Source organism: Nocardia sp. NPDC127579 (assembly GCF_042672005.1).
GTDB lineage: Bacteria > Actinomycetota > Actinomycetes > Mycobacteriales > Mycobacteriaceae > Nocardia.
Genome location: NZ_JBHXVZ010000002.1, coordinates 630,303 through 687,973, shown reverse-complemented (window position 1 = coordinate 687,973; position 57,671 = coordinate 630,303). Strand labels below are relative to the sequence as shown.

Below are 57,671 nucleotides of genomic sequence, written 5' to 3'. Positions count from 1 at the left end.
GGCGCCCGCCTCGCCGTAGTTGGCGGTGAGTACGGCGACCGACGGGCCGAGGTGAGCACGGACCGCACCGATCCGGCGCGTGAACTCGGGCCAGCCGATGGTTTCGCCCGCGTCGTAATTGAGCGCGGGCACCGGCGAATCGGCGAAGGTCGACAGGGGTAGGACCGGCAGGAACAGGACGGCCGACACCGTGGCGTTCGCGGCGACGGCCGATATCGCTGCCGCCCAGCGGATTCGACGGGAACCCAGCCGGGCCGCGACCGGCACCGCCGCGGCGGCCAACAGCACCGGGTACATCCCGCCCAGGTAGTAGGCCTTGCCGCCGGTCACCAGGAAAAGCGCGAACAGCAGCGCGTATCCGACCGCGAAGGCGCGATACCGGGGCGCACGCCACACACGCCACAATCCGAACACCCACAGCGGCACCAGTAGCGGCCCCATCAAACCGAACTGCGTGAGCACGAACTCGATCGGCGTGTCCGAGGTGCCCGAGGACCCGCCAGCGATCGCCCGGCTCAATTCCCACTGCGGCCAGCCGTTGCGCGCCTGCCACAGCGGATACGGCAGCCAGATCAGGCCCGCGATCGCGATGGCGATCGGAAAGTACCTGGTGGCGAAGACTTTTCGCGATCCGGCCAGCACCAGCGCGACGGTCAGCGCGAGCACCGGGAACACCAGCAGGACCTTGTTCTGCAACCCGAGGCCCACCGTGGCGCCGATCGCCACCCACCAGCGCGGGTCACCACCGTCGAGCAGCTTCACTACGAACAGGCTGATCAGTGTCCACGCGGCGAGGTCGAACACGGCCGTGCTCAGCGTGTGCCCCATCCCGAGCACCATGGCCGCACTCGCGACACAACCGGCGGACAGCGCCCGCGCCGCACGTCCGCCGCCGAGTTCGGCCGCCATCCAGCCCGCGCACAGCACCGCGAGCACGGCGGCCAGGATCGCCGGAAGCCGCAGCAGCACCAGGGAATCCGCGTCGATCGACGTCATCACCCGGGCCACCAGCGGAGTCAACGGCGGCTGATCGGCGTAGGCCCAATCCAGCCGACGTCCGGCCGCCACGAAATACAACTCGTCACGGTGATAGCCGTAGCGCCCGGCGAACACGGTCAGCAGAGCGGCGAAAGCACCTGCTACCCAGTACATTCCGCCAGGGTCCCACACCCCGGGGTGGCCCGGCGGCAGATCGCGGACTTGCCCTCGCCCGGCTCCGGTCCGAGGGTTTGCCCGGCGCTCGCCGACGACCGGGAACGGCGCTGGACCTCGGGCAACCAGCGCCGGCGTGTTAGGCCCGGCCACAGGTTCGGCCATCCCCCTGCCGTGACCGCGAACAACCACGTATGCTGCGGCTCGACGCTTTTCTTACCGAGGAGTAAGATAGACTTACTCCGCAGTAAGATAGCTGGGAACAGACCTCACCCACCCACCCGAGAAAACATGGTGATGATGAGCACTCGAGACAGCGCAACGACGCGACGTCAAGACACGTCCGCAGTCGGCCTCAGCCAGCCCAAGCGGGACTGGATGGGGGCGGCGATGCGGGTGATGACAACCCTCACCGGGTCCGAGCTCGCCGAGAAGTACAACCTGCGCAAGCCGATCGAGCGAGTCACCTACGAAGGCACCAAGACCGGGTTCCGCACCCTGGGCGCCGCCACCCGCGCGTTCAACAAGGTCGCCGGCGGCGGCGCGCCGAAGCGCCTCGCGGACAACGAGTCCAAGAGCAAGGATCTCTTCGACATCACCCCGTCCGACGAGCAGGAAATGATCGTCCAGACGGTCAAGGAATTCGCCGCCGAGATCCTGCGACCGGCCGCCCACGAAGCCGACGCCGCCACCAAGGCGCCGCGCGACCTGCTCGAGCGGGCCGCCGAACTCGGCATCACGCTGATCAACGTGCCCGAGGAGCTCGAGGGCGCGGCCGCCGAGCGCGGCGCGGTCACCAACTCGATGGTGGCCGAGGCCCTGGCCCACGGTGACATGGGTCTGGCCCTGCCGATCCTGGCGCCCTCCGGTGTCGCGGTCGCGCTGGCCCAGTGGGGCACCGACGCCCAGCAGAAGACCTACCTACCCGCCTTCACCGGCGAGAGCGTGCCGCAGGCCTCGGTCGTGATCAGCGAGCCGCGCGCCCTGTTCGACCCGTTCACGCTGCAGACCAAGGCCACCCGCTCCCCCAGCGGCTACCGCCTCAACGGCGTGAAGTCGCTGGTGCCGGCCGCCGCCGACGCCGAGTTGTTCCTCGTCGCCGCCGAGCTGGACGGCCGCCCGGCCATCTTCATCGTCGAGTCCGACGCCCCGGGTCTGGTCGTGGAGGCCGACCCGAGCATGGGCCTGCGCGCGGCCGGTATCGGCCGGCTGCTGCTCAACGACGTCGCGGTCGGTGTCGATGCCATCCTGGGCGAGGGCGACGCCAAGTCCCGCGCCGAGGACTACGCCGACGCGGTGCGCCTGGCGCGCCTGGGCTGGGCCTCGCTCGCGGCCGGCACCGGCCAGGCCGTGCTCGACTACGTCATCCCCTACGTGAACGAGCGCGAAGCGTTCGGCGAGCCGATCTCGCATCGGCAGGCGGTGGCGTTCATGGTCGCCAATATGGCCATCGAACTCGACGGCCTGCGGCTCGTGACTCTGCGGGGTGCGTCACGCGCGGAGCAGGGGCTGTCGTTCGCGCGCGAGGCGGCGCTGGCGCGCAAGCTCGCCACCGACAAGGGCATGCAGATCGGCCTGGACGGTGTGCAGCTGCTCGGCGGCCACGGCTTCACCAAGGAACACCCGGTCGAGCGCTGGTACCGCGATCTGCGGGCCGTCGGCGTCGCCGAAGGTGTCGTGCTCATCTAACCGGCTCGTTCCTTACTTCAGGAGACTTCCCCATGATCAATCTCGAACTCCCCAAGAAGCTGCGGGCCAGCGCGAACCAGGCGCATCAGGTCGCGCAGGAGATCTTCCGCCCGATCTCGCGCAAGTACGACCTCGGCGAGCACGACTACCCGGTCGAGCTGGACACCATGGCCGCCATGGTCGAGGGCCTGGCCGATTCCGGCACCCAGAAGATCGGCGGCGCGGCCGGCGGCCGTTCCGATGATGACGAGCACGCCACCGAGCTGCTCGGCAACAGCAACGGCGGCAATATGTCGGCGCTGCTCAACGCCCTGGAGACCTCCTGGGGCGATGTCGGCCTGATGCTGTCGATCCCCTACCAGGGCCTGGGCAATGCCGCGATCGCCGCCGTCGCCACCGACGAACAGCTGAAGCGGTTCGGTAAGGTATGGGCGGCCATGGCGATCACCGAGCCGTCCTTCGGTTCGGACTCGGCCGCGGTCACCACCACCGCCGTGCGCGACGGCGACGAGTGGGTGCTCAACGGCGAGAAGATCTTCGTCACCGCCGGTCAGCGGTCCACGCACATCGTGGTGTGGGCGACCGTGGACAAGAGCCTGGGCCGCGCGGCGATCAAGTCGTTCGTGGTGCCGCGGGATGCCCCGGGCCTGTCGGTGGCGCGGCTCGAGCACAAGCTCGGCATCAAGGCCTCCGACACCGCGGTGCTGCTGCTGCAGGACTGCCGGATTCCCGCCGACAATATCCTCGGCAGCCCGGAAGTCAACGTGGAGAAGGGTTTTGCCGGGGTCATGCAGACCTTCGACAACACCCGCCCGCTGGTCGCCGCGATGGCGGTCGGCGTCGCCCGGGCCGCCCTGGAGGAGCTGCGTGCCGTGCTGACCGCGGCCGGTGTCGAGATCTCCTACGACACCCCGCCGAACAACCAGCATGCCGCCGCGGCCGAATTCCTGCGTATGGAAGCCGATTACGAGTCCGCGTACCTGCTGTCGCTGCGCGCCGCGTGGATGGCCGACAACAAGAAGCCGAATTCGCTCGAGGCCTCCATGTCCAAGGCCAAGGCGGGCCGCACCGGCACCGACGTGACCCTCAAGGCCGTCGAACTCGCCGGCACCATCGGCTACTCCCAGCACACCCTGCTGGAAAAGTGGGGCCGCGACTCGAAGATCCTCGACATCTTCGAGGGCACCCAGCAGATTCAGCAGTTGATCGTGGCGCGCCGTGTACTCGGCAAGACCAGCGCCGAACTCAAGTGATGCCGCGTTCGATGGGTGTACAGTTATCCACGTCACGTAAGTGATGCTGGCGGTGGGACGCCGCGTCAACGACGCCCCACCTGATGGGTCCTACTGATTCCACAACCAGCGGACCAGTGCGATAGCCCCGGCGACCACGGCGCTTGCTACCAACAGATAGCCGTAGTCGACCGGGGCATCACGCTTTGCCCGTCGATGTTTGCCAGCCATTCCCATCACCTCCTACCTGGGCGCGATGTGTGGACCAGGTCCACCGCCCCTCGGCAGGAGGTTCAGGAAATATACCCAAGCGGGCCAACGACTTTCAGCCGAACTCGAAAATCCGTTCGAATATGGACATTTGTCGCTTATCGCCCATTCGTGCTGGTTGTCACTACTTCGGGGCGAGAATGTCCAGGTTCACTTCGGCGCCGGGCGGGAGGTCGGCGATCTGGTGGTGGATCTGGCCGGCGATGTTGACGCTGGCTACGAAATCGGTGACCTGGACGTTGGCCACCTCCAATTCACCGCCGAGGATCGGCGGGTGGGCGAAATCGTAGACCTCGTTGTCGGCGGGGACCAGACCGGTTTCGGCGGTGTCGGCGGCGAGCGTGGCGAGTAAGTACTGCTCCATGCCGTCAGGGGTGTCCAGGTCTTTTTCCAGGTCGTCGGCGTTGTCCCAGGGACGGGTGAGTTCGCCGTTGAGGGTATCGAGCCACCACAGGCCCTCTTCGGAATCGAAGAAGACATCGCCGAACAGCGACGCGCACAGCGGTGTTTTCCCCTCCAGGCCGATCCATTCCCAGGAGGCGAGGGCGGACTCGAATTGTTCGGTCGTGAACGACTTGATCAATTCCACGCCCACACCCTACAGACGTTGCGGCGATCGGCCACGATAAACGGCCGGAGGTCGGCCTGTCGCGGATTTGAAGTCCCGGGCGAAATGAGCCTGATCGGCGTAGCCGAGTTCCGCGGCCACCGTCGCCAGATCCACGTCGGCGTCCGCCAGACGCTGCGCGGCTTCGTGCAACCGGTAACGCTGAATAACCCATTTCGGCGTGACACCGACCTGCTCACGAAATAACTTCTGCAACAGACGTTTTCCGATTCCGAATCGGTCGACGAGGTCGTCCACCCGCAGGATGCTCCGGTCGATGAGCACGGTGTCGACGATCTCGTTGACCAGCGCGGCACGCGATCCGGGCGGGGAAAGATGTTGCCGGACGAACTCTTCGGCCACCGGGCCCCGATCATCGATCGGGGCGGTCGCGATACGGTCGGCGAATTCCAGTGCGGCGGAACCGAAGATGTCCGTTCCGGGCAGAACACGGTCGGTGAGCGCGGCGACCGATCGCCCGAATACCGCGTGGAATCCGGCCGGACGGAATGTGGTGCCGAAGATTTCCCCGCGCCCCGTCAGCGCATCACTGAATTTGCCGCGCAGCACGCCGTGCACTCGGCACCGGCCCTCGGCGACCACGAGCACGACCGCCGGATGCGGCAGTACTTCGACGACATGCGGCGCGCGACCACGCAGATCCCAGCGCACCGCCCAGTGGTGCGCGACGATTCCGGCCAGATCGGGAGCGGCCGGGATGAACGATTCCCGATACAACCCCTCCCCCGCCCGCGGATCGAGCAATCCGCGCGGCGGGCCGTGCGCGCTCGCATCCATCTCCCCATTGTGCTGCCCGTTCGCGTTTGTTCAAGACCGCCGCGGCACCCTGGAAATACCGTCGGCGCCATGACCGATACAACCACCGCTTCCGGCACCATCGAATCGAAGAGCTGGGAGCACAACGAGTACGCCGCCCTGGCCACGAACGGTCCGAGCCTGGCCATCGCGAAGGGCTTCGACCTGTACCGCGGCGACCTCGAGGGTGACGCCGACTGGCAGGGCCTGATGATCACCTCGGCCGACGGCAGCGGCACCTTCGACAGTGTGCAGCGCACGCGCGGCACCCTCGGCGGTCGCACCGGCACGTTCGTGCTCCGGATGAGCGGAACCTTCACCGCCACCGGCGATTCCCGCGCCGACTGGTCGATCGTCCCGGGTTCCGGCACCGGCGAACTGGCCGGGATCTCGGGTACCGGAGGCTATGAGTCACACGCGGGCGAGAGCGCCTACACACTGCACTACAGCTGCCCGGAAATGTGCCGATAGCTTCTGCGCCAGCTGGCTGCTGTGGGGTGGCTACCGGCCGCCGGGCACGGCAGATTCGAGGTACCGGCAGGTCGGGTTCTTCCGCCGCCGGCGGCTTTGGCCAGCTCACAGCGCTGAGCGCGGCCGCATCCGCGCCCCAGTTGCTCATCTGTTGCGAGACAGGGGGTTACGCCACCGCACCCGCCCTATTACCTTGGAAAAAGCCGTGCAGGAGGTGGTGGGGTGGCCAACGACGCGCATGTACCGAGCGATGGCGGGCCCGTGCAGTTCGATCCGATGGTCGAGGCTGCCGAACAGGAGCTCTTCGACCTGGTCAGCGCGACCGGATTCCGTGGTCCCGCATGGGACCTACTCGCCGATCGATTGGTTCGGTACGGGCTGGTGGTGCTGACCGCCTGGCTACGTTCCGGCCATATCTTCGCCGAGGCCGAGGAGATGGGGCGCGATCTACATCCGTCGAACCAGGAGCGCCAACTGGTGTCGGTGCGATTGAGCGAGGATCTGGCGAACGACACCGTGTCGGCCGCGCTGGTCAGTTTCCGGCGAAAAGCGCTGGCGGGTACGGGCTGGCGGAAGGACGGCGGCGCCAGCATGTCGGCCTATTTCATCCGCTCGTGCCTGTATGCCTTCGTCGACGCGTTTCGAAGATACCGGCGCACCGGGGAGCTGTCGGAGGTGTACGACGAGCCCGCGGGCGACTTCCGCGATCCCGGCAGCGGTACGGATCTGGCCGAATCCGTGGTGAATCGCCGAGTGGTGTACACGTATCTGGCCGAACTATCCGAGCGGGACCGAAATCTGGTTTGGGGAAAGGCTTCCGGATACACCGAGGCCGAAATCGCGGTGCTCTTCGATTGGCGTTCCGCGAAAGCGGTGGAGCGCCGCTGGGCCAGATTGCGGCTCGACTACGCCTGGATCAACCGCCTCGCCGGAAGGGAGCAGTGATGGCATTCGACGACAGCGCGGCCCGCCGGATCACCGATCTGATCGAGGCCTCCTCGATCTGCGATTCCACCATGTACCCAAGGCAATTGCGGATCGCCGCCACCCGCGTGCACGCGATCAGGCTGCGTGCCACCGCGCTGGAGCAGACCTACGACAGCGGCAATGTTCTCGCCTTCCCGGACGAAACCGACTCGGCCACAGAGACTCTGCCGAATTTCACTGTCCGCTTGAACAAGCTCTTCGAATCGGTGCGCGCGCCCGGGCGCAGGCTGTACACCAATGCCGAGGTCGCCGCGGCGCTCACGGCGTCGGGCCATCCGATCTCGAAACCATATCTGTCCCAACTACGTTCGGGACGTCGGCGGAATCCGTCGAGCGAAACCGTGGCGGCGCTGGCCCGCTTCTTCAAGGTGCGGCCGGACTATTTCTTCAACCACACCTACGCCGCGCAGATCGACCACGATCTGACCCTGCTGGCCATGCTCCAGGGCAACGGTCTGCGGCGGCTGTCCAGCCGGGCTTTCGATCTGTCCGAGGAGTCTCAGCACCTGCTCGCCACACTCGCCGAGCGCCTGCGCCTGAGCGAGGGACTGCCCGCCATCCCGCCCGACGGAACGGAATGACACCAATTGGATTCAGTCTGCTGTGACGCGAGCCACACACTGCTACCGTGTGGCTGTTGTTGGTCCGCCCACGGAGGGTGTTCGCATGCAGGCCGCACATGTGCTGGAAGTCGTGAAAGCACTTGGCGTGCTTCGCAAGCGAGGGGTGACCGATCCGAGCCGGCCACGCGAAACGCTGAAGACCATCCGGGATTCCCGAGTCTTCGGCCCGCAAGCCACCGCCATCCGGCATTCGGCGCGGACGGTTCCCGACCGGGTCGGCCTCGCCGACGAGCGCGGCGAGCTGACCTACCGGCAGCTCGACGAGGGGTCCAACGCGATCGCGCGCGGTCTGCGCGCGGCCGGGCTCACCGAGGGCATGGTGATCGGCGTGCTCGCCCGCGACCACCGCGGCCTGATCCTGGCCATGGCCGCCGCGGGCAAACTCGGTGTGCGGATCGCCCTGATGAACACCGGGTTCGCCAAACCGCAATTCGCCGAGGTGTGCGAGCGCGAACAGGTCCGGGCGATGCTGTACGACAGCGAGTTCCTCGACCTGCTCGACGCCCTGCCCGCCGACCTGCCGCGCTACCTCACCTGGGTGGACGAGGGCACCGCCCTCCCCGAGGACGCGCGAACTCTCGACGACCTGATCGCCGCCAACTCCGCCGCAGCGTTGCCCGCACCGAAGCGGCCGGGCGGGTTCATCATCCTTACCAGCGGCACCACCGGCCTGCCCAAAGGCGCACCGCGCAGCAAGATCACCCCGATCGCGCCCGCGCAGCTCGCCGACCGAATCCCGTTCCCGTACCGGGGCACCCAGGTCATCGTGTCGCCGATCTTCCACAGCACCGGCCTGGCCACCTGGATGCTCGCCGGATCCCTCGGCAACAAGGTCGTGGTGCGCCGCCGCTTCGACGCCGAGGCGACCCTGCGGATGATCGCCGACCACCGGGCCGAGATGCTGGTCGCGGTACCGACCATGCTGCACCGCATGGTCGAACTGCCCGCCGAGGTCCGCGCGAAGTACGACCTCACCTCCCTGAACGCGATCGTGCTCGCAGGCTCGGCGCTGGCGCCGGAACTGTGCCTGCGCGCCACCGAGGCCTTCGGCCCGGTGCTGTACAACCTGTACGGATCCACCGAATGCGCGGTCGCCACGGTCGCGACCCCGGTGGATCTCGCACTCGCGCCCGGCACCGTGGGACGCGCGCCCGTCACCTGCGAGGTCCGCCTCTTCGACGACAACGACCAGCGGGTCACCGCGACCAACACGACCGCGCGCATCTTCATCCGCTCCGGCGCCCCGTTCGAGGGCTACACCGACGGACGCCACAAGCAGATCATCGACGGCTACATGTCAAGTGGCGATGTGGGCCACTTCGACGAACACGGTCTGCTCATGGTGGACGGCCGCGACGACGACATGATCGTCTCGGGCGGCGAGAACGTCTTCCCCCAGGAGGTGGAGAACCTGCTGCTGGAACGACCGGACGTATTCGACGCGGCGGTGATCGGCGTGGACGACGTCGAGTTCGGCAAGCGCCTGCGCGCCTTCATCGTCCCCGAACCCGGACACTGCCCGGACGCCGACGAGATCAAGGCGCACGTCCGCGATACGCTGGCCCGCTACAAGGTGCCGCGCGAGGTGATCTTCCTCGACGACCTGCCGCGCAACCCCACCGGCAAGCTGCTGCGCCGGGTCCTGGTGGAGTACCAGGTCGAAGGCTAGATCGCGGTCGTCCGCGCCTTCCTCGCGGTCGGTATCCGAGCCGCGTGAGATACATGACACAGCCTGTTACAGATGCTTGCTACTGTTAGCGGCAGCACTGGATCTCGATGTTGCGGTCTACACCACTCCGCACCGAGTGGGATCGCGGAAGGTTGTACTCGATGTCTCTGTCCGGCACCGCCCGCAAGGTGGGCGACCTAGCTTCCGGCGTCAATGTCATGCGTAAGCGGGGGCTCTTCAATCCCCTCCGGCTCGATCACGCCGCCAAGTCCGCGATCAATGTCCTGAAGTTCGGCCCGTTCGCGGGCGTGGTCATGCACGCCGCGCAGGGCACCCCGCAGGCGGCGGCCATCGTCGACGAACGCGGCGAACTCACCTACGGTCAGCTCGACGAGCAGTCCAGCGCGCTGGCCCGCGGCCTGGCCGCGCAGGGCCTGCGCCCAGGTGATGTGATCGCCCTGCTCGCCCGCGATCACCGCGGCATGGTGCTCAGCCTGCTCGCCGCCGGCAAGCTCGGGGTGCGCGCGGTCCTGATGAACACCGGGTTCGCCAAGCCGCAGTTCGCCGACGTCGCCGCCCGCGAGCAGGTCAAGGCGGTGCTGCACGACAGCGAGTTCTTCGACCTGATGAGCGCCATCCCGGCCGACATTCCGCGCGTGCTGACCTGGGTGGACGCCAAGGACAACGCGGACCCCTCGATCCCGACCATCGAGTCGGTGTCGGCGGGCCAGTCCACCGAGACTCACCCCGCCCCGGAGAAGCCGGGCGGCATGATCATCCTGACCAGCGGCACCACCGGCACGCCGAAGGGCGCGCCGCGCGACCGGGTCAGCCCGATCGCCTCCGCTCAGTTCCTGGACCGGGTGCCGCTGCCGCAGGGCGGCACCATGCTCATGGCCGCGCCGATCTTCCACGGCACCGGCCTGTCCCAGTTCACCCTCGGGCTGGCGCTGGGCAATCGGGTCATCTTCCAGCAGCGCCGCTTCGATCCCGAGGCCACGCTCGCCAATATCCAGAAATACCGGGCGAATTCGCTGATCGTGGTACCGACCATGTTGCAGCGCATCCTCGACCTGCCCGAGGACGTGCTGGCCAAGTACGACCCGAGCAGCATCAAGGTGATCTTCGCGGCCGGATCGGCGATCGCGCCCGACGTGGTCACCCGCAGCCTCGACTACTTCGGTGACTCGCTGTACAACCTGTACGGCTCCACCGAGTGCGCCGTCATGACCGTGGCCAACCCGGCCGAGCTGCGCAAAGCGCCGACCACCGCGGGCCGGGCGCCGGTCGGCATCCGGATCGCGCTGCTCGATGAGAACCGGCAGCCGATCACCGCGCCGAACGTCACCGGAACCATCTTCGTGGACAACGGTTTCGCGTTCTCCGGCTACACCGACGGCCGCAACAAGGAAATGGTCGGCACCCTGATGTCCAGTGGCGATGTCGGCCACTTCGACGCCGACGGGCTGCTCTACATCGACGGCCGCGACGACGACATGATCGTCTCCGGCGGCGAGAACGTCTTCCCGCTCGAGGTGGAGAACCTGATCGCCGGCCGCGAGGACATCTTCGAGGCCGCGGTCGTCGGTGTCGACGACCGCGACTACGGCAAGCGCCTGCGCGCCGTCGTGGTGCCGAGCCCGGAGTCCAAGCGGGATCCGCAGGAGATCAAGGACTACGTCAAGGCCAACCTGGCCCGCTACAAGGTGCCCCGTGAGGTGATCTTCCTCGACGAGCTCCCCCGCAACGCCACCGGCAAGCTGCTGCGTAAGCCGCTGATCGACATGGACGTCGAAGGCTGATCGCAGGAACCTCGGCCGCGCCCGCACTCGTATCGAGTGCGGGCGCGGCCTGTTTCCCGAGCCGAGATCCGGCGGCGCGCGGGCGGGCTATCATCAGCGGGTGAACGAGTTCGGCCGGCCCGCTGCGGGGTCTCGCAGCGCCGTCGCGCGGGTGCGCGGCGCGGCGGCCGGATCGATCTCAGGGGCGATCGCTCTCGCCGCGCACGGCTGGGCGTCGGGTGCGATGCCGCCGGAAGGCAGCACGCTCATGCTGCTGGCCGCCGCCGCCGCGGTGATCGGCGCGTTGGTGGCCGGTCTCGCGCCGCTGCGCGACTCCGCCGGTGGGCTGATCGGCGCGCTGGTCGCGGGTCAGCTGCTGGGGCACGTCACCATGGGGCTCGGCTCCGGGCACGTCCAGCACGGCGACGCGCAACTCACCCCCGCCATGCTCGCCGCACACATCGTGGCGGCCGTTGTCGCCGCCTTCGTCATCCGAGGCGCGGAAGCGGCCTACCGAATCGGTACCGCCGCACTGGCTCGAGTCGTACCGGCCCGCTATCGCGCGCCGGCCATCCCCGCACCCGCACCCCTGCGGACCCGCCATCGCGACCACGTCATCCTGCGCGTACTCGCGGCCGAAACCCTCCGCACCCGAGGCCCGCCGCACACCGCTCGCATCTGATTCCCACTCCCGGTTCGACCGCCGGATGCCGCACTGGATCGACACGACCGTCATCGGCGATTCACGCCTGATCCACGGCGACCACGTCAGGCCACACCCATCGCAGATGATCCGCCCAGCCGCAAACATCGGCGGCGGTGCGACCATCCACGACAGCCCGTGACCGGCACGCTCATCCACCGGACAGCACGGCCGACCCACGATGGACCACGCCGGATCGACAGGTACAGCATCAGGTCGTACCTGTTGCAGATGACCTGTCGGCAGCTGTCGCGATTCGCGGCTGACGCGCATGGCTACAACGGTCCGTGCCCGCGACCGTGCTGTGGCGCCGTGCCGATCGACGGATCTCATGCGGCTTGGCTACGGCCACGTGCCCGCACAAGCCGCGGTTGGCGACGGGCTCGCGCATGGACCAGCCGCGCGATGTGCCGGTTCACGTATGCCGCTGCGCTGTGCCGACGGCGACCGGGGTTCCTCCTAGAACGAAACGAAAGACTGTGAGCACAACTGAAATTCTGGATGCCGACGATTCGGCGACGCCGCCCGAATCCGCGTCGGAGAGATCCGCGCCCGGACGTGGCTGGCAAGCGCTGGCGCTGCGGCTGCACTTCTACGCGGGAGTGTTCGTCGCGCCGTTCATCCTGATCGCCGCGGTGACCGGGGCGCTGTATGCGATCTCGCCCACATTGGAAGACATCACCTCACGCGAGCTGCTGAAGGTCGAGCCGCAGGGCGCGCCGCGCTCGCTTGCCGAACAGGTGAACGCGGCGGTCGCGACCCGGCCGGAGCTGGCATTGGTCGCGGTGTCTCCCGCGCCCGGGGCCGACGACACCACCCGTGTCCTGTTCAACGATCCCGCGCTCGGTGAATCCGAGCGCCGTGCGGTGTTCGTCGATCCGTACACCGCACGGCCGGTGGGCGACTCCGTCGTCTACGGCAGTTCCGGTGCACTGCCCATGCGCACCTGGATCGACCAGCTGCACCGCAGCCTGCACCTGGGCGAACCCGGCCGCCTCTACGCCGAACTCGCGGCGTCGTGGCTGTGGATCATCGCGCTCGCGGGTCTGGCGCTGTGGGTCCGGCGGGTGCGTGTGCGCCGTGGACGGAACTCGGCTGCCTGGCTGCTGGCCCCGGATCGCTCGCGGACCGGCCGGGCAAGGAGTATGAATTGGCATGGCGCCCTTGGCATCTGGGCGCTACCGCTGCTGCTGGTGCTCTCGGCGACCGGTATGACGTGGTCCACCTATGCCGGTGCGAACGTGACCGAACTGCGCGAGCAGCTGAGCTGGGTCACGCCGTCAGTCAACACCGAGCTGCCCGGATCATCGGCTGCCGCACCGGCTTCCGGCGGCGATCACCACCATGGCGGGCACGCCGCACCGCAACCGGAGAACCCGCGGCAGCGGATCGCCGAGCTCGACACCGTGTACGACGTGGCGCGCGCGAACGGCATCACGCAGGGCGCGGAGATCAGCGTGCCGTCGCGGGCGGGTCAGGCGTTCACCGTCAAGGAACGGCGGATGCCCGGCACCTATACCGTCGACGCGGTGGCGGTGGACGGCGCGAGCGGCACCGTGACCGACCGACTTCCCTATGCCGATTGGCCGCTCATGGCCAAGCTCAGCAACTGGGGAATCGCCTTCCACATGGGCCTGCTGTTCGGGTTGCCGAATCAGCTGCTGCTGTTCGCCGGGATGCTGGGCTTGATCGCCGTGCTCGGCTACGGCTATCGAATGTGGTGGCAGCGCAGGCCCACTCGCGGGTCGGCGTTCGCGCTCGGCCGCGCACCGCGCGGCGGCACACTGCGCGGTGCTTCGCCGTGGCTCAGCGTGCCGCTGATTCTCGCGGCGGTGGTCGTCGGCTGGTTCGCGCCGCTCGTCGGCATCAGCCTGATCGCGTTCCTGATTCTGGACCTCACGCTCGGCGTGGTCCAGCGCGCCCGTACCAGCTGATTCGCACGCGCCGAGCGCTCCCCTGACCGGGCGCGCTCGGCACACCCGCTGATTCCGCACGCGCCGAGCGAGATTGTGCTCGGCACCGACGGGGACCGGCATATTCGTGCACTGCGCCGCGCGAATGCGCTGCGCTGCCGTGATTCCCACGGTTCACGCACGAATATGCCGCCCCTCGAACCCCTACTTTTCGAGATCGGGCCCCTCGGCGGTCGGCCGAGTCTGGTCCGGAACCACCGGACGCAGCACCGCCCAGGCGATGAACGCCGTCCCGACCGCGAGCATGCCGAGCCCCGCCCACAGGTTGACGTTCCAGTCACCGGTCTTCGCCTTCTCCTCTGCGGTGTTGGCCACCAGACCGGTGATCACCAGAATGACCCCGTACAGCCCGAGCAGCGCGCCGACGATCGTGCGAATGTCGAAAAGCATCGCGGTACTCCTTATCCGGCGATCACGTTGAGGGCGATGACGAGTACCAGCGCGATGCCCGCGAGCAGGACCGGGCGCTGATACCAGGGCAGCGTGGCCTGCTCCGGGTCGGTGCGCATCGACTCCGGCGTCTCGGAGTAGACCAGGCCGACCAGCTCGGCGGCCGGCTTGGGCCGGGTCACCATGGTGACGGCGACGCTGACCACGATGTCGACCACGAACGCGACACCCGCGGCGACGAAGCTCGAGCCCTGACCGGACAGCGTGAACACACCGTTCTCGTGCAGCAGGAAGACCACGACCGCCGACAGCGTGCCGCACACCAGGCCCATCCAGCCGGCGGTGGGCGTCATCCGCTTCCAGAACATGCCGAGGATGAAGGTCGCGAACAGGGGCGCGTTGAAGAAGCTGAACAGGGTTTGCAGGTAATCCATGATGTTGCTGAAGTTTCCGGCGATCATCGCGGTAAAAATGGCGGCGACGGTGGCGCCGACGGTGGCCACACGGCCGACGGTCAGGTAGTAGTGATCGGGCCGATCCTTGATCACATACTGCTGCCACAGATCGAAGCTGAACACCGTGTTGAACGCGGAGATATTGGCCGCCATGCCCGCCATGAACGCGGCCAGCAGCCCGGCAAGGCCGACACCGAGCAACCCGTTGGGCAGTACCTCCTTCATCAGGTACAGCAGCGCGTCGTTGTATTTCACCTCGCCGCTGAAGTCCGGGTCCGCCGCCTTGGCCTGTTTGAACTCGGCCATCTGCGGGACGAGCACCGCGCTGATCATGCCCGGGATCACCACGATCAGCGGAATGAACATCTTCGGGTACGCGCCGATGATGGGCGTGCGCCGCGCCGCCGAGATGGAGTGGGTGGCCAGCGCGCGCTGCACCTCGACGAAGTTGGTGGTCCAGTAGCCGAAGGACAGCACGAACCCGAGACCGAACACGATGCCCAGCACCGAGAGGAAGTTGTCGGTGAAGCCGCTGAGCTCGTTGCCGGGCCAGGAGCTGAGCTGCGCCGCGCCGCCGGGTGAGGCGGACACGCGGTCCTTCAAGCCGTCCCAGCCGCCGACTCGATGCAGACCGACCAGCGTCAGGGGCAGCAGCGCCGCCACGATGACGAAGAACTGCAGCACCTCGTTGTAGATCGCCGCCGACAGACCGCCCAGCGTGATGTAGGACAGCACGATCACCGCAGCCACGATCACCGAGATCCACAGCGGCCAGCCGAGCAGCACATTGACGATGGACCCGAGCAGATACAGGTTCACCCCCGCGATCAGCACCTGGGCGATCGCGAAACTCAGCGCGTTCACCAGGTGCGCACCGGTGCCGAAGCGCCGCCGCATGAACTCGGGCACACTGCGCACCTTGGAGCCGTAGTAGAACGGCATCATGACCACGCCGAGGAACAGCATGGCCGGCACCGCGCCGATCCAGAAGTAGTGGAAGGTGGGGAATCCGAACTGGGCGCCGTTGGCCGACATGCCCATGATCTCGACCGCGCCGAGGTTGGCCGAGATGAACGCCAGGCCGGTCACCCAGGCGGGCAGCGAACGCCCGGACAGGAAGAAGTCGATGCTGTTGGAGACCCGGGACCGGGCCAGCAGGCCGATGCCGATCACGAAGACGAAATACAGGGCTACCAGTGCATAGTCGACCGGTGCTGCGTCCAGCCGGAGCTGGTCGGCGGCCAGCGGGCCGACGGTCGAGGCTACGGGTGAATCGGCAAGCGGCACAGCGTCGTCCCTCCTGGCGGTGAAACCTGGCGTGGAGCACATTGTCGGCTGCCATCCACTGTGCGCCGCAGCGCCGCGCCGCACGGCGTATTCGCGGATAAACCTGGTCAGTTGCTCAGAGACGCCCCGGGGCCCATCGCGCCACTCGAACAGACGTGCCGAAACGTGACCAATACCACATGAAATGCCAACGGCGGCAAGGACATCGGCATTCATTCCGGCGACACGCCGCACGCGTGCCGGAATCTCCGCGTCCCCATGCGCGATCCGACATCGTGACGCAGAGTCAATTTGACGCAAAAACGACCTGCAAATTGGGTCGGATGGTTCCGCGGGAGGGCACTATGATTCACACAACCCCACGCAGCGGCCTACTCAGGTTGCAGTGGATCGATCGACATTTACGCCCGCCCCTCGGCCGGAATCGCACGACGCATGCTGGTGCGCCGACGGATCGCGGGGTCCCACTGACGATCGAGATCGGCGCGGCGACGGGGGTCGGGCCGACGAGCCTGTCGGCGTTCGACGCGGCTTTGCGCGAGCTGGGAGTGGGTGATGCCAACTTGATTCGGCTGTCCTCGGTGATTCCGCCGCGCGCTGTCCTGCGCCGCGACATTCGCGTGCGGAAACCGATTCCCTGGGGTGATCGACTCTACTGCGTGTACGCGGCACAGCACGCGACCGTGCCCGGCACCACCGCGGCCGCCGGGATCGGCTGGGTTCTGCGTGACGACGGCTCCGGCGCAGGGCTTTTCGTGGAGCACGAGGCGGAGACGGCCGCCGAGGTCGAGCAGTTGATCCGTGCCAGTTTGCACGATATGACCGATAACCGCCCCGAAGGCTTTGGGCCCGTGGAACTGTCGACCACGGAGGCGGAGTGCACCGGCGCCCCGGCTTGCGCGCTGGTGCTGGCCGCGTATCACACGACACCGTGGAGCTGATATGACCGGGTCCGAGTTGCACGTCACCATCGATACCGAGATCCCACCGGATCAGATCGACCAGTTCCACAAGCTCTACGAGGAAGCTTTCGGCCCGATGCGCGTCCGGGCGGTGGCCCGGCAGGTCCTGCATCCCGAGGAATTCCAGGCCACGATGGTCGACCCGCGCGTGCAGAAACACGTGGCGCGCACCGAGACCGGCGAACCGGTCGGTCTCACCACACTGACCCGGCATCTGGACACCGTGCCCTGGATCAGCCCGGACTATTTCGCGGCCCAGTATCCCGAGCACGCGGCCCGCAACGCGATCTATTATGCGGGTTTCACACTAGTTGCCCCAAGCGCGCGACAAGGGGCCGCTTTTCATGCCATGATCAAGTCAGCTGTCCAAGTTTTGGTGGCCGACCGCGGTGTGGTCGGTTGGGACATCTGCTCATACAACAACACTCACCGATCGCTCTTCGCCCGCACGGTGGAGCAGTTGGATCGGCAGGCGAACGTCGAAGTCGCGGTGCGAGACTCTCAGACCTACTACGCCGCGCTGTTCACCGAGGATGGAGCGACCAAGGGGGGCTGATGAGCATCAGCGAAGAGCAGTCGACCAGCCAGCGGTTTTCCCTCGGATTGTCATGGAAACTGCTTGCGACAGCGATGTTCGTACTGATCGCACTGCCACCGTTTCTCGATATCCCGGCCTTCGCGCTGGTGAGCATGCTGGTCGTGGTGGGCGGCGCGCAGCTCATGATCGCGACCGGCCTGCGGCGGCATCGGCCGACCCAGCCGCTGCCCTGGTACCTGATCTCGGTGTCGGCGCTGCTGTCGGCGCTGGGCACCGCGCTGCGCGAATTCTCCGCCGATACGGCCAGCCCGTTCGACGATCTGTTCACGCTCGCGGGCTATTTCGGCATCGGCGTGGCCGCGACGCTGTGGCTGCGCCCCCGCCAGATGCGCGGCAACTACGATCTACTGCTGGATTCCGCCCTGATCGGCCTGGGTGCGCTGCTGGCATCCTGGACCTTCCTCATCTCCCCGATCCTGGAGGTCGGCGCGGCCACCACGAGCACCGTCGCCGCGGCCGTCTACCCGGTGTTGGACGCGCTGCTGCTCACCCTGGTCGCGCATTCGATGGCGACCTCGACGCGCTCGGAGACCTCGCTGCGGCTGCTGCACCTTTCGCTGTTCGCCGTGCTGGTGGGCGATCTCGGCTACAGCCTGGACACCGTCGGCACGGCATCCATCGGCCACGAGGTGCTGGTCACGCCGCTGCTGATCGGATATGCGACGGTCGGCGTGGCCGCGCTGCATCCGACCATGACCACTATCGGCGGCCCGCGCCGCATCCACCCGCACCACTCGCGACAGCGCGCCAGCTTCATCGCCGTCGCGCTGATCGTGGCCTCACTGGTGCCCGTGGTGGGTTCGAGCCTGGGCACGGTGGACCGGGTGGTGGTGTCCTCGCTGTTCGCGCTGCTGCTCATCGGTGTCCTGGTGCGCAGCGAACGAGCGATCCAGCGCAGTGGGCGCAGTGAACGGCGCGCGCAATATCAGGCCGATCACGACATGCTCACCGGATTGCTGAACCGATCGGCACTGCTGCGTGCGCTCAACCGCAACAGCGAGTACTGGGCCGGGCAGCCGCTGTGCCTGCTGTTCATCGACCTCGACGGTTTCAAGGGTGTCAACGACAGCTACGGGCACGCGGTCGGTGACGAACTGATCGCCAACGCCGCCTCCCGGATCCGGCGGGTGGTCCGTCGCGACGACGTGGTCGCCCGGTATGGCGGCGACGAATTCGTGGTGTTGGCCCCGCTGGGCCGCCAGGAGGCGGCGATGTTGGCCGAACGACTACTCGGCGCGTTCGTGCGGCCGTTCGAGTTGAGCGCCGGCGAGGTGCCGATCACCACCAGTGTCGGCATCGCCTGTACCGGGCCGCGCACCGCCGACGCCAGCATCTACGACCTGATCCGGGAAGCGGATTCGGCGATGTACCACGCAAAGGAGTACGCGCTGGGTTACGCCTTCCATGAGGATGTGCGCCATGGCGTCACACCGCCCAGCACCTGGAAGACCCAGTCGCATCGGGCCGCGCCCGCACCGGCCGATACCGGGCGCCGCACCTGGCACCCGGTCGACCGCACCACCAGTACCGCGGTCTGAGTATTCGATTCAGTCGGCGAGTTCGTCGAGCAGGCGGCGGGCCTGTTCGAGTTCGGCCTGCAAGGCCGCGACCTTCTGCTCCTGCAACTGACGGGCCGCGTCGAGAATGCCCGAAACCACCTCGGCCACTTCAGGGTGCAAGATCTTGGCGGCCTGCGCGACGGCGGAGCTCTGCACCGGCAGACCGCGCACCGTGCGCTTCTTACCGTTGACCACCTCGACTGTCCACTCGCCGTCGGAGGTGCCGTTCAGCGTCACGGTGACCTCGGGCGCCTTCGCCTTGCGCGCCGGGGCCGGCTTGGCCGCCTTGGCGGCGGGCTTGGGGGCGACCTTGCCCTCGGCGCTCGATTCGACCGATTCCGGCTGCACGGCAATCGGTTTCACCGCCGGTTCGGCCGGGGCGGGGACGGGTTGGGGCGCGACGCTCGTCATGGTCGACGGCTGGGTCACGGTGGATTCCTTCCTTGTTGTCGACTTCGGCTGAGCAGTTTTCGAGCCCGCCGCGGGGGTGCGCGGCGGCTTGGTCAACGTCACCTCGGTGGGAGAGAAGGACAGTACATCCTTCGACCCGGTCGGCCGGACCTGTAGGAAATCTCCGTCGGCCGGGTCGCCCAGCGCCACCACCTTGCCGGACCGGCCCGCGGGCACGCCCACCGCGGCGGCGGTGAACCACACCATCGGCGGGTGGCCACCCGCGATGTCCGTGGCGATCTGCTCGATCTCCGTGTCCGACAATGGCTTGGGTTTGGTCCTGGGGGACGGCATGGTGCGCTCCGAGCGTTTCGTTACTGGCGGCGTTCTCGTACAAGGCTGCGTGCACAGATGATGCCGCACCGCACCGACAGATTTGCACCGCGTCACCGAATCGACCTGTGCCACCTCGGTCCGAAAAGTTGCCGACCCACATATCCCCAGCTTCAGCAAATTCTCAGTTACATTCAGGTCGACCTGTTCGCCGCGCACCGAGCACGAGGAGTCCCATGCGCAGACTCGCCGCTGTCACACCCCTGGCCGCCGTCGCGCTCCTCGCCCTCGCCTGCACCCCGGATCGCAGCACCGCCAGGACGGCAGAACTGGTCGGCCGACACGACGCCGAAGAGCACAGCCCGGCCGAAGCGGCGCCGACAACCATGCCGGTGAGTTCGGTCCGAATCGCCAACTGCCGGCGCCAACCCCGGGTCCGGCCGAACGAGATCGTGCTCACCTGCGCCGACGCCAACATGATCATCGACCGGATCACCTGGGACAGCTGGACCGATACCGGCGCCACCGGTCGCGGCGTGGAATCACGCAGCGTCTGCCACCCGGATTGCGGCACCGCGCCACGCTTGTCGTTCCCGGTCGCGATCGAGCTGTCGGCGCCGCTGGACGGCGTGTTCACCACCCTGACCAAAACGCCCGATGGGGGCGTTTCGGAGGTTCTGCCAATTCCCCGCTAATCCGGCGCGCGCAGCGCGGGGAACCAGATATCGGTGAGCACCTCGGCCGCCTGCCCGGCGGTGACATCGATGGTGCCCTGCATGGCCCAGCGAGTGAAGAACCGCTCCAGTTGGGCCACAAGCAGTTCCACCCGCAGCTTGGCCTCGTCCTGCCGCCCGGCGGGCCAGCGCGCCAGATACGAGGGCATGGCATTGGGCAGCGCGAGAATGCCGCGCTTGGCGATCTCCCGGAATTCCGGCTCCAGCGCGGTGGCCTCGTCCCAGGCGGGCAGCAGGTCCTTGTACTCCTGGAACCAGTCGATGGCGCGGGTGACCCAGGCGACGAACTCCGCGCGCGAATCGGTGTCGAGTACCCGATCCAGATCCTCGTAGAAGTGCAGCGCGCTGGGCGCGGTGCTCTGCTCGGCGACGGCGCGCAGGATATCCAGCTTGCCGGTGAAGTGCAGATAGAAGGTGGCACGGCTACAGCCGACGGCGGCGGCGATGCCATCGACTCGCACCGAGGCGTACCCCTCGGCGCTGAACAGGGCTTTCGCGCCCTCGATCAGCTTGGCCCGGGTCTGGATCTTCTGTTCGTCCCGCAGGTTCGGCTTGCTCACACTAGACATCATGTCATTCACTAGACAGTGCGTCTAGCCAGTGTTACGTTGTTGCCTACCTCACTTTCCAGACGGGGATCGATACCTTGACTTCACGACATCTCCCCCGGGTGTGCGTCATCGGCGCCGGCCCCTCCGGGATCACCACCGCGAAACGCCTCCAGGAGTTCGGCATTCCGTTCGACTGCTTCGAGGCCTCCGACGAGGTCGGCGGCAACTGGTACTTCAAGAATCCGAACGGCATGTCGGCCTGCTATCAGAGCCTGCACATCGACACGTCGAAGTGGCGCTTGGCCTTCGAGGACTACCCGGCGCCCGCCGAGTGGCCGGACTTCCCACATCACTCGCAGCTGTTCGAGTACTTCAAGAACTACGTCGACCACTTCGGCCTGCGCGACAAGATCATCTTCAATACCGTGGTGACCGCCGCCGAACGGCGGCCCGACGGCGCCTGGTCGATCACCACCAGCGACGGACGCACCCGTGGCTACGACGCGCTGGTGGTCTGCAACGGACACCACTGGGATCCCCGAATCCCGGACTACCCGGGCGAATTCGACGGCACGCTGATCCACAGCCACGCCTACAACGACCCGTTCGATCCGATCGACATGCGCGGCAAGCGCGTGGTGGTGGTCGGTATGGGCAACTCCGGGCTCGATATCGCCTCGGAACTGTCCCAGCGCTTCATCGCCGCGAAACTCACCGTCTCCGCGCGCCGCGGGGTCTGGGTGCTGCCCAAGTACGTGCACGGCACGGTGGGTGACAAGCAGAGCGTCCCCGCGTGGATGCCACGGCCGGTCGCGCTCAAGCTCAAGCAGCGCTTCGTCCGGAAGTTCCGCGGCGACATGGAGTTCTACGGGCTGCCCAAACCCGATCACCGGCCGTTCGAGGCGCATCCCTCGGCCAGTGAGGAATTCCTGCATCGCGCTGGCTGCGGCGATATCGCCTTCAAGCCCGCAATCACCGCGCTGGAGGGGCCGCGGGTGCGTTTCGCCGACGGCAGCACCGAGGAGGTCGACGTGATCGTCTGCGCCACCGGCTATCACATCAGCTTCCCGTTCTTCAGCGACCCGGACCTGGTGCCCGACAGCGCGAATCGACTGCCGCTGTTCAAGCAGATGATGCGGCCCGGCGTGGACAACCTGTTCTATCTCGGTCTGGCCCAGCCACTTCCGACGCTGGTCAACTTCGCCGAACAGCAGAGCAAGCTGGTCGCCGCGTACCTCACGGGGCGCTATCTGCCGCCGCCCGAGCCGGACATGCGCGACCGCATCACGGCCGACGAGCAGCGCAAGCGCCGCCACTACTACGACTCGCCGCGGCACACCATCCAGATCGAATTCGAGCCCTACGTGCGGGACCTGGTCAAAGAGATGGCGCGTGGCGCGAAACGCGCCGCCGCCGTGGGGAACACGCTGCCGGTCCCCGCCCGCGTCCTCGAGCCGACGGAGTAGTCATGACCACGACCACCGCCACCACCTCGGGCTCGTGTGCCGAACGATTCGCCGGGCTGCGCCAGGAATTGGAACGCCAGCTGGCCTCCGGCGCGGAATTGGGCGCCTCGATCGCCGTCGTCGTCGACGGCGAACCGGTCGTCGATCTCTGGGGCGGACACCGCGATCCGGAGCGCACCCGGGCCTGGGAGTCCGACACCCTCGTCAACGTCTTCTCCATCACCAAGACGATGACCGCGCTGTCCGCGCTGCTGCTCGTCGATCGAGGCGAACTGGACGTGCGCCGGAAAGTGGCGCACTACTGGCCCGAGTTCGCCGCCAATGGCAAGGGCGACATCGAGATTCGCCACATCCTCGGACACACCTCCGGTGTCTCGGGGTGGCAGCCGCCGATGCAGGTGCCCGATCTCTACGACACCGAGGCCGCCGCCGCGCTCCTGGCCGCGCAGCCGCCGTGGTGGACACCGGGCTCGGCCTCGGCATATCACTGCCTGAACTACGGTCATCTCGTCGACGCCGTGATACGCCGGATCGCCGGTCGCAGCCTCGGCCTCTTCTTCGCCGAGGAGCTGGCCGGGCCGCTGGGCGCGGACTTCCACATCGGCACCGCCGCCGCGCACCGCGACCGGATCGCCCCGCTGGTTCCACCGCCGGCGCTGGAATTCGATCTGGCACAGCTGGATCAGGACAGCATCCTGGTCAAGACGCTCACCAGCCCGCTGCTGGATGTCGCCATGACCGCGACCCCGGGCTGGCAGCAGGCCGAGATCGGCGCGGTCAACGGGCACGGCAACGCGCGCTCGGTCGCGCGGGTGCAATCGCTGGTCGCCAACGGCGGCAGGTTGGACGGGCGACAGTTCCTCTCCGAGGAGACCATCGACCTGATCTTCGAGCAACAGTCCGACGGAATCGACCTGGCGCTCATGGTGCCGCTGCGGTTCGGCATCGGCTACGGGCTGCCGCAGCCGCAGACCGCGCCGGAAGTGCCGCAGGGCCGGGTGTGCTGGTGGTCGGGCTACGGCGGATCGATCGTGGTCAACGATCTGGATCGGCGAATGACCTTCGCCTACACCATGAACAAGATGGAACCGGGCATCATCGGCTCCGCGCGGGCGGATGCCTACCTGCGCGCCACCTACGCGGCGGTGCGAGGATGAGAGCGCTGCAACTGACCGGGCCGGGCACGCTCGAGCTGCGCGAGGTCCCGATTCCGGAGATCGGCCCGGCCGATCTGCTGCTGCGGGTGGGAGCGGCCGGTATCTGCCACTCCGATCTACATGTGCTGCACCTGCCGTTCCAGCTGCGGGAGGACCCGCTCACGCTGGGGCACGAGATCGCGGGCACCATCGAGGCGGTCGGGGCGAATGTCGACGGCCACACGGTCGGCCAGCGCGGACTGGTGTACCTGTGCTGGTCCTGTGGCAACTGCCGAGAGTGTGTGAGCGGCAACGAGAATGTGTGCCTGGCCGCGGGCCGCGTCGCCATGCCGCCGTGCCCCGGGCTGGGGCCGGACGGCGGCATGGCGGAATACGTACAGATTCCCGCGAGTTCGTTCGTGCCGATCGGCGAGCTGGACTTCCTCCAGGCGGCCCCGCTCGCCGACGCGGCGCTGACCAGCTATCACGCCATCGAGGGCGCTCGAGCGCACCTGCGGCCGGGCTCGACCGCCGTGGTGATCGGGGTCGGCGGGCTGGGACATGTCGGGGTGCAGATCCTGGCCGCCACCACCGCGACCCGCGTGCTCGCGGTCGACGTCTCGGCCGAGAAACTGGCGCTGGCGGCGGACTGCGGCGCGGCCGAGGGGCTGCTGAGCGAATCGGCCACGGCCGCGGCGATTCTCGAACGCACCGAGGGGCGCGGCGCGGACGCGGTCTTCGACTTCGTCGGCACCGACAGCACCGCCCGGCTGGCCGTCGAATCGGTCGCCCCGAACGGGGCGTACCGGATGATCGGACTCGGCGGCGGCGCACCGGAGCTCACCGCCGGACCGGCGGGCGGACCCGGCTGGCCGTGGGGCGCGTCGGTGCGAAAGTCCTACGGCGGCACCAAATCCGATCTGATCAACTCCGTGGCGCTGGCCCGGAGCGGCAAGCTGACGGTCGAGGTCGAGCGATTCGACCTGGCCGACGGGCGCGCGGCACTGGATCGGCTCGAGCAGGGCCTGATCCGGGGCCGGGCCGTTCTGGTGCCCTGACTCCACCCGGATTCGCGATGATGAGGAAGTTCCATGACCAAACCCGTTGACCTCCAAGCACTCGCTGCGCAGATCGCCGGGCGGCTGACCGGCCCCGGCGGGCCGTTCGAGATCACGCTCGAGCAGGTGCTCGGCGCTCGTATCCCGGTGCTGAAGCACCGCAAGACTTCGCTGGCGGCCGTGCTGCTGGACTCCGCGGCGCTCGGCGACCGCGAGTACCTGGTGTCGTCCGAGCGTCGAATCACCTATGCCGAGCATCGAACCGAAGCCGTCGCGCTGGCCTGGGCGCTGCGCGAACGCTACGACATCCGGCCGGGCGATCGGGTCGGGATCCTGGCGGCCAACACCGTCGAGTGGGTGCTCGCGTTCTGGGCGACCCAGCTCCTCGGCGCCATCACGGTCGGCTACAACGCCTGGTGGACGACCCGGGAAATCGAGTACGGGCTCGGGCACACGACCCCCAAGGCGCTCATCGTCGACGCCAAACGGGCGCAGCGGGTTTCGAGCGCCGAAATCCCGGTGCTGACAATGGAGCAGGACCTGCCCGCACTGATCGCCGAGTTCGCCGATCGCGCCGGTTCCGTGCCGGAGGTCCAGGTGGGCGAGGACGATCCAGCCGTCATCCTCTACACCAGCGGCACCAGCGGGCGGCCCAAGGGCGCGGTGCACTCGCAGCGAAACCTGCTGTCGGTCATCGACTATCACCGCTTCAACGACGCGATGGCGGCGGCGTTCGCCGGCGGCGCCGACGACGGCGCACCCAAGGGCCGCCGATTCCTGGTGACCTCACCGCTGTTCCACATCGCGAGCCTGCACAACCTGGTGTTGCCGCGCATGGTCACCGGCGATACCTGCGTCATCCACCAGGGCGCGTTCGAAGCCGATCGGGTGCTGCGGCTGATCGAGGCCGAGCGCATCACCAACTGGGGGGCCATGCCCACCATGGCAACCCGCCTGCTCGAGGTCGACCTGTCGGCCTACGACCTGTCCACACTGGCCGCGTTCTCACTGAACTCCGCGCCGTCCTCGGCGGCGTTGCAGCACAAACTGCGCGCCGAACTACCGGTGGCCAGAACCGCTCTGGTGACCAGCTACGGCATGACCGAATGCTCGACCGCCGCCACCATCGCCGCACCGCAGGAACTGGCCGCGTTCCCCGATACCGTCGGCCGGCCGGTGATCGGTGTGAGCCTCGAAATCCGGGATCCCGCAGGCGAACCCGTCGCCGAGGGGGTGGAGGGTGAGATCTGCGTGCGCAGCCAGTACGTGATGCTCGGGTACTGGAACGACGAGCAGGCCACCACGGCCGCCATCACCCCGGACCGCTGGCTGCGGACCGGCGATATCGGTGTGCTCGAGCAGGGTCGGCTCCGATTGTCCGGTCGCCGTTCGGATCTCATCCTGCGCGGCGGCGAGAACGTCTATCCGACCGAGGTCGAGCAGGTGCTCGACGAGCATCCGGCGGTCCTCGAATGCGCGGTCCTCGGGGTCGCCGATGCCGATCTGGGCCAGCGGGTCGGCGCGCTCGTCGTCCTCGACCGACTCGACGCCGTCACCGCGGACGAGCTGACCGAGTTCGCCGGGGAACGACTGGCCTACTACAAGGTGCCCGCCGACTGGCGGCTCACCACCACCCCGCTACCGCGCAATGCCACCGGCAAGGTGCTGCGCAAGGGCCTCGAAGTGTGAGAAGTCATGTACGACACCATTATCAAAGGCGGCCGCTGGTTCGATGGAACCGGCGCGCCCTCCGCGCTACGGCACCTCGGCATCCGTGACGGTCGCGTCGCGACCGTCAGCTCCGAGCCGCTGACCGAGCACGACTGCCCGAATGTCATCGACGCCACCGGCAAATGGGTGCTCCCCGGCATGCTCGACATCCACACCCACTACGACGTCGAAGTGCTGACCGGACCGGCGCTGGCCGAATCCGTGCGGCACGGCATCACGACGGTCTTCCTCGGTTCGTGCTCGCTCTCGACCGTGCACGTCGGCGCAACCGATGCCGGTGATCTGTTCGGCCGGGTCGAGGCCATTCCGCGCAAGCACGTCATCGAGGCGGTCGAGGCCGTCAAGAACTGGTCCGGCGCGGCCGAATACGTCCGGACGCTGGAATCGCTGCCGCTGGGACCGAATCTGGCCGCGTTCCTCGGCCACTCCGATATCCGGGCGGCGCGCATGGGCCTGGATCGCGCCACTCGTTCCGATATCCGGCCCACCGCAAGCGAATTGGATGCGATGGCCGCGGATCTGGAAGCGGCACTGGATGCCGGGTTCGTCGGCATGTCCTCCCAGCAACTCCTGTTCGACAAGGTCGACGGCGAGCTGTGCCGCTCGCGCACCCTGCCATCGACCTTCGCGACCAGCCGGGAACGCCGCCGCCTCAACCGGATTCTGCGGGAGCGGGGCCGCGCGCTCCAGGGCGGCCCGGATGTGGCGCGACCACAGAGCCTGGTCGCCATGGCGGCAGGCAGTCTGGGCCTGTTCCGCGCGCCGCTGAAGGTGAGCCTGCTCTCCGCCGCCGACATCAAGGCGATACCCGCTGTGGCCCAGCTCTTTCCGCTGATCGCCAAGGTGATCAACCGGCTCGGTGGCGACTTCCGCTGGCAGCACCTGCCGGTACCGTTCGAGGTCTACTCCGACGGCATCGACCTGCCGGTCTTCGAGGAGTTCGGATCCGGCGCCGCCGCACTGCATCTGGCGAACCAGCTCGACGCGCGGCGTGAACTGCTGCGCGACGAGGCCTATCGCCGTCGCTTCCGCAAGGATTACGACAAGAAGTACGGTCCCCGGGTCTGGCATCGCGACTTCTTCGACGCCGAGATCGTCGAATGCCCGGATCCCGCGGTCATCGGGAAGACCTTCGGCCAGGTCGGCGTCGACCGGGGCGGTCTGCACCCGGTCGACGCCTTCCTCGACCTGGTCGTCGAACACGGCGCGAAAGTGCGCTGGCGCACCACGATCTCCAATCACCGGCCCGCGGTGCTGGATCGCTTCGCCGCCGATCCCGGTGTGCAACTGGGCTTTTCGGATGCCGGAGCGCATCTGCGCAATATGGCCTTCTACAACTTCGGCCTGCGCCTGCTGCACCGGGTGCACCGGGCCGAACAGGCCGGACGGCCGTTCCTCACCCTGGAGCGCGCGGTGCACCGCCTCACCGGTGAACTCGCGGACTGGTACGGCCTGGCCGCCGGGCATCTGCGCCCCGGCGACCGCGCCGACGTGGTCGTGCTCGATCCCGCACACCTCGACGACACCCTGACCGCCTACGCCGAAGCGCCCGTCCCCGAATACGACAACCTGTCGCGCATGGTCAACCGCAACGACCAGGCCGTCAGCGCCGTGCTGATCAACGGCGAGTACGTCTTCGGGAACGGGGTCGCGGCCGACATCCTCGGACAACGCCGAACGGGCCGATTCCTGCGAGCGGGCGTCTGACGGTTTCCGCCGCCGCACCGGCAACCGCTGCCGATGCGGGGGCGATCGGTCTACCGTGGAAGCAGGGCGGGGCGCAGCGAGGCCTCCCGATCGCAAGGAGGCGATGTGGCCACTTTCGCGCACCACGGACGCAGCGTGGTCTACGACCGAGCCGGTAGCGGCGCGCCGGTCGTCCTGCTGCACAATGCCGGCGCCTCCCGCCGGATCTGGACCGATCAGTTCGACGAATTGCAGTGCGACCACGAGGTTTTCGCGCTGGATCTGCCCGGCTACGGCGAATCCGAACAGCCCGCCGCCGGTTACCGGCTCGACGACTACGTGCATCTGCTCGACGCGTTCCTCGCGGCTCATCGCCTGCGTGAGGTCGTCCTCGTCGGCAACTGCCTCGGCAGCGCGATCGCACTGAGCTACACCATGACCCGCCCGGCCGCGTCGGTGCGGGCGCTGGTGCTGATCAATCCGCTGACCTGGAACACCGTGTCCAAGGGCAGGCAGGCACCGCTGGCCTGGCTGTCGGCCACCCTGCCGCTGGCGCCGCTGGCCCGTCGCCTCACCCTGCCCGATCGGATCGCCGGCCTGATCATCGCCAATCAGCTGGGCCCGCGTGGCCGCGACCGCAAACTCCAGGACTCGCCCACACTCCGCGGTCCGTGGGGCGACACCGGACGGCTCCTTGCCCTGGATCGGCTCGTGCAGGACTTCCCGTCCTTCCGTGCCCTGGACAGCTTCACGCCCGGACCCGGCTTTCCGCCGATCTGCACCCTCTGGGGCGCGCGCAATCGCATCCTGTCCGCCACGGCGGGAGCCGAGCTCGGCGCGCGGACTCTGCACCCGCACACCAGCGTGGTGCTACCCGATTGTGGGCACCTGCCCATGCTGGAGGATCCGGCCACAGTGACCGCCACCATCACCGAGTTTCTCGCGGCCCTACCGGAGAAATCCGGATCAGCGCAGGTAGAAGCCGTGTCGTCCCCAGAAGATGGGGGCGTTTGACGGCAGAATGCGCGGGAACCCGACCATCAAGCCACCGAGGAAAGGGTTTGCCCGTCATGCTCCTGCGCCGACTAGCCCGACCACTACTCGCGACCACCTTCATCGTCGACGGTGTCGATACGCTCATCCATCCCGCGCCCCGGGCGAAGACCGCCGCCGCGCTCGTGCAGCGCGGCGAACGTACGCTGCCGGACAGGTACGCGGCCAAACTACCCGCCGATCCGGGCGTGTTCGTCCGGGTCAACGCGTTCGCTCAGGTCTCCGCCGGTGCGCTGCTCGCGCTCGGTAAAGCGCCGCGGCTGGCGTCACTGGTGCTCGCCGCGACCGTCGTCCCGGCCACGGTCACCGAGCAGAACTTCTGGGACGAACCCGATCCGGACCGCAAGGCCGCCAAGCGCGCCGCGTTCCTCAAGGACGTCAGCCTGCTCGGCGGATTGATGATCGCCGCCGCCGACACCGCGGGCAAACCGTCGCTGGGTTGGCGTGGCCGAAAGGCCGCCTCCGCCGCCGCGGCCGCCCTGCCGTTCACCGGTGGCGCGGATCCGCAGACCGCCGAGGTGCTCCGGGAACGCGCGCACGACGCGGCTCTGCGCGCCCAGCGTTTCGGGGCTATCGCCGCCGCCAAGGGCGGAGAGTTCGCCGAGACCGCTCAGCATCGCGGCGCCGAATTCGCCGAGATCGCCCAGCATCGCGGCGCCGAACTAGCCGAACTCGCCCGCCAACGCGGCCCGGAACTGGCCGAACGCGCCCAGCATCGCGGCGCTGAACTCGCCGACCTGGCCCGGCAACGCGGCCCGGAACTCGCCGAACGCGCGCGGCGGCGGGGGCCCGAGCTGGCCGAACGCGCGCGGCAACGCGGACCCGAACTCGCCGAGGTCGCACGGCGGCGGGGGCCCGAACTCGCCGAACGCGCCAGGCATCACGCACCCGAACTCGCCGCCTCCGCCCGCGAACACGGGTCCGAATGGGCCGAGTATGCCCGGGAGCACGGCAGCGAATGGGCCGACCTGGCCCGTAAACGCGGCATCGAGTTCGCCGAGCTCGCCCGGGTGCGCGCCGCTGAGCTCGCCGAAACCGCCCGCGAACGCGCCGAATCCCGCCGCCGCTGAGCGCCGGTAGCCGGGCTCGGATGTCGCCGTCCGGGCCCGGCTACGGCATCACTGATCCAGAAAGACTGTCACCGCGCTGATCCGGCGACCGCTCGGTGCGAAATCGACGAATGCCACTCCGCGTGCACCGTCGAGCTCGACCGACGAGGAAACGGTACGACCTGCAGCGATCAGCTTGTCCCACCGCATATTTCGCGTCCGATTGGTGAATTCCTCCACCGAAATGCCGGCGCCGGGGCTCAAGTGGACGGCAGCGTCGACGAGAAACTCCCGGACAGTGCTGATATCGGTGCTGGCTGCCGCCGAGAACAGCTGCACCACAGTCTTTTTCCCGGATCGCCCGACTCCGCGTAGTGCGCGCAGCAGCCCGAGCATGCCACCGACGCCCTGGTTGGCGATCAATTGCGGTCCGAGTTTCATCGAAGCGGTCAACCCGGCGATGCCGGTGCGCAGCATCAGCTGGGTGACCATGGCGGTGAACTCCCAATGCGCCGCCAGGCGAACGATTTTCCAGGCGCCGTCGATCTCGGCCAGGTCGTAGCGCAGGTGCATCGGCACCCGCACGACGGCCCCGGTGGACATGGTGGTCTCGATGAACAGATCACGCACCACCGTCTGCTCGCCGACCAGGTCACGCGCCACCTCGAAGGCGATGCCGTTGGGCGCGATGAAGGTGTCGTAGAAGCGTTCGATGGCGGCCGTGCCGTGGTGCGGGCGGGCGCCGACCGGGTCGTCGACTTCGGCGTCCGCGGCGAACAGATCCACCCATGCGGTTTTGTCGTGCGCCGCGACGGCGCGCGGTGAGGCCTGTACCGCTGCGAGCAAGGCCTCGGCAGTCGGGTGCAACGCCATGGGGATTCCTTCACGGTCGTGGTCCAGGACTGCGCCCCATGGTAGAACATGTTCTAATTCAGCGGCGAGATGTTTCACCTTTCAAGGATTTCGATGGACTGGTACACCGGGAACACCACCTACGACACCGTGCTCACGGTCGCCTTCGCCTTCGCCGCCTTCGTACTGGTCGGCGGCCTGTTCGCACAGAGCCCCTACGGTCGCTTCGCCTCCACGAAAGTCGGATTCAATCTGAACCCGAAACTGGGCTGGTGGCTGATGGAGATCCCCGCGACAGTGGTGTTCGCGGTGTTCTATCTGACCGGGCCGAACCGATTCGAGCCGGTACCGTTGGTGCTGGCCGCGATCTGGCTGCTGCACTACGGCAATCGCGGCTGGTTCTTCCCGCTCTCCATCCGGCAGGTGCCCGGCAAGCGCAGCAGTTTCAATGTCTCGGTCATGGCCGCGGGCATGTTCGTCACCAGTCTGCACGGCTATCTGAACGGATCGTTCTTCAGCCACGACTACCTGAACCAGTACGGCACCGAATGGCTGACCGATCCGCGCTTCCTCGGCGGACTGGTCATCTACCTGGGCGGATTCACCCTGCTGGTGCGCTCGGAATGGATCGTGCGCAACCTGCGCGACAAGAACAATCCCGGCGCGACCGAATACCGGATCCCGTTCGGCGGCGGCTTCCGTTACGTCACCAGCCCCGCCTATCTCGGCGAACTGCTGGCCTGGGCCGGATTCGCGCTGCTCACCTGGAACCTGGCCGGCCTGGTCATCTTCCTGATCACGGCGGGCAACCTGGTCCCGCGCGCCTTCGCCACGCACCAGTGGTACCGGGAAAAGTTCGCCGACTACCCGGCCGAACGAAAAGCGCTGATTCCCTATGTCATCTGACCCCACACCGCCCGCGAACCCGACTCACCGACCCGGTAGATCTGCACCGTGGCGGCGATGCTCACGACGATGGTGAGCACGGCGATCACCCAGACGATCTGGCGGTTCAACGGCTTTCGCCGCCGCTCCCGGATCTGGACCACCAGCAACGCCGCCGCCGCGACGAGCAACGGCGCCACGAAGTAGTTCATGGCGCCGCCGAGATCGGTGTGCTGCTGTAGCAATTCCGAAGGGCTGAACCGCTTTTCGAACGTCTCACCCGCCGCGATCGCGACCGGGGTCAGCGCCGCGGTCACGACGGCAAGAACGACCGCGGGCCCGATCAGGCGCTGACGCGCACCGGGCCAGACCGCGCACAGCACCAGCGTCAGCGCGGTCAGCGGCACGAAAACCACGATGACGTGCACCAGCAGTACATGGGCGGGCAGACCGTTGATCGTCGACATGTGGGCACTCCCCCTTCGGTTCGGCCTCGAGTATCCGCCGATTCGGCCGCTACCGTGCGGAATACGGCGCTCAGTTCATCGCGGGGTCCGGTAGCGCTCCTTCGGCGGCGCGGACACGCTCGCTGACTCGGGTGAGCAGGTCGATGGATTCATCGGAGAGGCCGATGGCCGCGCGGACGAGCCGGCGCAGCGGCGGATTGGACAGCTGCCGGACGAGGACGAGGTCATGATCGCGGTCGTGGCCGCGATGGTCGAGATCCACAGGGGTGCTCACAATCTGATTACTCAGGTGAAAAGACGCTCTGGTTGTAGGCGTGACGGGGGTAGTGAACTACTCCGCTAGGGGAATCCGGTCGCGGGCATGACATAGCCACGGCGACGCACACTGCCGCCCGCGGCCACCGTGGCCGCGAACCGATGCCGGGCGATGCCGGATCACTGCTTGGCGCCCCAGCCCACATGCGCCTCGGCGCGGTTGCGTTCGATCATGTGCGGGTAATGCAGATCGAACGCCGGACGTTCGGATCGGATGCGCGGAAGTTCGTAGAAGTTGTGCCGCGGCGGCGGGCAGGTGGTGGCCCACTCCAGCGAATTGCCGTAGCCCCAGGGGTCGTCCACGGTCGCGACCTCGCCGTAGCGGTAGCTCTTGAAGACGTTCCAGATGAACGGCAGCATCGAGGCGCCGAGCAGGAACGCGCCGATCGTGGAAATCGTATTGAGCGTGGTGAATCCGTCGCCGGGCAAGTAGTCGGCATAGCGGCGCGGCATGCCCTCGTTGCCGAGCCAGTGCTGCACCAGGAAGGTGGCGTGGAAGCCGAAGAAGGTGGTCCAGAAATGTAATCTGCCCAGGCGCTCGTCCAGCATGCGGCCCGTCATCTTCGGGAACCAGAAATAGATGCCGGCGAAGGTGGCGAACACGATGGTGCCGAACAGCACGTAGTGGAAATGCGCGACCACGAAATAGCTGTCGGTGACATGGAAGTCGAGTGGCGGCGAAGCGAGAATCACGCCGGAGAGGCCGCCGAACAGAAAGGTGACCAAGAAGCCGAGCGAGAACAGCATGGGCGATTCGAAGGTGAGCTGTCCGCGCCACATGGTGCAGATCCAGTTGAAGAATTTCACCCCGGTCGGAACGGCGATGAGGAAGGTCATCATCGAGAAGAACGGCAGCAGAACGGCACCCGTGGCATACATGTGGTGCGCCCACACGGCCACCGACAGCGCACCGATTGCTAGCGTCGCGTAAACCAGTGCGCTGTAACCGAATATGGGTTTGCGACTGAATACCGGGAAGATCTCGCTGACGATGCCGAAGAACGGCAGCGCCACGATATAGACCTCGGGGTGGCCGAAGAACCAGAACAGATGCTGCCAGAGCAGCACACCACCGGTGGCCGGATCGTAGATGTGCGCGCCCAGATGCCGATCCGCGAACAGACCCATCAGGGCCGCGGTGAGAATCGGGAAGGCAAGCAGCACAAGCACACTCGTCACCAGGATGTTCCAGGTGAAGATCGGCATCCGGAACATGGTCATGCCGGGCGCGCGCAGGCAGATCACCGTGGTGATCATATTGACGCCGCCGAGAATGGTGCCGACGCCGGAGACCGCCAGGCCCATGATCCACAGATCACCGCCCACGCCGGGCGAGTGCTGGATATCGCTGAGCGGGGTGTAGCCGGTCCAGCCGAAGTCGGCCGGACCGCCGGGGGTGAGGAAGCCGGCGGTAGCCAGGGTCGCACCGAACAGGTACAGCCAGTAGCTTAAGGCGTTCAGGCGCGGAAAGGCGACGTCGGGCGCCCCGATCTGTAGCGGCAGCACCACATTGGCGAACCCGAACAGGATCGGGGTCGCGTAGAACAGCAGCATGATCGTGCCGTGCATGGTGAACAACTGATTGAACTGCTCGGTGGACAGGAAATGTAAACCGGGACGGGCCAATTCGGCGCGCATGAGCAGCGCCAGCAGCCCGCCGATGAAGAAGAACGTCATCGCGGTGGTCAGGTACATGACACCGAGCACCTTGGGGTCGGTGGTGGTGATCATCTTCCACAGGTACGAGCCCTTCGGCCCGAGCCGGCGCGGATACGGCCGCACCGCCTGCACTTCTGCCACTGCCATGGTGGTCGCCACCTTCCGTAACGCCGACCAGCCTGTGACGGGGATTATGCGCCTTCTCGATCACCGACATGCGCGGTTTGGCGTGAACACATGGGATTACCGGGCGACCCGCGCCCACGGTAGGAGCGGATTCTCCGCCCCTGGTGTGATGTGGCGCGCGCGTGCCGCTCGTAGCGTTGAGCTGCGCCGACAGTGACGCGGCGCACTCGACCGACCGGCGGGGGCCGACAGTGCGGATGTGGATCCGATGGGCAGTCATCAACGGCGCGCCCGGCATCATGCTCAGAAAACAGGCGCGGAACGGCAATCCGCTCGCCCAATACCTCACCGATCCGGCGGCGCGGGAGAACCCCTACCCCTTCGGTGACCGGATCCGGGCACGGGGCCGGCTGCTGTCCGTGCCGTACGCGTATGTGTCGGCGGATCACGAAATCTGTCGAACCATTCTGCGGCACAAGGATTTCGGAGCCACCGCACCGGCCGCCTTCGATGTGCCCGCGCCGGTCAAATGGGTGATCCGGGCGACCGATCCGAAGCTGGCCAGCCCGGTGGAGCCACCCGCCATGCTCATGGTCGATCCACCCGAGCACACCCGTTACCGCAAGCTGGTCGCCCAGGCGTTCACGCCGCGCGCGGTGACCCGGCTACGGGACCGGATCGGCGCGGTCACCTCCGACCTGCTCGATGAGCTGGAACAGCGTGAAAATCCAGATGTGATAGGTGATTTCGCACTACTGCTGCCGATCGCGATCATCTCCGAGATCCTCGGGATCCCCGCCGAGAAGCGCGACGACATGCTCGAGGTCGGGCACGCGGGGTCACCGCTGCTCGATATCGGCATCCCGTGGCAGACCTTCCGCGACGCCAACGCCGCGCTGCGCGAGGCGCAGGACTACATGACCGAGCACATCGCGGCGCTGCGCGCCGATCCCGGCGACAATATCCTCAGCGATCTCGCGACCGGCGGTGAGCTCACCGATACCGAATTGCTGTACAGCGCTGCCCTTATCGCGGGCGCCGGGTTCGAGACCACGGTGAATCTGATCGGCAACGGCGTCATGGCGCTGCACCGGCACCCCGACCAGCTCGCGCTGCTGCGGGCGGAGCCCGCCCGCTGGCCCGCGGCCGTCGAGGAGATACTCCGCTACGACAGCCCCGTCCAGATGACCTCACGAACGGCCTTGCGCGACATCGAGATCAATGGCATTCGCATTGCCGAGGGCGAGATGGTGGCCCTGCTGATCGGCGCGGCGAACCGCGACCCGCGGGTGTTCGACAAGCCGAACGCCTTCGACATCACCCGCGGTAATGCCCGCGAGCACCTGTCGTTCAGCAGCGGTGTCCACGCCTGCCTCGGCGCCAGCCTGGCCCGGATGGAGGGCGCGATCGCACTGGGGGCCCTCTACGAACGTTTCCCCGACCTGCGCCTGGACGGCACCCCACAGCGCCGTGGACTTCTGAATCTTCGTGGGTACCAGCGTATTCCGATCTCGATCGGCACGCGGAGCCAGTTGGCCGCAGGATAGGTGATCACCGCGCGTTGACAGCCGCCACAACCCGACCTCGGGCGCGCGCTACACCACCACCACGTGGACCGTTCGAGTCGACGGCGCGCACGAGACCGAGACGACCCGAACTGTCAGCCACCAGGGCCCGAACGATTTCGTCTGCGACCTCACCCACGGCGCGCGCACCCGCACCGGCGAGGAGGATCCGGACGCGGCACGCGCATTCACCGGCGTGTGGGGCTACGACGCACAGAATCCCAGGACCGGCGCGAACACCTACCCCGACACCGGCACCAACCGAACCACGCCGCACACCGGAATCGTCGCGCTCACAAGTAATTACGGCAATCGCCTGACCGCGCACACCGACGACGGATGCGAATGGAGCATGGTGGCGCGCGGCACTACCGCGAAATTGGATCCGCCGATACAGACCTGCACGCTCGGCGACGCGGCTGTCACCCTCCGGTACTGGACCATCGCCACCGACGGGCAGGGCAGACATCCCTGCTGACCGACACCGACCGGTCCGGCAGTGGATTCGTGATCAACGGTGATCCGACTCGCCGCTAGCGTCGGGGTCGGGTTCCGGCTCGAGGGCGGCGGCGAAGGATTCCTCAGAACATCGGAGGATTACGGTACTAACAAAAGGCCCGGAACCAGTGGTTCCGGGCCTTTTCTTTGTAGCGGGGACAGGATTTGAACCTGCGACCTCTGGGTTATGAGCCCAGCGAGCTACCGAGCTGCTCCACCCCGCGTCGGTAAACACCAGATTACACACGTCTACGTATGGATTGCAAATCAGCGGGCCGGCGTGGCGCTTCGACTCACCGACATCGCGTTGACCTCGGCAGATCGAGCACCCGAGGCGGTTCGCCACCTCGCTCGCCGTCCGGGTTCGGATCCCGACTCGCGGCGCTCGCCGACTCGCACCCGAGGTTCGGCAAATCTAAAGGGTGAGCATTTCGGTTCGAATTACCCGTTTTGCGAGATTTCGAACAACCGCGCGCGCGTTTTCGATCTAGATACCACGATTCAAACGTGCCCCGCATCACATTTGCACTGTGACGCCCAGCACAAAGTGATGCTATAACCAACCGTCCAGAATCCGTTCATCGAGCATTGGCGACCTGCGCCAATACCGACAAACGCGTTATTCGCTTCATGCAATTCGCACGTTATCAAGACGTGATCTGCCGAGATTTGTTCGTTACCGTCGTGCTCGGCCCGGAGGCAATCTGCGGATGGGCTAGAACTCGAACCGTCGCACGCCGGCGACCCTGTCCCGCGGTTCGAGGATCCCCGACCTCCTGGGGACAGGGCCACGACGCAGCGCGTCGCGGAGGTGGGCACAGGGAGGGAATCGAACATGTCTGAGAACCGGAAGATCAACGCTCGCGCCCTCGGCCTCGCGGCCGTGACCGGCGCCCTGGTGGCCGTCCCGTTCACACTCGCCACCGGTACCGCGTCGGCGGCCACCCACAACTGGGACGGCGTCGCCCAGTGCGAAAGCGGTGGCAACTGGGGTATCAACACCGGCAACGGCTACTACGGCGGCCTGCAGTTCAGCCACTCCACCTGGACGGCCAACGGCGGCACCGGCTACGCCCACAATGCCAGCAAGGCCGAGCAGATCCGCGTCGCGGAGAACGTGCTGAACACCCAGGGTGTCGGTGCCTGGCCGGTCTGCGGCCAGTACCTGTCGCAGGGCGTCTCCTCCGATCTCGAGCCGGAACCCGCCCCCGAACCCGCGCCCGCACCCGACGTGCAGGCTGCGCTCCCGAACTCCCCGCAGGCCGCCATCGAGCAGGCCAAGACCGTCGGCACCACCGTCGCCGAGCAGGCCGGAGTCAAAGACCTCTACCTCCAGCTGCTGGACCAGCACGCCCCGCTGATCGATGCGCTGGGCGGCAACTGAGACCAGCTGAACGAGCCGCCGACCCCGGCCCGTCCAGCCACTACAGGAACGGCCTCGCTGATCACTGGGGATCAGCGAGGCCGTTCCTGCGTCGGCACCGTCTGCCAGGTCCCTGCCAACCTCGCCGGACACCCGTGCCGAACCGAACCTCCTTGGAATACCTTGCATTTGGACGCTGATGTTCAATCACGAAAGGGAGGGACAATGGGTTCTAAGGTTCGTTGGGCGATCGGTATCGCCGCCGCTGTCTCCGGAACGTTGCTGGTGGCGCCGGGGACGGCATCCGCGCAGGGCTGCTTCAACTCGGCCGACAATTCCTGGTGCAGCTATGACGACTGCGTCATCGCGGTGACCTCCGCGAATCCCGATTTGAAGAAGGACTACCGCAAGTGGGTGTGCTTCCAGAGTGCCGACAACGGCCGGTGGTACTACAACTGGAACGGCTGATCGGTTGAGGTGACCCCAGAGTCGCCCCGCTGAAACAGGGATGCGCCGCCACATCGATGTGGCGGCGCATCCCTGTTTCAGCGGGGTGGTTGCAGTAACTCGTCGAGCATCGTTCGGTCCTCGTCCGACAGCGGCAACCGTGCAGAGTCACCGGCGGATCGTTGCGAGGACTGGTCAGCGGGGACTCCACTCCCCACAACGCATACACCAGCGCCCCCACCGAATCTTCGCCGAGCCCGAACCCATCGAACGGATCACTGCCACGGCCCAGACCGTTGATCCGCCACACACACCGCCAGCAGCCATTCGCGTCGTCGTAGACGGGTCCAGACGGTAAGGGGCACTCCATCGCGATCGCCGTAGCGACGGGTAGCGATCGGGTCGGAGGCCAACCGGCCGAAGTCGGTCATCGCATCTGCTGCTTGCGCTCAGCGGTCACACGCATTCGTTGAACAGGAACGGCCTCGCTGATCACTGGTGATCAGCGAGGCCGTTCCTGCACTGAAGGACAACGTCACCGGACGTGGTGGCGCATCCTGTTCCGGTTGCTACCGTCCGGCGTCCTGGTAAGCCTTGACGGCGGCTTCCAGATCGTCCAGTGCGCGGCCGAAGTCGGAGAAGTTTCCGGTCTTCATGGCGGCGCGGACGGCCTCGATCTTGCGGTTCAGTTCCGCGGCGGCGGCTTCCTTGGCGGCCGAGGAACCCGCGGGCGGAGTCACCGTGCCGGGGATCGGCTGATTCGGACCCGGTTGCGGCTGGGTGGCATCGGGCGCCGGGGGGAGCACCCCGGCCTTGGGGCGGGTGGCCGGATCGCCGCCGAACGGCGTGGCCAGTGCGCCCGCTCCCGGTAGCACCTGGTTCAGCGCCGCCGCGAAGGTCGAGGCGTAACCGACCTTCACACTTCCGGCCTCGTCGCGATAGCTCACCAGAACGCGCAGCAACTGCGGGAAGGTAGAGGTATTCGGACCGGTATTGCGTTCGTTGTAGAACGGCTCCACATAGAGGATGCCGCCATCGGCGATCGGCAGCGTGAGCAGATTGCCGTACTTGATCTTGTTGGAGTTCGACAGCAGCGTCTTCTCGCGGGCGACCTCGTCCGCCGTGGTCATCCGGTTCTGTGTCTGCTGCGGACCCTGGGTCTGGGTGTCGGTGGGCAGACGCAGAATCGTGAACTTCCCGTAGCCATCGGGATCCGACCGCACGGAGATATAGGCCGAGAGGAACTGCCGGTTGCCGAAGCCCACCATGGCGCTGGTCAGATTGAAGACCGGCTTACCGGTGGTCGGATCGCCGAGCAGCACATAGTACGGCGGCTGATTGGCCGAGCCGCCCTGGGTCTCGATCGTCGGATCGTTCGGCACCGCCCAGAACGCGTTGTTGGTGAAGAACTCTCGCGGATTGTCGACGTGGTACTTGGTGAGCATCTCGCGCTGCACCTTGAACAGATCCTCGGGGTAGCGGAAGTGCGCGCGCAACTCCGGCGAGATCTCGCTCTCCCCCTTCACGGCGTCGGGGAACACGCCACGCCACGCCTGCAGAACCGGATCCGAGCTGTCGGTTTCGTAGAGGGTCACCGTGCCGTCGTAGGCGTCGACGGTGGCCTTCACCGAGTTACGGATGTAGCTGACCTCCTTGCGCGGCAACAGCCGACCGGTCTTCTTGTCGATGCTGTCCTCGACCGCGCCATCCAGCGAGGTGGTCTGCGCGTACGGGTATTTGTCGAGCGTGGTGTAGGCGTCGACGATCCACTTGATCCGGCCCTCGACCACGGCGGGGTAGGCATTGCCGTCGGTGGTCAGCCATGGCGCGACCTTCTGCACGCGGTCGCGCGGATCGCGATTGAAGATGATCTTCGAGTCGCCGCCGATGGCTTCCGAGAACAGCAGATTGCGCTCGGCGTACTTGGCGGCGAAAGCCAAGCGGTTGAACCAGTTCCCGATGGGCACGCCACCGGCGCCGGTGTAGGTGTAGGAGGCGGTGTCCGAATCGTATTCGCGCGGAGCCTGCCCCTCGATGCCGCCGACGATGGCGTAATCGGCATTGGACTGGGCGATCATCTCACCGAAGTAGATGCGAGGCTGGTCGACCTTGATGCGCTGCTTGTCCGGCGCGGTGAACAGGTCGCTCACCATGAAGATCGGGTACCCGCTGTCGCTGGCCCCACCCGAATTCACACTCGTGTTCTCCGACTGCGGGTGGTTCACCCGGTTGGCCGGCGCGGAGACGAACCCGTTGCCGTGGGTGTAGACGGTGTGCTGGTTGATCCAGTTCGTCTGCCCGCCGCTGAGCGCCTGCGGGTTCAGTTCGCGCGCGGCAACGATGTAGTCCTGCACGTCACCGTTGAGGTTGTAGCGATCGATGTCCAGCGACTCGGGGAAGCCGTAGAAGTTCTTCAGCTGCTGCAACTGGGTGAACGTGGGCGAGAGGATGTTCGGATCGAGCAACCGGGCATTGGCGATGGTGGTGTGGTCGACCGGGACCTCGAGCGGGCTCTTCTTGCTGACGCCCTGATAGTCCTTGTAATCGATCTTGTCCTTGGTGATGCCGTACGCCTGCCGGGTGGCGGCGATATTGCGCTCGATGTACTCGGACTCCTTGTCCGCGGCGTTCGGGCGCACCGAGAACTGTTCCACGATCAGCGGATACACCGCGCCGACCAGGATCGAGGACAGCAGCAGCAGCGCCGCCGCCATGGCCGGAACTCGCAGATCGCGCAGCACGATCCCGGCGAAGAACGCGATAGCGCAGATCACCGCGATCGACAGCAGGATCAGCTTGCCGGGCAGCACCGCGGTGATATCGGTGGCCGTCGCCCCCTGGAAGGTCGGCGCCTTACGATTGCTGGAGAGCAGCTCATAGCGGTCGAACCAGTAGGCGGCGGCCTTGAGCAGCACGAAGATTCCGGCGATGACCGCCAGCTGGATCCGGGCCGGCCGGGTCAGCACGCCCTCGCGGCCACTGAGCCGCAGACCGCCGAAGACGTAGTGGGTGACCAGGCTGGCGAAGAACGCGATCACGACCGCGACGAACAGCCAGTTCAGCACCATGCGATAGAACGGCAGGTCGAAGGCGTAGAAGCCGATGTCGAGATGGAACTCCGGATCCTGCTGGTTGAAGTCACCACCGTTGAGGAACAGTTGCAGCGTCACCCAATTCGACTGCGCCACCAGCCCGGACAGCAGGCCGAGCAGCACCGGGATACCGACACCGAACAGCCGCAGCCGGCCCATCACCGTGGTGCGGTAGCGCGCGATCGGATCGTTGGGCCCGGCCACCGGCACGAATACCGGCCTGGTCCGATAGGCCAGCAGCAGCGCCAGCCAGACCACCAGACCGACGAACAGGCCGATCGCCACGAAAAGAATGACGCGACTGCGCAATACGGTGAGGTAGACGCTGCGATAGCCGACTTCGCCGAACCACAGCCAATTGGTGTACGTGTCGGTCAGCCGCGGTCCGAGCAGCAGAAGCGCCGCCAGAACGATGGCCGCCACCAGCAGCACTCGGCTGCGGCGGGACAACGACAAGCTGGTTGGGGGCCGCATGCCCACGATGCCACGCTCCAAGATCCGGCGGCGCCCGCACCCGTCTCCGGAAGGCGCCGCAGTCCGAATGTTCCAGCGGTCCACATGTGCTGACCGTCTCGCGACCACTCTACGGAAACGGACACCGAATGGTGCCCACCGGTCTCCTGCGGTGTCCCGGCCCGAGTCCGGATAAGTGATGCGAGGATGTTTCGGTGACCGCAGACCTGCACGCCGAACTCGTTCTGTCCCGCGCCGTGCGCGAAGTAGCGGAATTCGCCGACGCCGAGGGGTGGGGGCGCCCACCGCAGATGTTCGCGCTGGTGCCCACCGCCGACCTGGTCGCCGCCGAACCCGGCCTGCTCGACCAGCTGGATCAGGGCAACGAACTGACTCCCATTGCCCAGGAAGCCTTCCCGGACGACATCACCGGCGGATCCATGGCGCTCGACGAATTCCTCGCCACCACCACCTGGCCGCCCGCCGTCAAAGGCTGCGTGCTGGTGCAGGAGATCGTGGTACTGCCGCCCACCGCGGAGAGCACCCTGGACGACGCGCTCGGCCCGCTGCTCGCCGACCACGAGGCGGCCGACGCCGCCGCCGCTGCCGCCGCGCGGGCGCACCCCGAACGCCGCGCCGCCCGCCTGTTCGCGGGTGTGCTGCGTGAGGGAATGTCGCTGGCGCTGTTGCAGCTCGCGCCCGAGGAGGACGAGAGCTTCCCGGCACTGGATCTGCGCACCTATCCGAACCTGGCTCCGAATGTGCTCGAGGCCCTGCACCACACCTTCGAGCAGGACTCCTTCGACTAACTCACCCGGCCGCGCAGCTCACCGGCTCGCGGCCCTCGTTGATGTCCGCCAGGGACTGCACCGCGCCGTCCAGGGTTTCGACCTTGACCAGGCGCAGGCCCTCGGGCGTGCGGGCCCGGGCCTCGTTGCAGTTGGCGGCGGGCACCAGGAAGGTCTCCGCGCCCGCCTCGCGCGCCGCGATCATCTTGTACTGGATGCCGCCGATCGGGCCGACCTTGCCGTCTCCATCGATGGTGCCGGTGCCCGCGACGAACTTGCCGCCGTCGAGCTCACCCGGGGAGAGCTTGTCGATGAGCGCGAGACTGAACATCAGGCCGGCGGACGGCCCGCCGATATCGGCGAGATTGAAGGTGACCTGCATGGGCGGGCGTGACGCCTCGGCCGGGGTGACACCGAGGTAGCCCTTGGCCGGGTCGTCGGGACGGGCGGCCAGGGTGATCTCGACGGCCTGCTCGGCGTTGTCACGGCGCACGACGACCCCCAGTTTGCTGCCGGGCGCCTGCCCGGACACCGCGGTCACCACATCCCGTGCCGTGGCGACGGGCGTGCCGTTGATGCTGACGAACTCGTCCCCCGGCTGGAGCACATCCTTGGCGGGACCGTCGTCGCCGACCTTGCGCACCAGCACCACGGTCGGCAGTTTCAGAAAGCGCAGCGCGGCGATCTCGGCATTGCCCTCGGAATCCTTGAAGTCCTGCTGGTTGGACTTGTCGATCTCCTCACGCGGAACACCGGGCGGGTACACCTCGGCGCGCGGGACCAGGCCGTGATCACCGCTGGCCCAGAAGCCGAATGCCTCGAAGAGGTTCAGGCCGTCGCGCACCGACACCGTGGTCATATTGAGATGCCCGGTCGTCGGATCGACCTCGGTGCCCTGCACGTCGACGACTTGCTTGCCGTCCACCTCACCGAGCGTATTGAACGTGGGGCCCGGGCCGAGTGCGACATACGGCACAGAGACGACGGTACCGAGCAGCCCGAGGACGAGCACCGGGACGAGGGCGGCCAGCAGGGTCCAGATCCGACGATTCACCCGGCCCACCTTAGTGATAGGCGCTGTCGTCGCGGCGGTGGAGGCGGCTTTCGGGGTCCGCGCGTCGATCACTGTTTCGCGGTGCGCGAACAGCGTCGGGCCGGGCGCAACGAGTAGCGTTGGAGGCATGAGTGACTTGCCGTTCGGCTTCTCGGACCGTGACGACGACGATGCGCGCAAACGTGGCGAATCGCAGGGCTCGGGGGCCGATAACCCGTTCAGCTTCGCCGTCGGCGGCTCCGGCGCGGGTTTCGACCCGTCGCAGCTGGGCCAGATGCTGACGCAGCTGGGTCAGATGCTGAGCGGTATGGGTCAGCCGGGCAGCGCGCAGTCCGGTCCGGTCAACTACGACGTGGCCAAGCGCCTGGCGCGCCAGCAGCTGGGCGCGAATCTCACGCCGGTCTCCGAGAGCACCGCCAAGGCCATCGCCGATGCCGCGCACCTGGCCGAACTCTGGCTCGACGGCGCGACCACGCTGCCCGCGGGCGCGAGCAAGACCGCCGCCTGGACCGCCAACGACTGGATCGAGGAGACGGTACCGACCTGGAAGCGGCTCTGCGATCCGGTGGCGCAGCAGGTCAACGGCATGTGGACGGCGCAGCTGCCGGAAGAGGCCAAGGATATGGCCGCGCCGATGATGGGCATGCTCAGCCAGATGGGCGGCCTGGCCTTCGGCTCGCAGCTCGGGCAGGCGCTCGGCCAGCTCGCCCAGGAGGTGCTGACCTCGACCGATATCGGCCTGCCGCTCGGCCCGAGCGGCACGGCGGCACTGCTGCCCGCGGCGATCTCGGAGTTCAGTGCGGGCCTGGAGCAGCCGGAGAGCGAGATCATGGTGTTCCTTGCCGCGCGCGAGGCCGCCCACCAGCGTCTGTTCGGCCATGTGCCGTGGCTGCGCCAGCAGGTGCTCGGCGCGGTGGAGAGCTACGCGCGCGGAATCAAGATGGATTTCTCCGCCCTCGAGGAGGCCGCGCAGGGCATCGACCCGATGGCGCTGAGCGATCCGGCCAAGCTGCAGGAGTTGCTGTCGCAGGGTGCGTTCGAACCGCAGACCAGCCCGGAACAGAAGCAGGCGCTGGAGCGGCTGGAGACGCTGCTGGCCCTGATCGAGGGCTGGGTGCAGGTCGTGGTGGCCGAGGCGGTCGGTGACCGGCTGCCGGGCGCGGGCGCACTGGCCGAGACGCTGCGGCGCCGGCGCGCGACCGGCGGTCCGGCGGAGCAGACCTTCGCCACCCTGGTCGGCCTGGAGCTGCGGCCGCGCAAGCTGCGCGAGGCGGCGGCGCTGTGGAAGCGGCTCACCGACGACGCGGGGATGGAAAAGCGCGATGGAGTGTGGGCGCATCCGGATCTGCTGCCCGACTCCGACGACCTGGATCATCCGGCCGGCTTCATCGATTCGGTGATCGGCGGCGGCGCCGGCGCCTTCGACGACCCGCTGGCGCAGCTGGCCGAAACCGAGGCGCGTGAGCGGGAATCCGGCGGCGCGGCCGAGTCCGAGGACAAGGGCGACGGCCCGGAGGACACCGGCAAGTCCTAGCGATCGTCATGTGAAAATCGGGAAACCCCTGTGTGCAACAGGGGTTTTCGTCATTCTCGGCCGCAGCCGGGCACCGATACTCGGGTCATGACATCGACACCTCTCGCCCCTACCGGACACCGCGGCCCGATGCTGCATCCCCGGGTCACCATTCTGGTCCGCCCGTCCGGCGCGGTGCAGCTGGGCTGGGATCCGGCCACCGCGGTCGTGCTCGACCCGGACGAGCTCGACACCTCCCGGGTGCTCAGCTTCCTCCGCTTACTCGACGGCATGCACACCCATCCCCAGATCCTTTGGCGCGCCGGGGAATCCGGGATCACACCGGACCAGGCGCAGACCCTGCTCGCCGCGATCGACGAAGCCGGTCTGCTCAGCCGTCCCGACCCGGCGGGCGGGCGGATCAGGTCGGTTCGGGTGCACGGTTTCGGGCCGCTCGCCGACGCGATCAGCAATGGCGTGCGGCGCTTGGGTATTCGCCCGGAGCGATCCCGCGGGTACACCGCGAACACGGCGGTCGGCAGCTGGACCTGCGGGCTGGTACTGCTCACCGATGACGCCGTGATCGACCCGCGCCTCGCCAACGACCTTGTCCTGCATGGCATTCCGCATCTTCCGGTGCGAATTCGGGACGGCCGCGGACTGGTCGGCCCGCTGGTGCTGCCCGGCCGCAGTAGCTGCCTGCGCTGCGCCGATCTGACCCGGACCGATCTCGACCCGGCCTGGCCGCATCTGGCCGCCCAGCTGCTCGGCCGGGTCGGGCAGGCTTCCACCCCCGCCGTCACGGCCACCGCGGCGCTGGCACTGGGCGAGCTGGAGCTGATCGCGCGCGGCTCGGCCGATCAGACCTTGGCCACCCTCGACTGCACCCTGGAGCTGGAGTTGGAGTCCTATCGGATTCGGCGCCGGGAGTGGGCGCCGCATCCCGCATGCGGTTGCCGCGCCGTTTGCCCAGGTGGACCCGATGAGTGACGTACGAGTCTCGAGATTGCCATGGCATACCCCCGGGTCCGTCGGCCATGATGGGTACGTGTCTGAGATTGTGCGCCGTCGCTCATCCCGAAATGCCAAGTTGGCCAAGATACCGCTGGGCATCGCCGGGCGAGCCGCCGTCGGATTCGGCAAGAAACTGGCCGGCGGCGACAAGTCCGAGATCAACGCCCAGCTCAATCAGAAGGCCGCGGAGCAGTTGTTCACCGTGCTGGGTGAACTCAAAGGCGGCGCAATGAAATTCGGCCAGGCGCTGAGCGTCATGGAGGCCGCGATCCCGGAGGAGTTCGGCGAGCACTATCGCGAAGCGCTGACCAAACTCCAGGCCGCCGCGCCGCCGATGCCCGCCGCCACCGTGCACCGCGTGCTCGATATGCAGCTCGGCACCGGGTGGCGGCAGCGATTCCAGTCCTTCGACGACACACCGGCCGCCTCGGCGAGCATCGGGCAGGTACACAAGGCGGTGTGGTCGGACGGCCGCGTCGTGGCGGTGAAGGTCCAGTACCCGGGCGCGGACGAGGCGTTGCGCGCCGATCTCAAGACCCTGTCGCGAATGACCGGCCTGATCGCGACGGTGATCCCGGGCGCGGACGTCAAACCGATCCTCGCCGAGATCACCGAGCGCACCGAGGAGGAGCTGGATTACCGCAATGAGGCGCGCCATCAGCGCGCCTTCGCACAGGCCTTCGACGGGCATCCGCGCGTGGTGATCCCCAAGGTGGTCGCGGGCGCGCCGAAGGTGATCGTCACCGAATGGCTGGACGGCACCCCGGTTTCCAAGATCATCGCCGAGGGCGCCGCCGATCCGGCGGGCACCCACGAGCTGCGCAACCGGGTCGCCGGGCTGATGGGCGAGTTCCACTTCTCCTCCCCCGAGATCGCCGGGTTGCTGCACGCCGACCCGCATCCCGGGAACTTCATGATGCTGCCCGACGGCAGACTCGCGGTCCTCGACTTCGGCGCGTGCGCGCCGCTGCCCGACGGCTTCCCGTCGATCCTGGGCCAGATCCTCGGGCTGGCCGTCGAAGAGCACTTCGACGAACTCACCCGTGTGCTCTACGACAACGGCTGGATCATCCCGGGCCGCACCGTCACCCATCAGGAGATCGGCGATTTCCTGCGGCCCTTCACCGACCCGATCCGGACCGAGTCGTTCCACTTCACCCGCAAATGGATGCAGCGGGTCGCGGGTAAGGCCACCGACATCACCAGTGCGGAGATGAAAACCTCACGGGCCATGCAGCTTCCGGCCGAGCACGTGATGATCTTCCGGGTGCTCGGCGGATCGGTCGGCATCCTGGCCCAGCTCGACGCGGAACTTCCGTTCATGGGCCTGGCCAATCAGTGGCTGCCCGGATTGCGCGAGGAGCGCGGCGAACTCACCGGCTGAGCGTCACGCCCCGCCCGGTCCAGCCGACACCCCGACGGCTGGACCGAGCGATACGCGCATCGCCTGTCCCACAACGCAAACGAACCGCCCACCCGTGAACACGGTGAGCGGTTCGTATGCTTTCTCGTTCCTGGGCGCGCCAGCGGACCGATACGGCCCGCGGGGCCACAGCGACCGGAGGGAGGTATGCCGTCGATCTCGGCACGAGGGGGCTGTCCCCGCTCATGCCGGGATCGCGACCTTGCGCGGGCGACCACGCGGGCGCTTGCGGGCAATCACGACACCCTGGTCGAAGATCTCACCGCCCCACACGCCCCACGGCTCGGCCCGATCGATGGCCGCGCTCAGGCAGCCCTTCCGAATGGGGCAGGAGGCACACAGCGCCTTGGCCTGCTCCAGTTGCGCCGGGCTCTCGGCGAACCAGAGATCGGGATCTCCGGCACGGCAAGGGACCGGGTTGGTGACCTCCCGGGAGCGAGTGGATCGTGCCACGGTGCGGCATGTCACATCGGTAGAAGCGGCTTGTGGCCACTCAGCGGTGAACACGTCGGTTCTCCTTCAGCTCGTTGTGCAGCGGTTCGTATTCTTTTTCCACGAAACCGGTTCCAAAGGGCTGAAGAGCCGCTTAAAAACAATGGCCACGGTTTCGCGTTGTGCGATCCGTGGCCAGAAGGTCTGGGGGTGTCCCCTACCTAGTTCGACATCTGTGTCGAATTCTGATCACGGTCGCTGGGTGTTCTGCGGTGCGGAGGCGGTTCGCCATATCGATTCCGGGAATCGCGACGGGGTTTGCACCCGACGGCTCATAACCGGCATCGGCGGCGAATGCACCGGCTGCTGCTTGGGCAGCTGCCGGATGCCAGGCACCGTTGGGCTTGTCCGACTGGCGCTTGCCGCCACCGGACAGACCGATCCCCTGCAGAGCGGAGATCCCCCGGGAGGCGGACATGACTGCGCCAACCGCGACGCTGAGAGCGTCGAAGCCGCGTACTGTGCTTGTGCTGTTCATTGGTCTGCCTCCCTCCTTGTCTCGTTCGATCCGTCAACAACTGTGCGCGCTGGGATCACCTCCCGGTGCGTGTTCCCACCATATGCAATGCGGCACGAACCGACAACCTATTTTCTACCTGCGGTTTTGGAGAATTCTCCGAGTCCGGCTCGGGTGCGGCCGAATTCGGACACGCGTGCGTTCGATCACTGCGCGCGGCTGCGCACCCGCGAGGCGACGATGGCGAGCACGTCCGCCCCGTAGTCGGTGATCTTCTTGGCTCCGATGCCCGCGATCGCCGCCAGCGCCCGATCATCGGCGGGCAACTGCTCGGCGATCGCGGTCAGCGTGGTGTCGGTGAAGATCACGAATTCCTTGACGCGCTGCGCCTCGGCCTTCTCGGCACGCCACTCCTTCAATGCCTCGAGCAGGACGGCATCCACCTCGGCCGGGCAGCGGCGACACCGGCCCAGCATGGTGGCATAGGTCCCGATCAGCGGTTTCGCGCAGACCCGGCAGGACGGGCGGATCCCGCCGCCCTTCCGCTCCGGCGCGGGCGCGGCGATCCGCGAGGCCGGCGAGTCATCGGGGACCAGGCCGTTCAGGAATCGGGAGCGCCGCCGGGTCCGGCGACTGCCCTGGTTACGCGACAGCGCCCAGGACAGGCGCAGATGTTCCCGGGCCCGGGTGACGCCCACGTAGAACAGCCGCCGCTCCTCCTCCAGGGCGGCGACATCGGCGACCGCGCCGTCGCCGGCGAGCACATGCTGGATCGGCAGGGTGCCGTCGACCAGTCCGACCAGGAATACCGCGTCCCACTCCAGGCCCTTGGCGGCGTGCAGCGAGGCCAGGGTGACGCCCTGCACGGTGGGTGGATGCCGGGCTTCCGCGCGAGCGGCCAGCTCACGCAGCAGACCGCCGAGGTCGAGTTCCGTCTCGACGGCCGTCAACTCCTCGGTGAGCCGGACGAGCGCGAGCAGCGACTGCCACTTCTCTCGCGCCTGCGCGCCCGCGGGCTCGGTCGCGGTCAGCCCGACCGGGGCCAGCACCGCCTGCACCAGGGTGACCAGGCCCGGGCCGCTGCGGGATGCCGCGGGGAGATCCTCGCGCGCGGCCGCTTGGCGCAGCACGGTGACCGCCTGCCTGACCTCGGGGCGGTGGAAGAAACCCTCACCGCCGCGGACCTGATATGGGATATCCCGCTCGGTGAGCGCCTGCTCATAGGCTTCGGACTGGGCATTGATCCGATAGAGCACCGCGATCTCCGCCGCCGGGACGCCCGCGGCTGTCAACGCCTTGATCTGCTCGGCCACGGCGGACGCCTCGGCCCCGGCGTCGTCGTATTCGGCGAAGCCCGGTTCCGGGCCGTCGGGCCGCTGGCCGATCAATTGCAGCCTGGTCCCCGCGATCCGGCCGCGCGCGGCGCCGATCACCCGGTTGGCCAGCGAGACCACCTGCGGTGTCGACCGGTAGTCACGTTCCAGGCGGACCACCGTCGCCTCCGGGAAACGCCGCGAGAAATCCAGCAGGAAGTTCGGGGTGGCGCCGGTGAAGGAGTAGATGGTCTGGTTGGCATCGCCGACCACGGTCAGATCGTCTCGATCGCCGAGCCAGGCATCCAGGACGCGCTGTTGCAGCGGGGTGACGTCCTGATACTCGTCGACGACGAAACTGCGGTAGCGACTGCGGAATTCGTCGGCGACGGCGGAATAGTCCTCCAGCGCGGCCGCGGTGTGCAGCAGCAGGTCGTCGAAGTCGAGCAGCAGACCGTCCGAGGAGGTCTTCAGACTCTCGTAGGCGGCGTACACCTCCGCGATCCGGGCCGGGTCGTACGGTGTCTCGCGCCGATGCTTGGCGACGGCCGCCGGATAGTCCTCGGGCGCGATCAGCGTGCCCTTCGCCCATTCGATCTCGCTGAGCAGATCCCGGACGCTGTCCGTGGCCGCCGACAGACCGGCCCGATGCGCGGCCTGCGCCACGATCGGGAACTTCCCGTCGATCAGCCGCCACGGCACATCGCCGACGACCTGCGGCCAGAAGTACTTGAGCTGCCGCAGCGCGGCCGCGTGAAAGGTGCGGGCCTGCACCTGATTCGCCTCGCCGCCGAGCCCGAGCTCACGCAGGCGACCGCGCATCTCACCCGCCGCCCGCGCCGTGAATGTCACCGCCAGCACCTGATCGGCCTTCACATGCCCCGCCGACACCAGATGCCCGATCCGATGCGTGATCGTGCGCGTCTTGCCCGTCCCCGCACCCGCTAGCACGCACACGGGCCCTCGCGGCGCCTGCACGGCGGCAGCCTGTTCGGGATCCAGGGCAGCGAGATCGAGTGGCACGCGCTCCATCATGACAGCCGGGTCCGACACCGCGACGCGCCCCGGCGCGCCGATCGCCACCGCCGACCCGCCAGGACTTTACTGATCACCGTGACCATCGCGACGCCACCGGAGTCGGCACAAACCCACGAGCGGCACGCCTCGTGGATGGAGTTGTTCTTCGATCTGGTCGCCGTCGCGGGCATCCAGCAGCTCACCCATCTGCTGCACCACGGGCCCACACTCGCCGACTTCGGCCTGTATGCGGTGCTCTACCTGGCCTTTTGGATGGCCTGGGCGGTCATCATGCTGTACGGCAATATCGCCCGCGATCACACCCGTGTACCGCTCATGCTGGCGGCGATGCTCGGGCTCGGCGTGATGGCGGCGGCCGTGGCCGGACTTCCGCAGCGGCACGCGACCGCGTTCGCCGCGGTCTACGTGGTCCTGCGGATCGCCTCGGGCTCGCTCTGGGGACGCGGCAAGGTCGTGGTGGACTGGCCGATCATCGAGATGGGCGCCGGCGTGGCGCCCTGGATCGTCTCGCTCTGGGTACCTGCACCGTGGAAGTACTGGTGCTGGGCCGTCGGATTGGCGATCGACCTGCTGATCATGTTCTTCATCAGCGGGGAACGGCTGCTCGCCGGGGTCCAGGACCAGTTCGACCGGCGCCTGAAACGGCTGCGCAAGCATCGGGACATCGATGCAGCCCAGGTGCCGAGTATCGAGGCGGTGCACGCCGATCCGGTGCACCTCGGTGAACGGCTCGGACTGTACGTGATCATCGTGCTCGGCGAGGGGGTGATCGCCATCATCGCCGCGCTCGGCGACCAGGCCTGGACGCCCCGGAATCTGGCACTGGGCTTCGGCGCCTTCGTGATCCTGGCCGGGCTGTGGGCGTTGAGCCTGCTGTACGGCGGCGTGGTGGCCCGGCTGCTGGGCGGTGCGATACCGGAAACCGTGCTGTCGCGGCGGCACCTGATGGTCATGCACTGCTTCCTCACCGGCGCGCTCGCCACCATCGCCGGCGGGCTCGGACTCACCATCGGCCACGCCGGGCACCTCGGCACCGGCATCGGCTGGACGCTGAGTGGTGGTGCGGCCGCGTACTTCGCGATCACCGCCGTCGTCGGGCTGCGGACACCGACGGGCTGGCGGTGGAGTGTGACCTGGCCGGTGCCGTGCACGCTGGTCGCCGTCGCACTCGGGATCGCCGCGCCGCGGCTCGGCGCACTGTGGCTGATCTACGGGGTGGCCGCGATCATTGGGTGGGCGCTGCTGTGGGAGCACCGGACCGAACGCGGGCTGCGGCGCGCGAAGCAGGAACAGGATGGGGGCGCAGGGCGTTGAATGGTTCCGTGACTGACTCGAAGGTTGACCTGACCATGTACTCGACCACCTGGTGTGGCTACTGCCGACGGCTGAAGAAGCAGCTGGAGGAGTCCGGCATCAGCTACGTGGAGATCGATATCGAACAGGACCCGGCCTCGGCCGAGTTCGTCGGCAGCGTCAACAACGGCAATCACGTCGTGCCGACGGTGAAGTTCGCCGACGGCTCCACGGCGACCAATCCGTCGCTGTCCGCCGTCAAGGAGCAACTGGCCGCGCTGGCCTAACCGTCCAGGGCAGCCCAGGACTCCACGATGGTGCGGGCGATGGAGATCGACCCGGGCAGCAGCAGGCGCTGCCCGGTGCGCTGCGCGGACCAGTCACCCACCGCCAGTGCGTCGCGGACCTCGGCGCGACTGAACCAGTACGCCTCGGCGATCTCGCCATCGGAGAACGTCAGCGGCTGGTCCGGGTCGGCGACCGCGGCGAAACCGAGCATCAGCGAGCGCGGGAACGGCCACGGCTGACTACCCAGGTAGTGGATGTCGCGCACGTCGACGCCGACCTCCTCCTTCACCTCCCGCTCCACACACCGTTCCAGCGATTCACCGGCCTCCACGAAACCGGCCAGCAGCGAGAACAGCGTCTCCGGCCAGGTGTGCTGTCGCGCCAGCAGCACCCGGTCGGCGCCGTCGTGGATCAGGCAGATCACCGCGGGGTCGATCCGCGGGAATTCCTCGAAACCACTCTCGGTGACCCGCGACCAGCCACCCTTCGAAGCCATCGTCACACTGCCGTCGGCGGCATGGAATCCGGCGTTGTCGTGCCAATTCAACAGGGCGACGGCGGTGGACAGCAGATTCGCGGTGTAATCGTCGACGTCGTTCCCGGCGGCCCGCAGATCACGCAGGGCGCCGGCGATCTCGTTGTCCCGCACGGCCCACACGTGCACGCCCTCGCCCCAGCCGAGGAACACCGCCGCCGGGCTCGGCTCGGCCGACAACTCGATCGCCGCGTCCAGCACCGGAACCGCATCGGTGAACCGGACCTGCCCGCGCTTGTTCACCCGGAGCAGCCGGGCCTGCGCCCAGCCTTCTTTCAGCGCCTGCTCATCGGCGCGGACCTCCTCGGCCCGATCGACGGCAGAACGCGACAGCAAGGGAACACCATTCAGCTGAAACGACACACCGCGAGCCTAGCCCCCGCGTCGAATCACTTCTGCGTGCGGCGAATGTAGAGCAGTTTGTCGCCCGCCTCGATCGCGTCGACCTCCGGCTCCCCCACCCGCACCAGCGTCCCGCCGCGCACCACTCCCAGCACGATATCGCTGAGATGCCGTGGTGAACCGCCGATCTCGGACGCCTCCACCTCGCGCTCGGCGACCGCGAAACCCTGCTCCGGGGTGAGCAGGTCCTCCATGATCTCCACTACATTCGGCGTGGTGGTGGCGACGCCGAGCAGACGGCCCGCCGTCTCCGAGGACACCACCACCGAATCGGCGCCGGACTGGCGCAGCAGATGGGTGTTCTCCGCCTCGCGCACCGCGACCACGATCTTCGCGGCCTTGTTGAGCTCGCGGGCAGTCAGCGTGACCAGCACGGCGGTGTCGTCGCGATTGGCGGCCACCACCACCGAGGACGCGTTCTGCACTCCCGCCAGCCGCAGCACGTCCGAGCGGGTTGCCGAACCGTGCACCGTCACCAGGCCCGCGCTGGCCGCGGCGTCCAGTACGTCCGGATCGGTGTCGACGACCACGATCTCGGCGGGCTGCACGCCGTCGCCGAGCATGGCGTCGATCGCGGTACGCCCCTTCGTGCCGTATCCGACGACCACGGTGTGATTACGCACGCTGCGCCTCCAACGCTGAATCTTGAATGCCTGCCGGGAACGTTCGGTGAGCACGCCGAGAGTGGTACCGACGAGCACGATGAGGAACAGCACACGCAGCGGCGTGATGATGACGATGTTCGCCAGCCGTGCGGCTGGTGACACCGGGGAGATGTCGCCGTATCCGGTGGTCGACAGCGACACCGTCGCGTAATAGAACGCGTCCAGGAACGACAGCTCGTCCTCGGAGACGTCCCGATAGCCGTGCCGCCCGACATAGACCACGGTCGCCGCGGTGAACAGCAGCGCGATCGCGAACAGCACCCGGCGGATCAGCTGGGTCCACGGGCTCGTCTGCACCTCGGGGATCCGCAGCAGACCGACCAGCGCGAAATGCGGGCGGGCCGAGACTCCCCGCTTGTTCGCACTGTCCTCGAACTCACTCAACACCGGATTTACCACCCCTGACATCCTGGACGCTGTTCACGACGCACTCCGGCATGACATCTCGCTCCGGCACGACACGGGAGCCTACCGCGAGTTCGCCGGGTTGGGCCGACTCGACGGGAGGCGCTACGGGGTGTCAGGGTGGGTCATGGCTCAGAACGACACAGACAAGCCCGCCCTGGCCCTGGCCGCCCTGCTCGGTGGTACCGGGGTCCTGCACTTCCTCATACCCAAGCTGTTCGACTCGATCGTGCCGCCCGCGCTGCCCGGCAGTGCCCGGAGCTACACCTACGCGTCGGGCGTGGCCGAGATCGGTGTCGCCGCCGCGCTGCTCGCCCCGCGCACCCGCGGCCTCGGCGGGCGGCTGGCCGCTGTGTTGTTCCTCGCGGTGTTCCCGGCGAATGTTCAGATGACCTACGACGTGCTCCGGAACGAGAAGGCGCCGCGATTCCTGAAAATCGGTACCGTGCTGCGGCTTCCGCTTCAGATACCGCTGATCACGCAGGCGCTGAAGGTGAGCCGCCGGGCTCGGTAGGCGGCGGGGCCGCGGTGCGAATGAGCTCGGCCAGCTCATCCGGGCCCGGCAGCCTGGCGGGTGCGACAGTGTGGCCCGTACGCACGTAATGGAAAGCGGCACTGATCTTTTCGAGCATGGCGGCCTCGGTCGCCCCGGTGCGGATCGCCATCAGGCGGGCCCAGGCCAGGCGGTAGATGGCCAGCTGCATGGCGACCGCCGGCTCGTCGGCGGGGGTCGGGACCGCGCCGGTTTTCCAGTCGACGACCACCCAGCCGCCGTCCGGTGCGGTGAACACGGCGTCCATCCGCCCTCGGATGACCGTCCCCGCGATCGAGGTCTCGAACGGGATCTCCACCTCCACCGGGGTGCGATTGGCCCACCGTGAATTCAGGAACGCGTCCTGCATTCGGGCGAATTCGGCGTCCATGCCCGCGTCGGCGGTCTCACCCAGGCCGGGAAGCTGATCCAATCCGATCAGCCGCCGGTCACTGAACCAGCGCTGCACCCAGGCGTGGAACGCGGTGCCCCGCCGAGCCAACGGGCTGGGCGGGAACGGCAGCGGACGGCGCAGGCGTCGCGCGAGTTTCGCCGGATCGGCGCGCAGCTCCACCAGCGCGGTCGCCGGAATCTGCCCGGGCAGCTCGACCTCCTCCGCAGCGGCCTGGTCGGCCTCGAACTCGGCGAGCAAGGCATCGACGTCGGCGGCCCAGCCATCCGGATCGTCCGGATCGACCGGCGGGACAAAGTCGTCCGGTGGCGGGACGAAATCATCGGGGAGAGGCGCGAATTCGTCCAGAAGCGGGGGGAATTCGTCCGGATCGGAGAATTCCACCAGTGCATGGGGGAAGTCGGCCGGCGGGGCCATGTCGTCCGGCGGGGGTACGAACTCGTCCGGCAGGGGCACATCGTCCGGTCGGGGTGCGAACTCATCCGGCAGCGGCACATCGTCCGGTCGGGGTGCGAACTCATCCGGCAGCGGCACATCGTCCGGTCGGAGTCGCGGCTCATCCGACAAGGATGCATCGATATGCCGCGATGCGGAGTAATCCGCCGGGCTCACGTCCTCGGCCGATGCGGAGGCGGGCTCGGCACGCCGGTGTGGATGACCTCCAGCAGCGCGCGCGAAACCAGCTGGAGGCGACGGTATCCCACGGTCGGTAGCGGTGCCGTCCGACACGGATGACGGATGGTCTGCGGGCGGGCGGCCGGAATCCTCGATCGGCTGTGCGGTGTCCTCACCCGTGTTCGCGGCCTCGGGGCGTACGTAATTCGGGGGCAGTGGGACCGAGACGGCGGTCAGGCGGCCGCGTTCCCACGGCGTGGGCGGACTGGGGCGCTGTACGGGTTCGTTCAGCACGCGGCGCAGGTCCGAGGTCGGCTGCTGTCGCTGACCCGGCTCACTCGGAACCGGCTGTCCGCCTGGCGACGGTAGGTTCGGCTCGCCGGCAATCGATGCCGAACCATGGTCGGCCGATCGACCGGATTCAGCGTCGGAGGCGGCCTGCGCACGACGATCGCGGCCCGGCTCCGCGGATCCGCGGCCAGTCGCCCGACCTGCTTCAGGGGCGGGCCGGGCGGCCTGGGCGCGGAGTTCGGCGAGGGCGGTGCGGACCATGGCGGCGCCCTGTTCGATGGGGTCGCGGCGTGTGCCGAGGGGGTCACGGGGCCATTCGGCGGTGGCGGGGTTGTCGGTGAAGGGGTTGACGGCGTCGGCGTCGGGTGGGTCGTCCCAGCGGGGGACGTCGATGCCGTCGCCGGCCTCGGCGGCGTGTTTCAGCTCGAGCATGAAGTCGGAGGGGCCTTTGGGAGCGGAACCGGTTTCGGCCCAGTAATGAGACGAAACCAGCAGTACGCGTTCCGTTCTGGTGAGCGCGACATAGAACAGTCGACGTTCCTCGTCCACGCGCCGACGCTCCAGGGCGTCCTTGTGCGCCTTGACGGCGCGTTCCAGATCGGCGCGGTCGTAGAGATCACCGAGGTCGAGTACCGGGACCCCCTCGGCGGCATCCTCCTGGATGCGGTCGCCGCGCAAGGTGGTGGGTAGCTCGGCCAGAGCGCCGAGCCAGGTGCCCGATGCGGTCCCCGAGGGAAAGACGCCGCGCACCACATGCGGCACCGCGACGATCTCCCACTCCAACCCCTTGGCGGCGTGTACGGTCAGCACCTGCACCCGATCCTTGGCCACCTCGACTTCGCCCGGCTCCAAACCGTTCTCGACGGATTCGGCGGCCGCGAAGAACGCCAGCAGGCCGCTCAGCGAGGCGCCGGTGTCGGCGGCATAACCGGCGACCACCTCGGCGAACGCATCCAAATGCTCACGCCCCGCACCGGTTCCGGCCATCGCGCGCCGGGCCTGCGTCTC

General features: G+C 67.6%; 50 protein-coding genes and 1 tRNA gene (2 of these 51 cut by a window edge). 32 read left to right on the top strand and 19 right to left on the bottom strand.

Annotated features, from left to right (window positions below):
• A protein-coding gene (locus ACFVMC_RS10690; protein ID WP_379208886.1) for an ArnT family glycosyltransferase crosses the window boundary here: on the bottom strand, positions 1-1,152 show its 5' portion. 279 nt of this gene lie to the left of the window's left edge; only the first 1,152 of its 1,431 coding nucleotides appear in the window; the start codon lies at positions 1,150-1,152; its stop codon lies beyond the left edge, outside the window.
• A 294-nt stretch (positions 1,153-1,446) separates the two neighbouring features.
• Here ACFVMC_RS10690 and ACFVMC_RS10685 point away from each other — a divergent pair, with 294 nt between their 5' ends.
• Together ACFVMC_RS10685 and ACFVMC_RS10680 are read left to right on the top strand one after the other, a co-directional pair.
• A complete protein-coding gene (locus ACFVMC_RS10685) occupies positions 1,447-2,841 on the top strand; it encodes an acyl-CoA dehydrogenase family protein (RefSeq protein ID WP_379209523.1) in 1,395 nt (464 codons plus the stop codon).
• A gap of 32 nt (positions 2,842-2,873) precedes the next feature.
• The gene (locus ACFVMC_RS10680; protein WP_379208885.1) at positions 2,874-4,094 is read left to right on the top strand and encodes an acyl-CoA dehydrogenase family protein; all 1,221 of its coding nucleotides are present in this window, start codon (positions 2,874-2,876) and stop codon (positions 4,092-4,094) included.
• 373 nt (positions 4,095-4,467) lie between these two features.
• Here the strand turns inward: ACFVMC_RS10680 and ACFVMC_RS10675 are convergent, their stop codons facing one another.
• Positions 4,468-4,932 carry a T6SS immunity protein Tdi1 domain-containing protein gene (locus ACFVMC_RS10675; protein ID WP_379208883.1) on the bottom strand — a complete coding sequence of 155 codons (465 nt, stop codon included), beginning with the start codon at positions 4,930-4,932 and terminating at the stop codon, positions 4,468-4,470.
• Positions 4,933-4,941: 9 nt separating this feature from the next.
• Complete coding sequence (locus ACFVMC_RS10670) at positions 4,942-5,748, bottom strand: helix-turn-helix domain-containing protein (RefSeq protein ID WP_379208882.1); 807 nt, start codon at positions 5,746-5,748, stop codon at positions 4,942-4,944.
• A 69-nt stretch (positions 5,749-5,817) separates the two neighbouring features.
• Between ACFVMC_RS10670 and ACFVMC_RS10665 the strand changes: the two genes are divergently transcribed.
• The 7 genes from ACFVMC_RS10665 to ACFVMC_RS10635 all read left to right on the top strand — a co-directional run bounded on the left by ACFVMC_RS10665 (position 5,818) and on the right by ACFVMC_RS10635 (position 13,934).
• A complete protein-coding gene (locus ACFVMC_RS10665) occupies positions 5,818-6,237 on the top strand; it encodes a DUF3224 domain-containing protein (RefSeq protein WP_379208880.1) in 420 nt (139 codons plus the stop codon).
• 222 nt (positions 6,238-6,459) lie between these two features.
• Complete coding sequence (locus tag ACFVMC_RS10660) at positions 6,460-7,182, top strand: RNA polymerase sigma factor (RefSeq protein WP_379208878.1); 723 nt, start codon at positions 6,460-6,462, stop codon at positions 7,180-7,182.
• A 206-nt stretch (positions 7,183-7,388) separates the two neighbouring features.
• Positions 7,389-7,805 carry a helix-turn-helix domain-containing protein gene (locus ACFVMC_RS10655; RefSeq protein WP_379209521.1) on the top strand — a complete coding sequence of 139 codons (417 nt, stop codon included), beginning with the start codon at positions 7,389-7,391 and terminating at the stop codon, positions 7,803-7,805.
• Between the two features lie 85 nt (positions 7,806-7,890).
• Positions 7,891-9,516 (top strand): acyl-CoA synthetase, encoded by a 1,626-nt coding sequence (locus ACFVMC_RS10650; RefSeq protein ID WP_379208876.1) that lies wholly within the window; start codon positions 7,891-7,893, stop codon positions 9,514-9,516.
• Between the two features lie 161 nt (positions 9,517-9,677).
• Positions 9,678-11,318, top strand: a complete 1,641-nt coding sequence (locus ACFVMC_RS10645) for an acyl-CoA synthetase (RefSeq protein ID WP_379208875.1) — start codon at positions 9,678-9,680, stop codon at positions 11,316-11,318.
• A gap of 100 nt (positions 11,319-11,418) precedes the next feature.
• Positions 11,419-11,979 carry a hypothetical protein gene (locus tag ACFVMC_RS10640; RefSeq protein WP_379208873.1) on the top strand — a complete coding sequence of 187 codons (561 nt, stop codon included), beginning with the start codon at positions 11,419-11,421 and terminating at the stop codon, positions 11,977-11,979.
• A 500-nt stretch (positions 11,980-12,479) separates the two neighbouring features.
• Entirely contained in the window at positions 12,480-13,934 is a 1,455-nt protein-coding gene (locus ACFVMC_RS10635; protein ID WP_379208871.1) for a PepSY-associated TM helix domain-containing protein, read from the top strand.
• A 183-nt stretch (positions 13,935-14,117) separates the two neighbouring features.
• On the opposite strand, the gene ACFVMC_RS10630 is transcribed toward ACFVMC_RS10635, so the two are convergent.
• Positions 14,118-14,363 (bottom strand): hypothetical protein, encoded by a 246-nt coding sequence (locus tag ACFVMC_RS10630; protein WP_379208869.1) that lies wholly within the window; start codon positions 14,361-14,363, stop codon positions 14,118-14,120.
• 11 nt (positions 14,364-14,374) lie between these two features.
• A complete protein-coding gene (locus ACFVMC_RS10625; protein ID WP_379208867.1) occupies positions 14,375-16,105 on the bottom strand; it encodes a sodium:solute symporter family protein in 1,731 nt (576 codons plus the stop codon).
• Positions 16,106-16,449: 344 nt separating this feature from the next.
• Between ACFVMC_RS10625 and ACFVMC_RS10620 the strand changes: the two genes are divergently transcribed.
• The 3 genes from ACFVMC_RS10620 to ACFVMC_RS10610 are packed head-to-tail and all read left to right on the top strand — an operon-like array spanning position 16,450 to position 19,203.
• A complete protein-coding gene (locus ACFVMC_RS10620; protein WP_379208865.1) occupies positions 16,450-17,046 on the top strand; it encodes a pyruvoyl-dependent arginine decarboxylase in 597 nt (198 codons plus the stop codon).
• Position 17,047: 1 nt separating this feature from the next.
• Positions 17,048-17,623 (top strand): hypothetical protein, encoded by a 576-nt coding sequence (locus ACFVMC_RS10615; RefSeq protein WP_379208863.1) that lies wholly within the window; start codon positions 17,048-17,050, stop codon positions 17,621-17,623.
• Positions 17,623-19,203: a diguanylate cyclase domain-containing protein gene (locus tag ACFVMC_RS10610; protein ID WP_379208861.1), complete on the top strand. Its 1,581-nt coding sequence runs from the start codon at positions 17,623-17,625 to the stop codon at positions 19,201-19,203. Before ACFVMC_RS10615 ends, ACFVMC_RS10610 begins: the two co-directional genes overlap by 1 nt.
• 9 nt (positions 19,204-19,212) lie before the next feature.
• Here ACFVMC_RS10610 and ACFVMC_RS10605 read toward each other — a convergent pair whose 3' ends face one another.
• Positions 19,213-19,968: a DUF6319 family protein gene (locus tag ACFVMC_RS10605; protein ID WP_379208859.1), complete on the bottom strand. Its 756-nt coding sequence runs from the start codon at positions 19,966-19,968 to the stop codon at positions 19,213-19,215.
• 215 nt (positions 19,969-20,183) lie between these two features.
• Here ACFVMC_RS10605 and ACFVMC_RS10600 point away from each other — a divergent pair, with 215 nt between their 5' ends.
• The gene (locus ACFVMC_RS10600) at positions 20,184-20,642 is read left to right on the top strand and encodes a hypothetical protein (protein WP_379208857.1); all 459 of its coding nucleotides are present in this window, start codon (positions 20,184-20,186) and stop codon (positions 20,640-20,642) included.
• On the opposite strand, the gene ACFVMC_RS10595 is transcribed toward ACFVMC_RS10600, so the two are convergent.
• Positions 20,639-21,250 carry a TetR/AcrR family transcriptional regulator gene (locus ACFVMC_RS10595; RefSeq protein ID WP_379209519.1) on the bottom strand — a complete coding sequence of 204 codons (612 nt, stop codon included), beginning with the start codon at positions 21,248-21,250 and terminating at the stop codon, positions 20,639-20,641. The two genes, ACFVMC_RS10600 and ACFVMC_RS10595, sit on opposite strands and share 4 nt — an antisense overlap.
• A 77-nt stretch (positions 21,251-21,327) precedes the next feature.
• Between ACFVMC_RS10595 and ACFVMC_RS10590 the strand changes: the two genes are divergently transcribed.
• From ACFVMC_RS10590 to ACFVMC_RS10560, 7 genes are all read left to right on the top strand, one after another.
• On the top strand, positions 21,328-22,698 hold the full coding sequence (locus tag ACFVMC_RS10590) for a flavin-containing monooxygenase (RefSeq protein ID WP_379208855.1): 1,371 nt from the start codon (positions 21,328-21,330) through the stop codon (positions 22,696-22,698).
• Between the two features lie 2 nt (positions 22,699-22,700).
• Complete coding sequence (locus ACFVMC_RS10585) at positions 22,701-23,855, top strand: serine hydrolase domain-containing protein (RefSeq protein ID WP_379208853.1); 1,155 nt, start codon at positions 22,701-22,703, stop codon at positions 23,853-23,855.
• Complete coding sequence (locus tag ACFVMC_RS10580; protein WP_379208851.1) at positions 23,852-24,892, top strand: NAD(P)-dependent alcohol dehydrogenase; 1,041 nt, start codon at positions 23,852-23,854, stop codon at positions 24,890-24,892. Before ACFVMC_RS10585 ends, ACFVMC_RS10580 begins: the two co-directional genes overlap by 4 nt.
• A gap of 33 nt (positions 24,893-24,925) precedes the next feature.
• Positions 24,926-26,581 carry a class I adenylate-forming enzyme family protein gene (locus ACFVMC_RS10575; RefSeq protein ID WP_379208849.1) on the top strand — a complete coding sequence of 552 codons (1,656 nt, stop codon included), beginning with the start codon at positions 24,926-24,928 and terminating at the stop codon, positions 26,579-26,581.
• A gap of 6 nt (positions 26,582-26,587) precedes the next feature.
• Positions 26,588-28,330, top strand: coding sequence for an amidohydrolase family protein (locus ACFVMC_RS10570; protein WP_379208848.1), 1,743 nt, complete (start codon positions 26,588-26,590; stop codon positions 28,328-28,330).
• Positions 28,331-28,435: 105 nt separating this feature from the next.
• Entirely contained in the window at positions 28,436-29,323 is an 888-nt protein-coding gene (locus ACFVMC_RS10565) for an alpha/beta fold hydrolase (RefSeq protein WP_379208846.1), read from the top strand.
• A 56-nt stretch (positions 29,324-29,379) separates the two neighbouring features.
• Positions 29,380-30,432, top strand: a complete 1,053-nt coding sequence (locus ACFVMC_RS10560; protein WP_379209517.1) for a DoxX family membrane protein — start codon at positions 29,380-29,382, stop codon at positions 30,430-30,432.
• A 48-nt stretch (positions 30,433-30,480) separates the two neighbouring features.
• Here the strand turns inward: ACFVMC_RS10560 and ACFVMC_RS10555 are convergent, their stop codons facing one another.
• The gene (locus ACFVMC_RS10555) at positions 30,481-31,284 is read right to left on the bottom strand and encodes a nuclear transport factor 2 family protein (RefSeq protein ID WP_379208844.1); all 804 of its coding nucleotides are present in this window, start codon (positions 31,282-31,284) and stop codon (positions 30,481-30,483) included.
• A gap of 93 nt (positions 31,285-31,377) precedes the next feature.
• On the opposite strand from ACFVMC_RS10555, the gene ACFVMC_RS10550 reads away from it, so the two are divergent.
• Positions 31,378-32,169, top strand: coding sequence for a 3-oxo-5-alpha-steroid 4-dehydrogenase (locus tag ACFVMC_RS10550; protein ID WP_379208843.1), 792 nt, complete (start codon positions 31,378-31,380; stop codon positions 32,167-32,169).
• Here ACFVMC_RS10550 and ACFVMC_RS10545 read toward each other — a convergent pair.
• The 3 genes from ACFVMC_RS10545 to ctaD all read right to left on the bottom strand — a co-directional run bounded on the left by ACFVMC_RS10545 (position 32,157) and on the right by ctaD (position 34,736).
• Positions 32,157-32,615 (bottom strand): DUF2231 domain-containing protein, encoded by a 459-nt coding sequence (locus tag ACFVMC_RS10545; protein ID WP_379208841.1) that lies wholly within the window; start codon positions 32,613-32,615, stop codon positions 32,157-32,159. The genes ACFVMC_RS10550 and ACFVMC_RS10545 overlap by 13 nt on opposite strands.
• Before the next feature lie 70 nt (positions 32,616-32,685).
• A complete protein-coding gene (locus ACFVMC_RS10540) occupies positions 32,686-32,889 on the bottom strand; it encodes a hypothetical protein (protein WP_379208839.1) in 204 nt (67 codons plus the stop codon).
• A 161-nt stretch (positions 32,890-33,050) separates the two neighbouring features.
• A complete protein-coding gene (gene ctaD, locus ACFVMC_RS10535; protein ID WP_379208838.1) occupies positions 33,051-34,736 on the bottom strand; it encodes a cytochrome c oxidase subunit I in 1,686 nt (561 codons plus the stop codon).
• Positions 34,737-34,972: 236 nt separating this feature from the next.
• Here ctaD and ACFVMC_RS10530 point away from each other — a divergent pair, with 236 nt between their 5' ends.
• Together ACFVMC_RS10530 and ACFVMC_RS10525 are read left to right on the top strand one after the other, a co-directional pair.
• Positions 34,973-36,262: a cytochrome P450 gene (locus tag ACFVMC_RS10530; protein WP_379209515.1), complete on the top strand. Its 1,290-nt coding sequence runs from the start codon at positions 34,973-34,975 to the stop codon at positions 36,260-36,262.
• A 214-nt stretch (positions 36,263-36,476) separates the two neighbouring features.
• A complete protein-coding gene (locus ACFVMC_RS10525) occupies positions 36,477-36,758 on the top strand; it encodes a hypothetical protein (RefSeq protein WP_379208836.1) in 282 nt (93 codons plus the stop codon).
• 170 nt (positions 36,759-36,928) lie between these two features.
• On the opposite strand, the gene ACFVMC_RS10520 is transcribed toward ACFVMC_RS10525, so the two are convergent.
• A tRNA-Met gene (locus ACFVMC_RS10520) sits at positions 36,929-37,002 on the bottom strand.
• A 611-nt stretch (positions 37,003-37,613) separates the two neighbouring features.
• On the opposite strand from ACFVMC_RS10520, the gene ACFVMC_RS10515 reads away from it, so the two are divergent.
• Together ACFVMC_RS10515 and ACFVMC_RS10510 are read left to right on the top strand one after the other, a co-directional pair.
• Positions 37,614-38,162 carry a transglycosylase family protein gene (locus tag ACFVMC_RS10515; RefSeq protein ID WP_379208834.1) on the top strand — a complete coding sequence of 183 codons (549 nt, stop codon included), beginning with the start codon at positions 37,614-37,616 and terminating at the stop codon, positions 38,160-38,162.
• A gap of 204 nt (positions 38,163-38,366) precedes the next feature.
• Positions 38,367-38,609: a hypothetical protein gene (locus ACFVMC_RS10510; protein WP_379208832.1), complete on the top strand. Its 243-nt coding sequence runs from the start codon at positions 38,367-38,369 to the stop codon at positions 38,607-38,609.
• Between the two features lie 548 nt (positions 38,610-39,157).
• Here the strand turns inward: ACFVMC_RS10510 and ACFVMC_RS10505 are convergent.
• On the bottom strand, positions 39,158-42,160 hold the full coding sequence (locus ACFVMC_RS10505) for a UPF0182 family protein (RefSeq protein ID WP_379208831.1): 3,003 nt from the start codon (positions 42,158-42,160) through the stop codon (positions 39,158-39,160).
• 188 nt (positions 42,161-42,348) lie between these two features.
• Here ACFVMC_RS10505 and ACFVMC_RS10500 point away from each other — a divergent pair, with 188 nt between their 5' ends.
• A complete protein-coding gene (locus ACFVMC_RS10500; RefSeq protein WP_379208829.1) occupies positions 42,349-42,942 on the top strand; it encodes a PPA1309 family protein in 594 nt (197 codons plus the stop codon).
• Position 42,943: 1 nt separating this feature from the next.
• On the opposite strand, the gene ACFVMC_RS10495 is transcribed toward ACFVMC_RS10500, so the two are convergent.
• Positions 42,944-43,975, bottom strand: coding sequence for a PDZ domain-containing protein (locus ACFVMC_RS10495; protein ID WP_379208827.1), 1,032 nt, complete (start codon positions 43,973-43,975; stop codon positions 42,944-42,946).
• A 127-nt stretch (positions 43,976-44,102) separates the two neighbouring features.
• Here ACFVMC_RS10495 and ACFVMC_RS10490 point away from each other — a divergent pair, with 127 nt between their 5' ends.
• From ACFVMC_RS10490 to ACFVMC_RS10480, 3 genes are all read left to right on the top strand, one after another.
• Positions 44,103-45,509, top strand: coding sequence for a zinc-dependent metalloprotease (locus ACFVMC_RS10490; protein ID WP_379208825.1), 1,407 nt, complete (start codon positions 44,103-44,105; stop codon positions 45,507-45,509).
• Between the two features lie 87 nt (positions 45,510-45,596).
• Positions 45,597-46,478 carry a hypothetical protein gene (locus tag ACFVMC_RS10485; RefSeq protein ID WP_379208824.1) on the top strand — a complete coding sequence of 294 codons (882 nt, stop codon included), beginning with the start codon at positions 45,597-45,599 and terminating at the stop codon, positions 46,476-46,478.
• 58 nt (positions 46,479-46,536) lie between these two features.
• Positions 46,537-47,886, top strand: coding sequence for an ABC1 kinase family protein (locus ACFVMC_RS10480; protein WP_379208822.1), 1,350 nt, complete (start codon positions 46,537-46,539; stop codon positions 47,884-47,886).
• A 222-nt stretch (positions 47,887-48,108) separates the two neighbouring features.
• On the opposite strand, the gene ACFVMC_RS10475 is transcribed toward ACFVMC_RS10480, so the two are convergent.
• Complete coding sequence (locus tag ACFVMC_RS10475; RefSeq protein ID WP_379208821.1) at positions 48,109-48,432, bottom strand: WhiB family transcriptional regulator; 324 nt, start codon at positions 48,430-48,432, stop codon at positions 48,109-48,111.
• A gap of 648 nt (positions 48,433-49,080) precedes the next feature.
• Entirely contained in the window at positions 49,081-51,222 is a 2,142-nt protein-coding gene (locus ACFVMC_RS10470) for an ATP-dependent DNA helicase UvrD2 (protein ID WP_379209513.1), read from the bottom strand.
• 78 nt (positions 51,223-51,300) lie between these two features.
• Here ACFVMC_RS10470 and ACFVMC_RS10465 point away from each other — a divergent pair, with 78 nt between their 5' ends.
• Entirely contained in the window at positions 51,301-52,539 is a 1,239-nt protein-coding gene (locus ACFVMC_RS10465; RefSeq protein ID WP_379208819.1) for a low temperature requirement protein A, read from the top strand.
• 35 nt (positions 52,540-52,574) lie between these two features.
• Entirely contained in the window at positions 52,575-52,805 is a 231-nt protein-coding gene (locus ACFVMC_RS10460) for a mycoredoxin (RefSeq protein WP_379209511.1), read from the top strand.
• On the opposite strand, the gene nudC is transcribed toward ACFVMC_RS10460, so the two are convergent.
• On the bottom strand, positions 52,802-53,704 hold the full coding sequence (nudC, locus tag ACFVMC_RS10455) for an NAD(+) diphosphatase (protein ID WP_379208817.1): 903 nt from the start codon (positions 53,702-53,704) through the stop codon (positions 52,802-52,804). The genes ACFVMC_RS10460 and nudC overlap by 4 nt on opposite strands.
• Before the next feature lie 26 nt (positions 53,705-53,730).
• On the bottom strand, positions 53,731-54,795 hold the full coding sequence (locus tag ACFVMC_RS10450) for a potassium channel family protein (RefSeq protein WP_379208815.1): 1,065 nt from the start codon (positions 54,793-54,795) through the stop codon (positions 53,731-53,733).
• 145 nt (positions 54,796-54,940) lie between these two features.
• Between ACFVMC_RS10450 and ACFVMC_RS10445 the strand changes: the two genes are divergently transcribed.
• The gene (locus ACFVMC_RS10445) at positions 54,941-55,327 is read left to right on the top strand and encodes a hypothetical protein (RefSeq protein ID WP_379208814.1); all 387 of its coding nucleotides are present in this window, start codon (positions 54,941-54,943) and stop codon (positions 55,325-55,327) included.
• Here the strand turns inward: ACFVMC_RS10445 and ACFVMC_RS10440 are convergent.
• Positions 55,290-57,671, bottom strand: partial view of a UvrD-helicase domain-containing protein gene (locus tag ACFVMC_RS10440; RefSeq protein ID WP_379208812.1) — the 3' portion only. The gene runs 1,857 nt beyond the window's last position; 2,382 of the gene's 4,239 nt are visible here — the last part of the coding sequence; its start codon lies beyond the right edge, outside the window; the stop codon is at positions 55,290-55,292. The genes ACFVMC_RS10445 and ACFVMC_RS10440 overlap by 38 nt on opposite strands.

Coding starts and splice junctions, on each gene's coding strand:
- ACFVMC_RS10680 (WP_379208885.1), top strand. CDS start 2,874: ATGATCAATCTCGAACTCCCCAAGAAGCTGCGGGCCAGCGCGAACCAG.
- ACFVMC_RS10670 (WP_379208882.1), bottom strand. CDS start 5,748: ATGGATGCGAGCGCGCACGGCCCGCCGCGCGGATTGCTCGATCCGCGG.
- ACFVMC_RS10665 (WP_379208880.1), top strand. CDS start 5,818: ATGACCGATACAACCACCGCTTCCGGCACCATCGAATCGAAGAGCTGG.
- ACFVMC_RS10650 (WP_379208876.1), top strand. CDS start 7,891: ATGCAGGCCGCACATGTGCTGGAAGTCGTGAAAGCACTTGGCGTGCTT.
- ACFVMC_RS10645 (WP_379208875.1), top strand. CDS start 9,678: ATGTCTCTGTCCGGCACCGCCCGCAAGGTGGGCGACCTAGCTTCCGGC.
- ACFVMC_RS10630 (WP_379208869.1), bottom strand. CDS start 14,363: ATGCTTTTCGACATTCGCACGATCGTCGGCGCGCTGCTCGGGCTGTAC.
- ACFVMC_RS10620 (WP_379208865.1), top strand. CDS start 16,450: ATGATTCACACAACCCCACGCAGCGGCCTACTCAGGTTGCAGTGGATC.
- ACFVMC_RS10615 (WP_379208863.1), top strand. CDS start 17,048: ATGACCGGGTCCGAGTTGCACGTCACCATCGATACCGAGATCCCACCG.
- ACFVMC_RS10610 (WP_379208861.1), top strand. CDS start 17,623: ATGAGCATCAGCGAAGAGCAGTCGACCAGCCAGCGGTTTTCCCTCGGA.
- ACFVMC_RS10605 (WP_379208859.1), bottom strand. CDS start 19,968: ATGCCGTCCCCCAGGACCAAACCCAAGCCATTGTCGGACACGGAGATC.
- ACFVMC_RS10600 (WP_379208857.1), top strand. CDS start 20,184: ATGCGCAGACTCGCCGCTGTCACACCCCTGGCCGCCGTCGCGCTCCTC.
- ACFVMC_RS10595 (WP_379209519.1), bottom strand. CDS start 21,250: ATGTCTAGTGTGAGCAAGCCGAACCTGCGGGACGAACAGAAGATCCAG.
- ACFVMC_RS10585 (WP_379208853.1), top strand. CDS start 22,701: ATGACCACGACCACCGCCACCACCTCGGGCTCGTGTGCCGAACGATTC.
- ACFVMC_RS10580 (WP_379208851.1), top strand. CDS start 23,852: ATGAGAGCGCTGCAACTGACCGGGCCGGGCACGCTCGAGCTGCGCGAG.
- ACFVMC_RS10575 (WP_379208849.1), top strand. CDS start 24,926: ATGACCAAACCCGTTGACCTCCAAGCACTCGCTGCGCAGATCGCCGGG.
- ACFVMC_RS10570 (WP_379208848.1), top strand. CDS start 26,588: ATGTACGACACCATTATCAAAGGCGGCCGCTGGTTCGATGGAACCGGC.
- ACFVMC_RS10560 (WP_379209517.1), top strand. CDS start 29,380: ATGCTCCTGCGCCGACTAGCCCGACCACTACTCGCGACCACCTTCATC.
- ACFVMC_RS10555 (WP_379208844.1), bottom strand. CDS start 31,284: ATGGCGTTGCACCCGACTGCCGAGGCCTTGCTCGCAGCGGTACAGGCC.
- ACFVMC_RS10550 (WP_379208843.1), top strand. CDS start 31,378: ATGGACTGGTACACCGGGAACACCACCTACGACACCGTGCTCACGGTC.
- ACFVMC_RS10545 (WP_379208841.1), bottom strand. CDS start 32,615: ATGTCGACGATCAACGGTCTGCCCGCCCATGTACTGCTGGTGCACGTC.
- ctaD (WP_379208838.1), bottom strand. CDS start 34,736: ATGGCAGTGGCAGAAGTGCAGGCGGTGCGGCCGTATCCGCGCCGGCTC.
- ACFVMC_RS10530 (WP_379209515.1), top strand. CDS start 34,973: ATGTGGATCCGATGGGCAGTCATCAACGGCGCGCCCGGCATCATGCTC.
- ACFVMC_RS10515 (WP_379208834.1), top strand. CDS start 37,614: ATGTCTGAGAACCGGAAGATCAACGCTCGCGCCCTCGGCCTCGCGGCC.
- ACFVMC_RS10510 (WP_379208832.1), top strand. CDS start 38,367: ATGGGTTCTAAGGTTCGTTGGGCGATCGGTATCGCCGCCGCTGTCTCC.
- ACFVMC_RS10490 (WP_379208825.1), top strand. CDS start 44,103: ATGAGTGACTTGCCGTTCGGCTTCTCGGACCGTGACGACGACGATGCG.
- ACFVMC_RS10485 (WP_379208824.1), top strand. CDS start 45,597: ATGACATCGACACCTCTCGCCCCTACCGGACACCGCGGCCCGATGCTG.
- ACFVMC_RS10470 (WP_379209513.1), bottom strand. CDS start 51,222: ATGATGGAGCGCGTGCCACTCGATCTCGCTGCCCTGGATCCCGAACAG.
- ACFVMC_RS10460 (WP_379209511.1), top strand. CDS start 52,575: ATGTACTCGACCACCTGGTGTGGCTACTGCCGACGGCTGAAGAAGCAG.
- ACFVMC_RS10445 (WP_379208814.1), top strand. CDS start 54,941: ATGGCTCAGAACGACACAGACAAGCCCGCCCTGGCCCTGGCCGCCCTG.